Here is a 54,823-nt window from a genome sequence, read left to right as displayed (position 1 = left end):
CTCCCCCGTTTTCGTGGGGAACCCCCGCCCGGCCCCGCCGAAATGGTTGTGGTTTTCTGCTTTTTCTCCCCCCCGCCAGCCCCTGCGCCGCCTCGCGGATCGCCCTGAGCTGAACCGGTGTGGCCCGCGCGGCCGCGAGCCCGCTGGTCTCGGCCTCGGTGAAGCGCCGGAACTCGAACAGTTCACCGACGCGGCTCGGGTCGGTCGGCAGGAACCGGGAGAACGTGTCGGACCACAGGTCGTTCCTGGGATGCGCCACGAAGATGCCGCGCCCCTTCTCCACCGAGAGCCTCCCGAGGGCCGAGAGGATCTTGACGCCCTCTCGCACCACCGTCCTGCTCATGTCCACTTCGGCCGCCAGATCCTTCTCCGTCGGCAGCCGGTCGCCGGGCCCCATCCCCTGCCGGGCGACGTACTCCAGGATGCGCTCCGCCGCGACCTCGTAGCCGGGGCGGTAGGGAGCCGCCTCAGTCTCCGTCTCCGATGCCGTGGACGCGGGCCGGGAAGATCCAGTCATGTTGCTCCATGTATCCGATGCATGCCATCACGAATGCCAAGTGCTGGGCCCCCAAGATACCTCCCTGGCCGCCCGTACAGGGGTGCTCGGACCGCCCTGCGGAGCACCCGCGTCACCGGGAATAGATCCGAACTAAGCCTTGACGGCCACTTCCGTGCCGTGCACGCTAGACCGCACTTGTGCTGCGGTAGTTACACAGGAGAAGCAAGCGCACTTCCCTGCACGGGCAGGCCTATGGGCTCTCCGGCTCACGGCCGTCCGCCGATCCCGCTCCTCGGAACAGCGCGAACCATCTTCGTTGAAGAATACGAACTATCCAGGTGACTTCGTTCGTCGCTCGACGTTTGCCGGCCTTGCGCCCCTATGAGCTGTTCGCGGGCAGTCGACCAGCGATCCCGCGCGTCATCGAGAGTCACTTCACCTAGGAGGACATGTGGACAGGCGTCGCTTTCTGGTTGCCAGCGGCTTGAGTTCGGCCACGGCCGTGGCCATGGCCGCCGGCCCCGCGCATGCCGCGCGAACGGCCAGGACCAAGACGTCCTCGTCGCTGCGGATCGGGGCGGGCTTCCTGTCGGTGGGCATCAGCGGCTCCGGGTACGTGGACAGCCTGGTGGACCTGCGTGACGGCACCGACCACCTGGCCAAGGACACCCCTGTGCCGCTGGTCAGCGTGGTGGCCGACGGCAAGCACGTGGTTCCCGCGAAGGTGCGGGTCGTGTCGCGTGACCGGGCGCACCACCGGCAGGTCCTGGAGTTCGTCGGCGAGAGCGTGACGATCCAGGTAGAGGCCGTCGGGTTTCCCACGCATTCCACACTTGAAGTCGTCGGCCTGACGGCCGCCTCGGGTGTGGATGTGCAGACGCTGCTGTGGGGTCCGCTGCCGACGATGCTCGACGACACCATCGGTGAGACGGTCGGTGTGGTCGCCAACTCCGATTTCGTCATGGGGGTCCGGCCGCTGAACGACAAGACGGTGGGCGGGTGGCCGAACGAGCATCTGGCGTACGGGTTCGGCCCTGACCTCGTATGGAATCCGTACGGCCTGCAGACCGGTGTGAAGGACGAGTGGCTGGCGAGCAACGTCGCCGCGAAGACCACGTGGGGCAGCGTCCTGCGCGCCACCACCTACGACTACAGCAAGGCACGGGTCCGGCAGCGCACCAATGGTTACGAGATGCCGCTCGGCCCGCTGCCCGCGCCCGAGGGCCGGATCGTCGGGTCGAAGATCGCCCTGTTCGGCAGTGCGCCGGATCTCGCCCTGACCGTGCTCAGCCAGATCGCCAAGGAGCACGACCAGGCGTACCCCACCCTGGACGGCCAGTGGCAGAAGGCGGCCCAGCGCACCTCGCAGACCCACTTCTGGGTCCACGACCTCAACACGGGCACCGTCACAGCGGCCGCCAAGCTCGCCGTGCAGGCCGGGGTGCGGAACATCTACGCGATCAGCGGCAACGGGCCGTGGGTGTCGCACGGGCACTACCAGTTCAACGGCTCCTTCGGCGGATCGGACGCGGCGGCCGCCCAGTTGGTGGCCGCAGCGGCGAAGGAGGGCATCGAGGTCGGAGTGCACACCCTGTCCACCTTCATCGATGCCAACGACCCGTACGTGAAGGCGCCGGCCGATCCACGGCTCGCGGTGGGCGGCTCCGCCCGGCTCACCCGCCCGCTGGCCGGGTCGGACACCACGCTGTACGTGGATGCCAACGGCCTGCTGGCCTCCGGCGTCGACGGTCAACGGTTGCGCATCGGCGACGAGTTCATCACCTACGGTTCCGTCACCAAGGTCAGCAACACCGAGTGGCAGGTCAGCGGCCTGAGCCGGGCACAGTGGTCCTCGGCCGCCAAGGACTACCCGGCCGGTACCAGCGTCGCCCGGCTCATCCAGAACGGCTACGGCGGCGCGCTGGCCGGTCTGCCGATCACCGACGAGATCGCGACCCGGCTGGCCACCGCCTACAACACCAGCGGCGTCCACGCCACGTCCTACGACGGGCTTGAAGGCACCGGCTACAACGGCTGGGGCGGCTACGGCTTCGCACGGCTCGTCAACGGCGTCCACCGGCAGGTCACCACCAAGAACTTCATCACCGAGTGCAGCAACCTCGCGTCGAACACCTGGGACGCCCAGTCCAGGGCGAGCTGGGGTGAGATCGGCCCCACGAGCTACGCCCAGATCATCCGCAGCAACACCTTCTACCGGGCGAACTACCTGCCCGGGATGATGGGCCAGCAGGGGCTCTCGGGCGGCGACGGCCTGCAGAAGATCGAGGACACCCTGGCGCACGCGGCATCCCTCGACGCCGGCATCAACTTCGAGACCAGCGTGAGCAGCCTCCAGTCCGGGCAGAACACCGCCGTGCTGCTCGCCGCCGTCCGGATGTGGGAGTCCGCGCGCGCATCCGGCGCGTTCACTGCCGAGCAGAAGAAGCAGCTGGGCGTCGCGAGCAGGCACTGGCACCTGAGCGAGGTCACGCCGGACGCCGAGTGGACGCTGCAGGAGATGGACACGTCCGGTCAGCCGATCGGTGACCCGCAGTCGATCAAGGCCCCGACACCGGGCTTCGCCACGTCGGAGCCGGCGGACGCCCGGGTCGGAAAGCTGTACGCCTTCAAGGTGACCTCGACGACTCCGCGGACCATCCGCTACGAGGTCACCGACGGCCGCCTCCCGCGCGGCCTGACCCTCAACCAGGACACCGGCGGCATCACCGGAATCCCGACCGCCACCGGCACCAGCAAGTTCACCATCACGGCAAGGAACGGCGGGATCATCGCCGACGCGAAGACCACCTACAAGATGACGACCCGGCCGTGACCGCTGCCGTGCCGTGCCCCGGCCTCGGTCGGGGCACGGCACGGCCGGCACCTGCTCCCCGTCGCGTCACCCGCACGAACCTCCAGGAACGAATCCATCGAGAACGCTTGGAGCGTTACATGAGAGTGCGTCCAGGACAGCTGCTGTGCCTTCTCGCGTCAATGCTCTCCTTGCTCGCCCTCGCCGCTCCCGCGACACCGGCGAGCGCCGCCCCCGACCTGGTCAACGCAGAGCCCGCAGTGGTGCCCGCCCTCCAGAAGTGGCAGGGCCGCACCGGATTCTTCGAGCTGGGCCGGCACAGCCGCATCGTGTTCGCCGGAGCGCACCGCGACCGTCTGCGCGATCAACTCGCCACCCTCCCCGACGAGATCGAGCAGGTCACGGGGCGCAAGCCGGCCCTGTCGCCGCGCCACCCGCACAGCGGCGACATCGTGCTTTCGGTCGATCCCACCCTGCCCGAAGCGGTGGACAGCGCCCGGTTCAAGGAAGAGGGCTACACCTTCACGGTCACCGGCGAGAACGTGCGGATCACCGCGCCGACCGCGAAGGGCGTCTACTACGGCACCCGTACGCTCCTGCAGATCCTGCTGCTCGGCGACGGCCGTGACTCCGTCCCCGTGGGCACTGCCGTGGACTGGCCGAACTACAAGGTGCGGGGCTTCACGCTGGATGTCGGGCGGCGCTTCTTCACCGCGGACTTCATCCGCGACTACATCCGCCTCATGGGCTGGTTCAAGCTCAATGAGTTCCAGATCCACCTCAACGACAACGGGTTCAAGGGCGACCGGCCCTGGAGCGAGGCCCAGGCCGGCTTCCGGCTCAAGACCGACAACCCCGCGCTGTCCGGCCTGGCCTCGAAGGACGGGGCGTACGGCCGGCACGACTGGGACTCCTTCGAGGACACCGCAGCCGCCAACGGCGTCACGCTCGTCCCCGAGTTCGACGCCCCCGCCCATTCGCTCGCGTTCATCCGGTTCAAGCCATCCCTGGGTCTCAACAACGGCGACTCCGACCACCTGGACCTGTCCAAGCCGGAGACCACCGCGTTCATGAAGTCGGTGTTCGACGAGTTCACGCCGTGGTTCCGCGGCCCGGACGTGCACTTCGGCGCCGACGAGTACCGGTCGGACAAGCCCCGCTACAAGAGCTACTTCAACGAGATCGCCGCCCACATCCGCACGCTCGGCAAGCATCCGCGCGCCTGGGGCAGCCTGTCCCTGATGACGTCGAACACCGAGGGCTTCGACCGCGACGTCACCCTCAACAGCTGGAACAACTCGTGGTACGGCCCGCAGGCCGCCGAGAAGGACGGCTATTCGTTCATCAACACCAACGACGCCCTGCTCTACATCGTCCCGTTCGCGAGCTACTACCACGGCCACGGCCTGGACGGTAAGTACCTCTACGACAACTGGGAACCCAACGTCTTCCCCGACGGCCAGAGCGTCGCACCGAAGGACCCCCAACTCCTCGGCGCCATGTCCTCGGTGTGGAACGACCTGACCAAGTCCAGCTACACCGAACTCGACGTGCACGAGCTGGTCGAGCCCACCTTCGGGGTCCTCGCGCAGAAGATGTGGAGCGGCGCCAACTCGGGTGTCCCGTACAGCGATTTCATGTCGACCGTGCGCAAGCTCGGCGTGGGTACGGGGCTGACCGAGGTCGCCACGACACTCGCCACCCCGGCCAACAGCGAGCTGAGTGCGGGCAAGCCGGCGTCCGCGTCCGCGGGCACGGCCGACGCGGCGTTCGACGGGGTGAGCACCACCAAGTGGCAGAGCGGCCCGGGAGATCACGCCTGGCTCCGCGTGGACCTCGGCCGCCCCCAGACCGTCACCAAGGCCGACCTGGACTGGGCGCCCGCACACGGCCGTGATTACGCGATCCAGGTGTCCGGCAACGGCACGACCTGGACCACGGTCGCCCACCGCACGGACCGCGCGTCCGCGGGATCCGACACGCTCACCTTCGAGCCGGTCACCGCCCGGTACGTGCGTCTCGTCGGCACCGAAGCCGCCCGCAAGCAGGACGGCTTCGCGCTGTGGAGCATGCGCGTCTTCGACGCAGCGGATCTGGCGCTGCACCGGCCGACCACCGCGTCGTCGTCCGAAGTGCCCAGCCTGGGACCGGAGAACGCCACTGACGGTGACCCGGTGAGCCGCTGGGCCAGTGCCTACCGTGACGGCGAATGGATCCAGGTGGACCTGGGCCAGGTACAGACGGTCCGCCGCGTCCTGCTCGACTGGGAGACGGCGTCCGCAAAGGACTACGGCATCCAGGTCTCCGACGACGGGTCGAACTGGAAGACAGCCGCCGCCGTCCGGGACAAGCCCGCAGGCGCCCGCGTGGACGATCTCACCTTCGCTCCCGTGTCGGGCCGGTACATCCGCATGCAGGGCATCAAGCGCACGTCGTCCTTCGGCTATTCGCTCCGGCGCATCGAGGTCCGGGCCGCGAGCCCGGCGACGAACCTGCTGCGCCGCTGAGACGTGGTGCCGGCCGGTGACGGCGCCGGTCGGCACCACTGCACAACCGATTGCACCCTCCACGTAGAGCACGAGACATATCGACACATGTCGATTTGGAGGAATTGTGGACAGAAGAAACTTCCTGATCGCTGGCGGTGTCAGTTCGCTGGCGCTGATCGCGACGCCGGCCCTCGCCCAGCCGGCGGCAGCAGCAGGGCCGGCGTTTACGGAACAGGCCGGCCGCCCGTTACGGATCAGGGCGGGATTCCTGTCGCTGGGTCTCGACCCGGCGGGCCGGGTCGTCGAACTGAAGGACATACGCACGGGAACCGACCATTTGCCGGCGGGCAAGTCGCTCCCCCTGGTGTCCGTCGTCCTGGGCGACGGACACCAGGACACCCCCACCCAGGTGAGGGTCTCCCGGCAGGACCGGCACATGCTGGTGTTCAGCGGCGACCAGGCGACGGTCGAGGTCAAGGTCGTCAACCACGCGACGTACGCGACGCTTGAGGTCGTCGGTCTGGACGCCGCAGCGGGCGTGGACGTGCGGACCCTGCTGTGGGGGCCGCTGACCACCAGCGTCACCGACACCGTCGGAGAGGCCGTCGGTGTGGTCCGCGACAGCGGCTTCGCCCTCGGCATCACCCCGCTCAACGACAAGACCGTCGGCGGCTGGCCCAAGGAGTTCGACGCGTACGGGTTCGGCTCGGAGGTGCAGTCGAAGCCGTACGGGGAGGCCGGGACGCAGAACGAGTGGGGCGCCGCGGCGAAGACATCGTGGGGCAGCATTCTGCGCGCCTACTCCTACGACTACAGCACCGTACGGACCCGCGAGGACGGCATCCGGATCGGCCCGCTGCCGGGCTTCGAAGGCCGGATCCTCGGATCGAAGCTGGCCGTGTACGGCAGCACCCCTGATCTCGTGCTCACCGTGCTCAGCCAGATCGCGCAGGGCGAGCACCTGCCGTACCCGACCATCGACGGGCAGTGGCAGAAGACGTCCCGGGCGACCCGGCAGCCGTTCCTGGCCCTGTCGTCCCTCGGCACCTCGAACCTCTCCGACGCCATGAAGTTCGCGAAGCAGGCGGGCATCAAGAACGTCTACTCCGTGCAGGGCGCAGCCGGTCCCTGGAAGTCGACGGGGCACTACCGGTTCAACAGCGGCTTCGGCGGCTCGGACGCCGCCGCGGCTCAACTGGTGGCGACCGCCGCCGCGGGCGGCATGCGGGTCGGCGTGCACACCCTGTCCAACTTCATCCAGGCCGATGACCCGTACATCTCTCCCGCACCGGCCGACATGCGGCTCACGGTCGGCGCGACCGTGCAGCTGACCCGCGCTCTGGCCGCGTCGGACACGACCCTGTACGCCGACGGAGACTCCGGCGGCGGCGGTCACGTCATCGGCCGCCGGCTGCGCATCGGCGACGAGTTCCTCACATACTCCGGTGTGACGCAGGCCGGCGCCGGCGAGTGGCAGTTCACCGGCATCAGCCGGGCGCAGTGGGGATCGGCGGCGGCGGCCCACCCCGCCGGGGCCGACGCCACCCGGGTCAGCGAGAACCAGTACGGCGGTGCACGAGGCGACCTGCCGGTCATCGACGAGATCGCCACCCGCCTTGCCACGATGGCCAACACCACCGGCGTCCGGAGCATCTCGTACGACGGGCTGGAGGAGGTGTCCTGGAGCGGCTGGCGCGGCCAGGGCTTCGCTCACCTGGTCAACGGGATCTGTCGCCGGCTCGACTCCCAGGACGGTTTCATCTGCGAGGCGTCCAACCCGTCGTCCAACTCGTGGTTCGCCCAGTCGCGGATCAGCTGGGGCGGCATCGGCTGGTCCGACTCCAACTACGCGCAGGTGATCAGGAACAACAACTTCTACCGGGCCAACTTCCTGCCCGCCATGGGTGGTTCACTGCCGATCGGTGGAGGCACGAGCACGCTCGGCGTCGAGCACAACCTGGCCCTCGGCGCGTCGATCGGCGCGAACTTCGGCTGGTTCGAGACGAGCACGGACAGTCTCGCCAAGGGATCCAACACCGCAGAGGTCCTCACCGCGGTACGGATCTGGAACTCCGCCATCGAGGCCGGCGCCTTCACGCCCGCCCAGCAGCAGCTCATGACCGACGAGAAGAAGAACTGGCACCTGAGCGAGATGGCCGAGGGGGAGGAGTGGTCGCTGCAGGAGCTGGACTCGTCCGGCAGTCCGGTCGGCCGGGCTCAGCCGGTGCGGGCGCCGAAGCCCGGTTTCACGACACCGGAGCCGGCCAACGGCCGCGTGGGTGAGCTGTACGCGTTCAAGGTCACCTCTAGCTCGCCCCGTACGGTCCGGTACGAGGTCACATCTGGCGCGCTGCCCGCCGGACTGAGCCTGAACAAGGACACCGGCGGCATCACCGGAGTCCCCACCGCCCCGGGCACCAAGCGGTTCACGATCACCGCGCGCAACAACGGCGTCATGCCCGACGCGGAGGTCACGTGCAGCCTGCAGGTCACTCGCGGCTGACAACGGCCTCGGTCGGTCCATGACCGCTGAATACAGTCAGGGCCACGACGGAAGTGTGACGACACGCCTCAGCGCTTCCCTTCGACGGAGTCCGGAGAGATGTCGTGGCCCTGGCTCGCCTGGTTCTTGTGCGCCGACAACGTGATCGTGACAGGGCCGCACCGTCGATACCGCCCCGCATCATTGCCTGGTACGGGCCGCGCAGGGCGATCTGCCGGCCGGTGATGTGTACACCTGCGGCATGACCGGGGAAGCACCACCTGCCCCGGACCCGGCGGATATGCCACGTATCTCTCTGATTCCGGCCTCCGAGGTGCTGAAGCTACTTGGGATCACTACAGGTCAGGAACATCAGCTAGTGCCATGTATCGATCCTCGTCACAAGACGGGCGGCCTTCCCCGGCGGACGACACCCGGCCCCGGGCCGGCCCATGCCGCGGGCCGCACGGCGCAGACAGGACGATGGCCTCCGCTCCTGCCCGCAGGCACGGGGTCGGCTGGCGCCACGGTACCGATCCGGACCACGCTTGGATGACGGCATCAGGTGCCGGGGTGGGAGACGGAGCGGGACGAGGTGGAGGCCGAGCCGTCCGAGCGGTTGCGAAGACGCCGGCGGATCGGCACTCATGACTTCGAGGAGAGACCGAGGAGAGACCATGGACAGCACTCGATCAAGCGTGACCGTGACGGGACCGGTCGTGGTCGGCACCGATGGTTCCGACCATGCGACGCGGGCCGTGCGGTGGGCCGCGGGAGAGGCCGCTGCTCGCAGTGGGCCGCTGCGGATCGTGTACGCCACCGGGACGAGCCACGGAGGTCTGTATCTCTCCCGGGAGGATATCCAGCGGATCGACGGCTTCGCGGAAGGTGTGCTGGAAGAGGCTGCCGCACTCGTACGCCGACTTGCTCCCGGCGTCCCCGTGACGACAGCCGTGTGCGAGAACGAGACGACAGCATGCCTGCTCGCCGCAGCCGGTTCCGATGCCACGATCGTCGTGGGCTCCCGTGGACGCGGCGGATTCGCGTTCCTGCTGGTCGGTTCGGACTCGCTCCGGGTGGCCGCGCGCTCCCAGGTCCCGGTGGTCGTCGTGCCTGGCGGTGAGGACCGTGAACCGGCAGGTGTCGTGCTGGCCGCCGTCCGGGACGAGCGTGACCAGGAAACGCTGCGCGTCGCCGCCGCTCTGGCCGCCCGGGAAGGTGTCTCGCTCCGGGTGCTCAGCACATGGGTCCTCCTCGAGAACGTCGGCAGCATGGCGACGATGTTCGACGGTGTGGACCGGCTTGCCGCGGATCGGGCGACCGCGACGGCCCGGCTCGTCGCGCCCGTACGCAAGGACTTCCCGGACCTCACGGTGACCGAACACGTCGTTCGTGCCGGGTCCGTCCCCGAGGTGCTGGTGGCAGCGACCGCCGACGCCGACCTGATCGTCATCGGATCACGTCGGCGTTCCCACCCCGTCGGCTCGCCACTCGGCCGCGTGACGCATGCTGTCCTGCACCACGCGCACTGCCCGGTCGTCCTCGTTCCTCATTCTTGACCGATTGATCAAAGGGATCACTTGATCAGAGGCGCCCGTCGAGGGCCGGTGCCGGGGTGACGGTCGGCTACCACTACCTGGCTCGCACCGGTCACGGTTCGCCCCTCGGCAGCCTGGTGCACGGCCGGGCTGACCCTTCCGGGTCCTGGCCTCGATCCTCTCCGGGGGCAGCAGCTCGCCGGGGTCGGTGACGACCACATCGGCGCCATGGCGGCGCAGTCCTGCCGAGCCGGCTTGCCCGGCCTGCGTTTGCCGGGCCCGTCGGCCGGCGCCAGGCTGGGAACATGGTCGGGACACCGGCTTCGAACGTGCTGACCGGGTGGGCTGTTCAGAGTCCTGGTCCGATCGCGGACGGCCCACTGGTGCCCGTGCGGCGTGCCGTGCCCTCGCCGGGGCCCGGTGAGCTGTTGCTGAGCGTGGAGGCGTGCGGCGTCTGCCGCACGGACCTGCACCTTGCCGAAGGCGACCTGCGCCCGCACCGGGCGTCGACCGTTCCCGGCCATGAGATCGTCGGCCGCGTGACCGCCGTCGGCGCGTCCGTCACGGGGTTCCGGGTCGGCGACCGAGCCGGTGGGGCGTGGCTGCGCAATACCTGCGGCCACTGCCGCTACTGCCGGGCCGGTCGCGAGAACCTCTGCCCGGCCTCCCTCTACACCGGCTGGGACGCGGACGGCGGTTTCGCCGATGTCACCCTCGTTCCGGGGGACTACGCCTACCGGCTCCCGGACGACCAGGACGCCGCGCTGCTGGCGCCGTTGCTGTGTGCCGGGATCATCGGCTACCGGGCTCTGCGCCGCAGCGCCCTGCCGCCCGGCGGCCGGCTCGGGATCTACGGCTTCGGGGCCTCGGCCCATCTGGCGGCGCAGGTCGCCCTGGCCGAAGGAGCGAGGGTGCACGTGCTGACCCGTTCGGCACGCGCCCGCGAACTCGCCCTCGACCTGGGCGCCTCCTCGGTGAGCGGCGCCTACGACCGCCCGCCCGAACCACTGGATTCCGCGATCCTGTTCGCACCGGTAGGTGATCTGGTGCCCGTGGCACTGGAGGCACTGGACCGTTCGGGAACGCTCGCCGTCGCGGGCATCCATCTCACCGACATCCCCGTGCTCGATTACCGCCGCCACCTCTTCCAGGAGCGGAATCTGCGCAGCGTCACCGCCAACACCCGGCAGGACGGACGCGACTTCCTGGACACGGCCGCGCGGATCGGCATACGGGTCACCGTCAGCCCGTATCCGCTGAGCCGTGCCGACCGGGCGCTGACGGACCTGGCCGCCGACCGGGTCAGCGGCGCCGCCGTGCTCGTGCCCGGCTGACCCGCCGCGAGGTGCCCGGCGGGGCTGGATCCGCGTACGGCAACTGCGTACACAGCATCCGCGTACGGCGGAGTGCGGCGGACGGCTCGGTCGCGGTCGAGCTGCCGTCCGGGCCGGTCCGCATGCTCCGGGCGACCCGGGAAGCCGCCCTCCGGGTCGCTTCAGTCAAGCTCCATGCGTACGTCCACGACGCCTTCGACCGCGCGGATGGCCCTCGCCAGCAGTGGCACCAGAGCACGGTCCCGGACAGGCCCTCGAACAGTGACGACACCGTCCAGCACAGTGCATTCCACCTGATGCGGAGGGGACATTTCGGCGATGACAGCGGATCGGATCTCCTCGCCGATCTCCTCGTCCGGGCGCAGGAACACCTTCAGGAGGTCGCTGCGGCTCACCACGCCCTCCAGCATGCCGAGATCGTTCACGACGGGCAGTCGTTTCACTCGCTTGCGCACCATGATGCGGGCGGCCTCGGCAAGGGTGGCGTCGGCGTGAACGGTGACGGCCGGACTCGACATCAGCTCCTCGGCCAGCACGGCGTCGGCTTTGGACGCCTCCTCCAACTGGCCGGGCAGCGTCGGGTCGTCCTGCCGGAACTCCTCCTTCGGCAGCAGGTCCGCCTCGGAGACGACCCCGACGACGCGGCCCTCGCCTTCGAGGACCGGCACGGCGCTGACCCGCCACCGATGCATCAGCTCGACGATCTCCTTGTACGAGGCATCGCGACCGATGGCCACGGCCGTGTGGGTCATGACGTCATCGACGGTGTACGGGGACGCGGCCATGGGTGCTCCTCGGGCATGACTCCTGGGTGGTGGCACGACGGCGCACTCACATGAACCCACCGCTGCCATGAGGGGCGTAGAGATCGAGCAGACGGATCCGGGTGGCCTGCAACCGGTGGGCGAGGACCTCACCGACCCAATGGCCGATGGCCGAACCGAAGGCGGGATCCGCGGCCATCATCGTGCGCACCGTCTCCGCGTCGAACTCATGGGTACGGACAGGGGTCATCGCCTCTGCCCCGAGGTGCCAGATGTAGGGCTTGAACAGCCAGGCCCAGCCGACCAGTTCGCCGGAACCCAGGCTCTCGATCGCTGCCGGGACACTGCCCGGCACGCGGATGTCCAGGGTGACGGTGCCCGAGCGCAGGATCCAGAAGCGGTCCGCGTGATCCCCTTCCTGGAAAAGACGGGTTCCCTGGGCGAAATTGACCTCCTGCCCGATCCCCATCAGACGGGCACGGTACTCGGCGGGCAGAGCTGCCGTGATGCGAGTCGGAGAAGCGTTCATCGGCGGCCTCCTCTGTGGTCTCCGGTGTCAGCATCGCCGGGCAGTCGGTACGCGGACATGGGCCGTCCGGCCCTGCCGCGGGCCCGTCCGGCCCCGGGAGGGCAGGCTCTGCGATCCCGGAGCACTCCGCGGCCCTGCCGGCCGAGTCACCCTTTTTGCCCGATCGCGGGTGTGACCGGGCTGCCCGGTCCCTCCACTATCGCCCGACGCGCCTCATGGGCCAACCGGGCGCCGGGGCGGCGACGCGCACATTCGACGCCCGTCCTGCCGTTGCCGAGGAGCACATCGTGCGTGCGGTCCAGCCGGTCCACGACGAGGGCCGAACGTTTTGTGTCCGGCCGGAGCGGCCCGGTGGCCGTCGTACCTCTCGCGGCCCGATCGTGCGAGTCCCGCCTCGCCTCACTTCCCGAGCCGCGAGGCGTGGTCGGGCACGTACGTCTGCAGGCTTCTCGGCGGCCGTTGGTACCCGGTGGCCGGAGGCCGCGGGGGCAGTTCGATCACCGGCGGAGCGACCGTCTCGTACGGCACGGTCGACAGGAGATGGGCGATCATGTTCAGCCGGGCCCGGCGCTTGTCGTCGCTCTCGACGACGTACCACGGCGCCTCCGAGATGTCGGTATGGATGAACATGTCGTCCTTCGCCCGCGAATAGGCCTCCCAGCGGGTGATCGACTCCAGGTCCATCGGCGAGAGCTTCCACCGGCGTGTGGGATCCCGCAGCCGGCGCCGGAACCGCTCCTGCTGCACCGCGTCACTGACCGAGAACCAGTACTTGCGCAGCAGAATGCCGTCCTCCACCAGCATGCGCTCGAAGATCGGGCACTGGCGAAGGAACCGCTGGTGCTCCTCCATGGTGCAGAAATCCATGACGCGCTCGACGCCGGCGCGGTTGTACCAGCTCCGGTCGAACAGGACCACTTCCCCCGCCGCCGGAAGGTGCTCGACATAGCGCTGGAAGTACCACTGGCCGCGCTCGCGCTCGGTGGGCCGCGGCAGCGCGACGATACGTGCCACTCGGGGATTGAGGTGCTCGGTGACGCGCTTGATGGTGCTGCCCTTGCCCGCCGCGTCACGTCCCTCGAACACCACGACGAGCCGGGCGCCTTCGGCGCGTACCCACTCCTGAAGCTTCACCAGCTCGGTCTGGAGCCGGTACAGCTCCCGCTCGTACAGCGAGCGCGGCAGTTTTCCGGGCGTGCCCGAGCTCTTCTCGTCCGACATGGGACGACGTTACGGAGGAGACCACCCCCGAAGTCAAGTGTCAGCGCCGAGCGGGCTGCCGGGACCACTGTGCGGTCAGGACCGGATCGTGGCCTGGGAGGCCACCGGACCGGCGGCGGTCCGCTGCCGGTCGGTTCACCGATCAGGCCGGACCGATGCGCCGCCCGGTGAGGCGCGTGGGCCGGATCGACACCCACGTCGTGAGGTCGCCCCCCGCCCAGGGCGTGGTGTGGGCGCCCTCGGCAAGCCGCCGCAGGGTGTCGGGCTCCGTGACGATCCGGGCCGGGCCCACGGCAAGCACGCTCCAGCCCTGGCTCATGGCCTCGTCCACGTGGTCGACCTCGAATGCGACATCTGTTCCCCCGCCTCTCACGGGCGCCAGGTCGGGCGTGGTCCGGAAAGCGATCGTGTCATCGATGACCTCGTAGTTCACCGGATAGACCGCCGGGCCGTCGGGTTCCGACACCGCGATGCGTCCCACGCCGTGCGTGGAGAGCCGGGCGCGGCATTCGTCGGGGGTCAGGTCCTCCAGTCGGGGATGCAGGGGCGCCCGGCCCCGGCCGGGTGGCAGATCGATGCCGCCTCCGCGCAGGGCCTCCACGGTGGTGCCGAGCACGTCGGCCAGGCTGATGAGACTCGCCGGACTCGGGTCGGCCGGTCGTTGTTCGAGGTAGGCCAGGTAGTCCGGCGCCATGCGGGCGCGGTGGGCCGTTTCTGCGCGGCTGAGCCCCTGTCGCTCGCGCTCCATGGCCAAGCGCCGACCGATGTCGCCGGGGTTGGATGCCCCGTCGGGCCGGGCCCCGGCGGACCCGGTACCGTCCCCGGCCACCATGGCCGGCGGGGGTGGTTTGTCCCCGACGTGACGGACATGGGCGTCGGGCCCGGGGAACACGAGCGTCACCTGCCCGGTGTCCGACCAGTGCACGTCGTAGGGAGGGGTTCCGTCCTCGTGGTGCAGGCCGACGATCTCGCCGTCGCGCCTGCCGGCGCCGGTGGCCGGGCTTTCGACAACAAGCTGATCGCCGAGGTGAGCTCGCATGGTCGCCGCCGTTTCCTCATCATGTCGCTGTACCCAACGTGCCACGCGTGACGTGCCGTCGCACGGGATGGGATGCGGTGATCCCGCGGGGCCGAGCGGCACCGGGCCCGTCGGCCCACCGGCGAGCCGGGGCGGCCCGCCTGGGCCGCTCGGGGCCGACCGGTCCCGATCCGCTCGGCCCGTCGCCCACCGCACCGACGACGTCCGGACTTCCCGCAGCCACCGGCCCGTGAGGCATTGGGGCAGAGCCGTGCGGGAATCCCCGGCCGCACGGGTTCTGCCGCACCCGGGTCGGCATGCGGCATCAGGAGATTTGCGGTACTTCTCGAATGAGAAGAAGCCGTGATCGGCTCTCCGGCGCGGATGCTCGCACCATCGACGGCCGCTCACCCCGTCCGGCCGATCACGGCCGGACGCACAAGGACGACAGCAGGCCGGGCAGGCGGCTCCGCTCGCCGTCATTGCGGCCTGCACGAGGCCGCACGGGACTCACGAGACGGAGACAGTCGCCATGGAGCCAGTCGTCACCGTGGGCCTCGACGGCTCACCCGAGAGCCTTGCCGCCGCTCGTTGGGCCGCCGACGAAGCCGAGCGGCGCAAGCTCACGCTGCGCCTCCTGCACGCGTGGCCGCTGCTGGTGCCGGAGCCGGCCCACGTCCCGGCGGAGATGGATCAGAACTACTGGGCGAGGCGGATCGTGCACAAGGCGCGGGCGGAGCTCCAGAAGCGCCACCCCGGCCTTCCCGTCGTCGGCAGCCTGGTCGCCGACGACGCCCAGCACGCGCTGCTGCGAGCGGCGGCGGAGTCCGAGATGACCGTCCTCGGTTCGCGCGGACTCGTGCCCGTCGAGAGCTACTTCCTCGGAGACATCAGCATGCCCATCGTGGCACGGGCCGAAGGGCCGGTGGTGCTGGTACGCGCCGGGACGGGCGGACGGGGGCCGCACCCCGCGCCCGCACCGGCTGCGGAGGGCGGTGTCGTGGTGGCACTGAAACTGCACGGCTCCTGCGACCACCTCCTCGAATTCGCCTTCACCACCGCTGCGGCGCGAGGCGTGCCCCTTCGCGCCGTCAACGGCCAGAGCCTGCCGGTGGCCGCGTACACGCCCTGGGGCGTGGATCACGACGTGGCGGAAGAAATCGCTCTGGACGCGCGGAAGCAACTCGATCAGATCCTCCGCCCCTGGCGGGACAGGTTCCCGCACGTGGAGGTGGACGACGGCATCGTTCTCGAAAGCCCCGCCAAGGCCGTCGTGGGCGCCGCCCAGGGCGCCGGGCTGCTGGTTGTCGGCCGGCGCAAGCACCACCCCGCCCCGGCATCACACCTGGGATCCGTCGCCCAGGCCGCCATCCATCACGCGCGCTGCCCCGTCGCCGTCGTCCCCCACACCTGATCCGGGCGACCGCAATCCGGGCGACCGCACGGAGCCGGTCCGGAAAGCCGGCGCCGCCGGTCCGGCCGCCCGGGGGCGGCGCAGCCCGACGGCCGGGGACTGCGCCACCAGCGCGTCCACGACGTCGAGAAGCGAACCGCGGCGCGCGTGGACGGCGCGCTGCCGGTCGGCGCCCGTGCCGGTGGCCGTCAGCCGGCGGAGCAGCGCGACGGCGGTCTCCCGGTCGCCGGTCTCCTCCAGAGCGGGGCCGATGTGGCGCAGCAGGGACGGGACCTGGCTGTCGGCCGGTGACAGCCGCCCCGTGCGCGGATCCATGGTCTCGCCGTGCAGTCCGTCGCGCGCCGCTCGCCAGCACGCCGCCCGCAGCAGTTCGGCGGACGGTTCGGGGCCGGGGTCGCCCCGGCGTCGGCCCGCAGGGCGGTGATGGTCAGCGCCCGCACCAGCACGGCCAGCAGGGCGCTCTCCTCGGCCGTCACCGGGACGTCGGCCGCCCGCACCACATCGCCCGCGTACGGCACGACTTCACGGGTGAGGGGATCGACGAGAAAGTGCTCCTCCCCGACGCCCACGAGCGGCGCCGAAGGACGTAATTCGCTCGAATCGGCCATGGAGGTCGCCCTAAGGGCTGTCCCGTAGGCCCCGTGAACGCCGCAGTGGACCGTCCCGGCACCCCCCGCGGGAGCCATGGGAGGTGTCGGCGTCCGCACGTATCCTTCGCGTACGTACGTCGCCGAGCGGGAGGTACGAACAGCATGGTGGACGCCGACCCGGGGCTCTTCGGGCCCGAATCCGTCACCTGGCAGATGCACGGCGACCCCATGATGTGGATCGCCGGAGTGCGGGCGCTCTACCTCCAGGCGCTGCACCCGCGAGCCGTACGCGGCGTGATGCAGAACTCCGACTTCCGCAAGGACGCCTGGGGGCGGCTGATGCGTACGGCCGGCTTCGTCGGCACGATCACCTACGGCACCACCGAGGCCGCCGAACAGGCCGGTGCCCGGGTCCGCAGGATCCACCGGCTCATCAAGGCCACCGACCCGGAGACCGGGGAGACCTACGGGGTCGACGAGCCGGAACTGCTGCTCTGGGTGCACTGTGCGGAGGTCGACTCCTACCTCCAGGTCGAACGCCGCTCGGGCTTCCCGCTCACCGACGCCCAGGCCGACCGCTACATCGACGAACACCGCCACAGCGCCCGCCTCGTCGGCCTCGACCCCGCCGACGTGCCGGCCACCACCGCACAACTCGCCGCCTACTTCGAGCGGGTGCGTCCCCGACTTGCCGCGTCCGCGGACGCGCTGGACGTCGACGACTTCCTGCGCCGGCCCCCCGTCCACCCGCTGCTCGTTCCGGCGCGGGCACTGCTGTGGCGGCGCGTCGCGGCACTCGCCTACCAGTCGCTGCCCCCGTACGCCCATGAGCTCTACGGCAGACCCGCCGCCCCGGCGCACACCGTCGACCGCCGCCTGCGCACCGCGGGAACCACGCTGCGCTGCATCCCCGCCCGGCTCCGCTGGCAGCTGCCGCCCGGTCACATTCTGAACGCGATGGCCCGGCTCGGTCCCGGCAGCCGCCCCACCCCGTACAAACTGCGCAGCCGGGCCGCCATACTGGACGGGCCGGGGAGGGCGCGGAAACAGGCGTAACGACGGGGGCGACAGCAGGCGATGGCGGACACCAGGCTGATCCAGAGCCGGTACCGACTGCTCGATCTGATCGGGCGCGGAGGCATGGGCGAGGTGTGGCGCGCCCGCGACGAGTCGCTCGGCCGTCATGTCGCCGTCAAATGCCTCAAGCCGATGGGGCCCCAGCACGATCAGTCCTTCACCCGCGTCCTGCGTGAACGCTTCCGCCGCGAGGCCCGGGTCGCCGCCGCGCTCCAGCACCGCGGCGTCACCGTCGTCCACGACTTCGGCGAGCACGAAGGCGTCCTCTACCTGGTCATGGAACTCCTCGACGGCCGCAATCTCAGCCAGCTCCTGGAGGACAACAAACAGCACCCACTGCCGGTGCCCGATGTCGTCGACATCGCCGAACAGGTCGCCGACGCCCTCGGCTACACCCACCAGCAGGGCATCGTGCACCGCGACCTCAAGCCCGCCAACATCATGCGGCTGGCCGACGGCACGGTGAAGATCTGCGACTTCGGTATCGCCAGGCTCGGCCACGACATCGGCTTCAGCTCCCGACTCACCGGCACCGGCATCGCCATGGGCACCCCGCACTACATGTCGCCCGAGCAGATCAGCGGCGGCCAGGTCGACCACCGCAGCGACCTCTACTCACTGGGCTGCGTGCTGTACGAGATCGCCACCGGAGCACCGCCGTTCGACCTCGACGACGCCTGGGCCGTCCTCGTCGGACACCGCGACACCCAGCCCCGGCCGCTGCGCACCCACCGGGCCGAGCTCCCGGGCTTCTTCGACCGCGTCGTACTGGAACTGCTCGCCAAGACCCCCGAGGAGCGGCCCGTCGACGCGGGCGACCTGCGCCGGCGGATCGCCGCCGGCCGCACCGGCGAGCAGCCTCACCTGCCGCCCACCGGGCCGGTACCGCTCGCACCGCCCGTTCCCGTCGTACTCCCCGGGCAGCAGCTGCCGGCCTGGACCCGCGGCATGACCACCGGGCACAAGGCGACCGGCACCCACCCCGGGCTCGCCCCGCCCGACCACTCCGCCGGTCTCACCGGCGAATGGACCACCGGCACCGACCTGCGCAGCCTCACCGGCGAACTGCCACCGGTCAGGGCCGAGCGCCCGACCCCGTCGCCGGAGCTGCTGTCCCTCCTCGCCAGCCGCCACAGCGCGGGACTCGACCTGGGCCGGCTCGGCCACTGGGAGGAGGCCGGCGAGGTGCACCGCGCGGTCGCCGCCGAACGCGAGCACGCCCTCGGCCCCGACCACCCCGACACCCTTTCCAGCCGGTACGAGATCGGCTTCACCCTCAGCCGGACCGGACGCGCCTCGGACGCCCTGCGGGAGTTCGACCGCGTCGCCCGGGGCCGCGAGCGCAGCCTGGGCCCCGACCATCCGGAGACCCTGGCCGCCCGCCAGGAGACGGCATTCGTGCTGGGCCGGCTGGGCCGGCACTTCGAGGCGCATCAGGTGTACGCCGCGGTTCTCGCCTCCCGGGAACGCTCGATGGGCCCCGACCACCCCGACACCCTGCGCTGCCGCCACAACCTCGCCTTCAACCTCAGCAGGCTCGGCCGCCTGGAGGACTCGTACCGGATGGCCAGGGAGGTGGCGTCGGCCCGCAGCCGGCTGCTCGGCGCCGACCACCCCGACACCCTGGTCACGCTCTACGAGGTGGCGTACACGCTGGGCAGGCTGGGGCGCTGGACGGAGGCCCTGCAGACGTACCTGGAGGTCGCACGGTGCCGGTCGAGGTCGCTCGGCGCCGACCACCCCGACACGCTCTCCGCCCGCTACGAGGTCGGCATCAGCCTGGGCCGCCTGGGCCGCAGCGCGGAAGCCCTGGAGCTGTACCGCGTCCTGGTGGAGGACCGGACCAGGGTGGGCGGCCCCACCGACCCCGAGACGCTCCGCGCCCGCCACGGCCTCGGCGTCAACCTGGGGCGCCTCGCCCGCTGGGAGGACGCGCTCGCCGAAGCCCGCGACGTGTGCGCGATCCGCGAACGCGTCCTGGGACCCGACCACCCCGACACCCTCGTCAGCCGCCGCGAGGTCGCCGTCGGCCTCGGCTGGCTCGGCCGCTGGGCCGACGCCCTCACCGTCTACCGCACGGTTGGAGCGGCCCGCGAGCGGCTCCTGGGCGCCGACCACCCCGACGCCCTCGCCGCGCGCAACGACGAGGCGCACTGCCTGGAGCAGCTCGGCCGCGGGACGGAGGCCGTCGAGCTGTACCGGCAGGTCGCGGCGGTGCGCCGCGGGCAGCGGGCGTCGCCGCACTGACCGGGCACCACGGCCTCTGGCCAGGGGCGATCCTGCCGTGCTACGAAGGGTCATGCCCGCACCCGACAGCTATGACGCAGTGATCGTGGGCGGCGGCCACAACGGTCTGGTCGCCGCCGCCTACCTCGCCCGCGCCGGACAGTCCGTCCTGGTCCTGGAGCGCCTGGCCATCACCGGGGGAGCGGCCGTCTCGACCCGCCCCTTCGGCGGGGTCGACGCCCGTCTGTCACGCTACTCGTACCTGGTCTCCCTGCTCCCGCCCAAGATCGTCCGTGATCTCGGACTGGACTTCGCCGTACGGAAGCGGACCGTCTCCTCGTACACCCCGACCGTGCGCGGCGGCCGTGCCACCGGGCTGCTCGTCGGCGGGGACCGCACCCGGGACTCCTTCGCCGCGCTCACCGGCTCCGACCGGGAGTACGCGGCGTGGCAGCGGTTCTACGGCATGACCCGGCGCGTCGCCGAACGGGCCTTCCCGACCCTCACCGAGCCGCTGCCCGGCCGCGACGTCCTGCGCGAGCGGATCGACGACCCGGAGGCCTGGCGGACGCTCTTCGAGGAGCCCATCGGTGTCGCCGTCGAGAAGAACTTCACCGACGACCTCGTACGCGGAGTCGTCCTCACCGATGCCCTGATCGGCACCTTCGCCGACGCGCACGATCCGTCGCTGCTCCAGAACCGCTGCTTCCTCTACCACGTCATCGGCGGCGGCACCGGCGACTGGGACGTCCCCGTCGGCGGCATGGGCGCGCTCACCGACGCCCTCGCCCGCGCCGCCCGAGAGGCCGGGGCGGAGATCCGGGTCCGGCACGAGGCGACCCGGATCGACACCGACGGGACACGGGCCGAGGTCACCGTACGCTCACCCGGGGCGGAACAGGTCGTCGCGGCCCGCAAGGTCCTCGTCAACGCCTCGCCGCAGGCGCTCGCCGCCCTCCTCGGGGACGAACCGCCCGCCCCGGCCGAGGGCGCGCAGCTGAAGGTGAACATGCTGCTCACCCGGCTGCCCCGGCTGCGTGACCGCTCCGTCGACCCGCGTGAGGCCTTCGCCGGAACGTTCCACATCGCCGAGGGGTACGGGCAGCTCGCCGACGCCTACCGGGACGCCGCGGCGGGCCGGCTGCCCGCCGCCCCGCCGTCCGAGATCTACTGCCACTCGCTGACCGACCCGTCGATCCTCGGCCCGGACCTCGCCGCCCGCGGCTACCAGACCCTCACCCTGTTCGGCCTGCACACCCCCGCCCGGCTCTTCGCCGCCGACAACGCGGCGACGCGGGCCGAGCTGCTGGCGGCGACGCTCGCCGAACTCGACGCGCACCTGGAGGAGCCGATCACCGACTGCCTGGCACGCGACGAGCACGGCGAGCCGTGCATCGAGGCGAAGACCCCGCTCGACCTGGAGCGGGATCTGCGGCTGCCCGGCGGCCACATCTTCCACCGGGACCTCGCCTTCCCGTACACCACGGAGTCCACCGGCCGGTGGGGAGTGGAGACGGCGCACGACAATGTGCTGCTGTGCGGGGCCGGCGCGGTGCGCGGCGGCGGGGTCAGCGGGGTACCCGGCCACAACGCCGCGATGGCGGCGCTGGGCCGGTGACCGTGGTCCGCTAGGCCCTGTCGGCTCGGTAGCCGAACACGCCGCGCAGCGCGCCGAGCTTGCGCGGCAGGTCGTACTCGGCGCCGCCCTCGTGCCCGTTGTACGTGAACACCTCGATCTGTGCCGGACCCGCATAGCGGTGGTAGGCGGCGAACACCGTGGACGACGGGCAGATCTTGTCCATCAGGCCGACCGAGAACCACGCCGGGGCGGTCGCCCGCGCCGCGAAGTTGACCCCGTCGAAGTAGGACAGGGTCTCCATCGCCTCGTCGATCCGGAAGCGGTGCCCGGACAGCCAGCGGGCGATCTCCGCGTACGGTCCGGCGTCCGTGATCTGCGAGGCACGCCGGTAGTGGCAGAGGAAGGGCACATCGGCGACGGCCGCCACGATGTCGTCCCGCAGCCCGGCGACGGCCAGCGCGAGCCCGCCGCCCTGGCTGCCGCCGAGCACCGCCACCCGCGAGGCGTCCACCGCATCGTGGGCCTTCGCCGCGTCCACCGCCCGCACCGCGTCGGTGATCAGCCGCCGGTAGTAGTGGCGGTACGGGTCCTCGATGCCCCGGGTCAGGAAGCCGGGGGAGGAGGAACCGTGCCCGTCCGGACCGATGTCCGGGGTGTCCGCGGTGTTCTTGCCGCCACCGCCCTGGCCCCGGTTGTCCATCACCAGATGCGCGTACCCGAGCGCGCTCCAGGTCAGCCAGGAGTACGGAATGCCCCGGCCGCCGTTGTAGCCGATGTACTGCACCACGGCGGGCAGCGGGCCCGAACGCCCCTTCGGTAGCAGCAGCCAGGCCTTCACCGGCTGCCCGCCCCAGCCCCGGAACGTCACGTCGAACACGTCGACGGTCGCGAATCCGGCGTCGTACGGGACGAACACGGCGTCCAGGTCGTGGCGGGCCGTCTCGGCGAGGGTCTTCTCCCAGAAGGCGTCGAAGTCGGCCGGCTCCTCCGGCTCCGGCCGGTAGTCGCGCAGCCGGTCCAGAGGCATGTCGAACAGCAAGGGTCTAGCTCCTCTTCAGGGTGAGGTTGAGGGTTGCACCGTGGCGTCCGGCCGTGTCGGCGGTGATCCGGATGCCGTTTCCGGTGGGTGCCGCGCTGACACCCGGATCGGCCGAGACGACGCTCAGTCCGCGCTGTGCCAGGTCCAGCACGACCGAGGACCGCAGCTGTGTCGGGTCGGACAGCGATACCTTCACCGTCTTCCCGTCCGGCCGCACCAGCACCGAGGCCGGGCCGTCCGCGGTCAGTTCCTGCGCGGTGCCGGCGGTCCAGAAGTTCGCGGCGACCAGCCCGTCCGCGCAGCGGCGTACCGCGTGCACGGCGGTGGAGCGGGCGATCGGCTTCACCGGCGGCGCGGACGACCACTGCTTCGTCCGCTCGGCCGAGGCCGCCGGGGCCTGGAGCCAGTAGTAGCCCGCCCCGCTCGGCGCGGCGCCGTGGTCCTGCCAGAGAGTCAGATACGGGCGGGTGACCGAGGTGTCCGTACCGTACTTGAGGTTGATCTCGCGCCAGGTCGCGGTGCGCTCCTCGCGCAGACCGTTCAGCGTGACGGGCTCGGGGAAGACATAGCCGCCGGTTCCGGCCACATGCAGCCACCGGACCTCGTCGAGGCGGTCCGACCAGCCGGCGTCCGTCGGCGCCGCCGTGCCGTTGACGAGCAGGGCCGCCTGCGGGTCGCGGAGCTTGCGGTTCTCCACCACCGTCTCGGCCGTGCCCGCGTCCGCGCCGATGCCCGAGCCGACGCAGGCGATCACGTCGTCCAGGCAGAACCAGCTCTTCAGCCCGTGCAGCGAACTGCCGTACGCGCGCAGCTCCATGCCGTACGCGCCGAGCGTCGTGCCCGGCAGCGCGGTGCCGCCCGCCCAGTCGGCCGTGCTGGTGGTCCGCTGACCCGCCGCGTCCGCCGGGCGTCCCGCGATGACCGTGGTGCCCGGCAGCCGGGCCGGGTCGACGGTCGGCCAGTAGTCCTCGCTGTAGTGCCCGAGGTCGTCGGTGTAGAGCAGGACCATGCCGTCGGAGAGGTGCCAGGCGTGCAGGTTCTCGTTCTGGATCGACTCGTAGTTGTAGATCCGGGACGAGTACGCGGAGATGCCGAGCGAGAAGGACGGCCTGCGGTGGGCAGCCTTGTCCATGCGCGGGTGCTGCTTGTGCGCGACCAGCGGCCCCCGGGCCGGCACCGGGGAGGCGATGACCTGCCGGGCGGCGACCAGCGAGGCGAGGTCGGTGACGGCCAGGAAGTCCCGGTAGGTGTCCTCGGCGATCCACTGCTTGACCAGGGCGGTGAACCGGTCGGCCGTCTCGCCGGGGAAGCTCGGGATCAGGCGCACCACCGCCTCGATGACCGTCTGCGCCGACACATGGCCCTGCTTGCTGGGGCGGGCGATCTCGCGCCCGCACACCGATGCCATCACGTCGCCGCGCACCAGCAGCGGGTCGAAGCCGTCGTCGACCCAGCCGCGGATGTTGTCGAGGTCGGGGTCGGTGACCGTCCACGCCGTACCGGCGAGCAGGTTCAGCAGCCGGGAGAGGTTGTTCAGCAGCTCCTTGCCGTACCCGCCGTTGTACGGATGCTTGTAGTGCTGGAGGAAGGAACCGTCGGAGTAGAAGCCCTCGCCGGTGCCCTCCGCCGCGGCGCTCGCGTCGTTGAAGGCGAGGACACTGTTGGCGCCCGATCCCTCGACGTCCGAAAGAGCGTCACGGACCCGGGCCAGATCGTCGCCCGTGCCGCTGAGTACCGCGTTGACGGCGACCACGGTGGAGATCCACACCCGGTTGGCGCCGGTCGCGATCTGCCGGTCGGCCCGCCAGAGGTTCGGGTCGGGCGTGTAGTGCCGTACGGCCCCGGTGATCCGGCCCAGCCGTTCCGTCCCGAGTGCGTCGTACAGCAGCACGGCCGCGTCGTTGAGGGCGAGCGCGGAGCCGATCTCCCAGTCCCAGTCGTTGTCGAACCGGGTGTGGCCCGGACCGTAGCGGTTCGTCAGCATCCAGTCGAGGCCGGCCAGCAGCAGATCGCGCAGCGCGGTGTCGCCGTACTGGGGGGTGCCGGGGACGGCCCACGCGGTCGCGACCGTGGCGAGCCGCTTGAACGACGTCGTCACGTGGTTGGAGAGCGTGGTGCTGGTCAGATCGGGGAACAGCCCGTCGGTCCGGGCCGGGTCGAGGCCCTTGACCGAGGTGGTCGCGGCCTTGCCGATCCTGGCCACGGCCGCGGCGATCTGCGGGTCCGTCGGGTCGAGGCCGGGGCCGCCGGTGAGCAGCGTGTGCCAACGGGTGCGCAGGGCGGCGGCGTCGTCGATGACGGCGGCCGCGTCCGCCGCGTGCGCGGTGCCCGCGCTGGCGGTGAGCGTCAGCGGCAGCGCGGCAGCCGCGCCGAGGGCCGCCGCCCCGGCGAGAACGGTGCGCCGGGTGGCGCCCGGAGTGGTGCCTGGGTTCGTCATACGGCCCTCACAGGAGGTGTCGGCGGTCGACGGCCGCTGCCAGCGCGGCATGACCGGAAGGGTTGGGGTGGAGTCCGTCGCCGCTGTCGTACGCGGGCAGCATCAGGGACGGACGTTCCGGGTCGCGCAGTGCGGCGTCGAAGTCGACGACGGCGTCGAAGACCCGGCCGGTACGCACCGCCGCGTTGATCCGCTGCCGTACCGCTTCGAGTTCGGGCGTCCAGCGGGTCCAGCCGCCGAACGGGGCGATGGTCGCGCCGACCGCCCGCAGTCCGGCGTTGCGGGCGCGCAGCACCAGCTGCCGGTACCCGGCCAGGACGAGCGCCGGATCGGTCTGGCTCGGCGGCTGCTGGAGATCGTTGACGCCGAGGTGGACGAGTACGGTGCGCAGTCCGGGCAGCGACAGCACATCGCGGTCGAAGCGCGCCTGCCCGCCCGGACCGAACCGGGCGTCGTCCAGCAGCAGCCGGTTGCCGCTGATGCCGAGATTGGCGACGGCCGAACCGGGCAGCCGCCTGGCCAGTTGGTCGGGCCAGCGCAGATCGGCGTCGTCGGGGGTGCCGACGCCCTCCGTTATGGAATCGCCCAGCACCGCGACCACCGGCCCGTGCGCGCCCGTCACCTCGACGCCCGTCAGCAGGAACACCGAGGTGGTGTGCTCGCCGTCGACGGAGTGCGAGGCGTGGGTGTTGCGGTGGAAGGACAGCGGCCCGGTGGGGCCGGGGAGCCGGGTCTCCACCGTCAGCCTCGCCGCCTCGGCGGCACGCAGACCGGCGACCGGGTCGCTGGTCAGCGAGGCGCCCGCGGCGATCCACGCCTGCCGCCGCCCGCCGAACGTCACCGGCAGGCCGCCCGCCGTCACCGGACCGACGAGGACCGGGAGCGTGCCGAAGGCGTGCCCGTAGCGCAGCCGGACCGCTCCGCCCGCGGACAGCCGCACGTTCGCGACGCATGTGCCGTCGGTCAGGCCGGCGCTCGCCACCGTGTCCGTGGCGGTCGGCGCGGTCTGCGCGGTCGCCCACGACGTCGTCCAGCGCGAGGGCCCCGCGCCGCCGCCCGACGGCCCGGCCGCGTGTGCCCGCGGCGCCGTGGCCGCGACCGCCGCCAGACCGGCCGCAGCCGTCAGTACCCCGCGTCTCGCGGGTCCGCGCCCGCTCACTGGGGGCACGCACCCGTCGGGTCGTACTCGCTGCCGTAGGTGCCGACCGCGTCGCCGCCGGTGTTGCCGCTCATCGTGTTGGTGCACACCGCACTCTGCGGGGTGCGCATGAACTTGATGCCACCGCCCGCGTTACCGGTGATGGTGTTGCCGTAAATACTGGTGTCGATGCCGTCGGTCGCGGTGTCACCGCCGAGCCGGATGCCCGAACCGACGTTGTCGTGAATGGTGTTGTACCGGAAGATGTTGCCGCTGCCGCGTGCGTCCAGGCCGCCGGAGCTGGAGTCCTTCTGGCCGCTGCAGTCGTTGTACTCGACGTAGTTGTTGGTCGAGTTCTCCTTCACGTCGACGCACTCGTTGCCCTGGGTGGCGATGGTGTTGTGATGGATGCGGTTGTTCCTGCTGATGTCGGGGGCCGCGTCCGGGGCGCCGTTCGCCCCCTGCTGCTCGGGGGCCGTGCCGAGGTAGATGCCCTCGCCGTTCTTGCCGCCGCCGCCGAACTTGAAGTCGTTGACCCCGCAGTCGGTGATCGTGTTGTCGGAGATGTCGGCGCCGGTCACCAGATAGCGCACCCGCAGGCATTCGTCGGCGGCGTTCTTCAGCGTCATCCCGGTGATCCGCAGGCCGCCCACCCCGTTGCCGGGAGTCGTGCTCATGACATAGATGAGCTTGAGGCGGTACCCCGACACATCGGTGGACGACCCGTGCAGCCCGTCCACGGTGAAACCGCTGAGCGTCGTCGAGTCGTGCTGCACCTGGATGATCCGGGCGTCGCCGGCCCCCTTCACCACGGCGTTCGACGGGCCGGTGATGGTGACTCCGGCGCGCTTGGTCACGACGTCCTGCTTGTACGTTCCGGCGGCGAGGTTCACCACCGCGCCCGTCGGCGCCAGGTCGACCGCCTTCTGGATCGTGGCGAGCGGGGCGCTCGCCGACGTACCGGCGTTGGAGTCGCTGCCGGACGGCGACACGTAGTACGCGGTGGCGGCCTCGGCGGCCACGGACGGCGGGGGGAGGACGAGCGGGGCGCCTGCGGCGAGCGCGGCGACCAGAGTGGTGCGCAGTACACGGCTCATGGGGTGTGCCTCCTGGGGTCTGCGAAGGACAGAGCGAGCAGTACGGGGATGCTGGGGCCGAGGAGCAGGGGGCCCAGCGGTACGACGAGGGAGAGCAGCGCGGCGGAGATCACCGCGCCCAGCAGTGCGGTGCCACGGGCCGCCGACCCGAAGCCGAGGGCCAGCGCACCGCGCGACCAGGTGCGGACCGTTCCGTGCGGGGACCGGCCCGCCTCGGCCGCGAGCGCCACATGATGGATGACGAGCGCGGCCGCGATGCCCACCTGCGCGGCGAGCAGCACGAACGTCCACGGCTCCGAACGGCCCAGCAGATGGACGATGTTGGCGGCCAGGACGATCCCCGCGGCGGTGGATGCCAGGGAGTGGCGCCACAGGGACCGCCAGTACTGCGGGAAGGCGGTGAACGTGTTGGTGAAGCAGCGGCTGTCACCCTCCGCCCGCCACCGCTGCAGGGCGTGCCCCATCGCGGCGAGCGCGGGAAGCCAGGTCACGACACCGAGCGACAGCACGGTGAAGGCGGCCCCGGCGGCCGCCGGGTAGGCCACGAATTCCAGCCGCCGCAGCAGCGTCGGCCAGCCGGACGAGAGGGTTGCCTGCATGATCAGCCGACCTTTCCTGTGTACGGCTCCGGGACGTCGAGCAGCACGCGGCCGTCCAGCACCAGCCGGGTGGCCGCCACCACGTACGGGGCCGAGCCGTCGGTGCCGAGCAGCACCGCCGCCGCGTCGGCCGACACCGAGGCGGTACGGATACGACGGGCGACGGGGGAGAGCAGCACGGTCTCCTCGCCGAAGGTGACGCCCTGGCCCTCCTCGCACCCGACCCGCTCGGCGGCGGCCGGTGCCGGGCCCGGAACGATCGAGGTGAGGAAGAGCGCCCGTGTCGAGCGCGCGGTCGTCGCGCGCAGGGTGTGCAGCGTGCGGGTGAGGCGCAGCTCCGGCGTGCTCGACGTCGGATTGGCCTCGACCTCGGTGGCCTCGGAGACGACCGCGGCGTCGAGCGGTGCGAACCGCCGCACCACGGCGGAGGCCGCCCCGGACCGGATCAGCCGGCCGCCGTCCGGCCGCGGTTCGGTCGGCCGGTCGGTCTGGAGCAGGAACGTCCACTCCCGCGCGGTGTCCGCCTCGGCGAGATCCAGCAGTACGAGCCGTCCCGACGGGGTGAACACCAGCGTCCGGTCCAGCCGCCGCACCCCGAGCGCGGGGTCGTACATCGCGGCGATCTCCGCCGTGGCGTGCGCCCAGCCGCAGTCGGGACCGGCGAGCACATCGCGCTGCCGGGCCTGCCGCTCGAACGGGATGTCCTTGTACACGTGGTACCGGTCCTCGTCCGCGTACCCCTGCCCGTCCACCAGCAGCAGATTGTGGTGCGCGGCCCGCTTACGGTTGCTGTAGCCCTCGTCGACCGCGAGGAACGCGCCCTGCGAGACCAGCACGAACGATCCCGAATCGGGGTGGTGGTGACCCTGGTTGAGGGTCTCCCAGCCCCGTTCCGCCCGGTGCTCCGCGGAGGTCTCCCAGGCCTTGTGACCACCACCGGGGCTCGCCTTGAACGAGACGAGCGTGGCGTCGTCGTCCCATCCGGTGCGGGCCGCGAGCAGACCGAGGTCCGGGAAGAACGCCCGCGTCTGCGTGGGCCGGGCGGCGGCCACGGACGGGTCGTACCAGAGATATTCGAGATACGCCTCCGGCAGGATCCCCGGCCGCACCCCGCTCTCCGCCGCCTCCTGCCACAGCAGTTCGCCCGAGGCGAGATCGCCCAGCCACTGCGCCTGAGGAATGCCGTACTGCGCCGCGAGACGGTAGTACAGGCCGGCGCTGTGTCCGCTGCGCCGGTCGTGGCAGTCGCCGTGGTCGACATTGAACGCGAAGCCGGGAGCCAACTGGTGCAGCCGGTAGCGGAAGGTGTGCGAGAGGAAGCCGCCCCGATCCCACCAGTCGATGCCCTCCGCCTCCTGGAGGAGATCCAGATGGATGGCGAGGAAGGGCACGCCGTAGCGCCAGTAGACGACGCCCTCGGCGTGCGAACCGTCCTCCGGCATCAGGTCGAGGACCGTGCCGAGGTTGTCCTTGGCGCGCTCGGTCCACTCCTCCTTGCCCAGCACATACCCGGCGGTCGCCAGACCGGCGTAACAGATCCAGTTGTGGTTCTGCCAGTACGACGACGACCACCAGCGGCCCTCGCTCGCCACCGCGAACTCGTACATCCGCCGCCCCTGGAGCAGCAGCTTGTACCGCAGCAGCGCCCGCACCCCGTCCGGGAGTTCGTCGCCGACCCACCGGTAGGCCAGCGACAGATGGTGCAGCAGCCAGCCGGCGTCCAGATCGTGGTCCGGCATATGGGCCTTGCCCCAGTGCGGCAGCCGCACCGCGGCCTCGATCCAGCGCCGGCTCTCCGCCAGATGGACCGGATCGCCGCTCACCCGGTGGGCCAGCGCCGGGTTGGAGGCGGCGGGGCCGAGCCAGGTGATGCTGGCCAGGGGGTGGGTACGCGGCGGGGTCAGCCCGCGGTGGCGGGCGGCCTCCTCGTACAGCCGCGCCTGCTGTGCGGGGCGCGGGCCGGGCGGCGGGGTCGCCGAGAGCAACAAGGGTCAGTCCTCCGTCCGGAACCGTGCGGTGCCGCCATCGGTCAGCGAGACCGTCAGCACCCCGTCACCGTCCAGCCGTACGTCGGTCACGGCGGGCCCGGCCGACGCCGCCTGATACACCGAGGCGAAGACGACCCGGTCCGACTGCGCGGTGAAGTCGACCCGGGTGCGCACGCGCTGCGGATCGTCGGCCGGACCCGGACCCGGCCGGGAGACCGGACGCACGGTCGCGCCGGGGGTATGGGTGTGCCAGCCGTGCAGGGTCTCGTCGCCGTACCAGGTGGTGCGTACCTCGCCCGAGGCCTGGAGCTGGATGTCCAGCGCGACACCGGGGCGCAGCTGCGCGGTGAGGCGCCGTTCGTCCTCGGCACGCACGGTCAGCAGATCGACCAGATAGCTGTCACCGAGCACCACCCGCCGCACCGCACGCACCCCCTCGTACGCCGTCGTCACCTCGGCGGTGACGGACGAACCGTCCGAGCCGAGCAGCCGGCCGGTGCACTCGGCCTGTTCGGCGTTGTTCACCCGGAACGCCGGATGGGCCTTGGTCGACGCGTACAGATCACGGAACTCGGCGTGTGCGTAGGGCACTTGACCGGGGTCGGGCTGCCACGGGGTGGTGTCCCCGTACAGATACAGCGACAACTTGTCGCGATGGCCGTGCGATCCGCCGTGCGGGCCGAAGTCCAGCAGCGCGTGGACGCCCGCGTGGTGCAGCACCGCGTACCCGGCGGTCGGGAACACCGTCACCGGGCCGGGCGCCGGCCGCTCGGGCAGCGGCGGACCGGCGAACCAGCCGCCCAGCTCCCGGTCGAGCGCGTCGTCGTGCACGCCGAGCTCGGTACGGGCCCGCCCGGCCACCGCTTCCAGGGCCGGTGCGGGAACCAACTGCTGTGCCAACGCCACGAGTTCGAGCCATTCGAGGGCGAGTGGACCGCGTAGATACGGGCCGTCGTGCAGCGCCGGCAGGATGCCGCCCGGCGTGGCGATCGTCGCCAGCACATCCGTCATCCCGGCCAGCACATCCACCACGTCGGACGGTACGGACGCCGGGTCGGTGCCCCGCAGCGCCAGCAGTGCGGCCCGCAGCACGAACCCGTGGTAGTAGGTGCTGCCCTCCCACTCCCAGCCGTCATCGGCGACCGCGACCCGCAGATGCGCGTACAGGCCGTGCTCGCCCTCCAGCCACCGCTTGCCGCCGTCCCACTCCCGGCCACGGACCGCGGCGGCGGCCCGACTCGTCGCCGCGCCGGCGGCGTTGAGCCACGCGGTGTAGTTGGAGGCGAGATGGCCCTGACCGGTCAGCACGTCCCGGGCGTCGAGCGCCGCCCGCTCCAGGTCGTCGAGGAGCGGCAGCAGCGCCGCCAGGTGTTCCGTGGAGTGCTCGGCGAGCGTGATCACGGTGTGCCCGACGTTCACCGCCCAGATGGCATCGGTCAGCGCCTGGTGGAAGAGCCGGCCGCGCAGCATCCAGGTCTGGGCCTCGCCGTGCCGTTCCGTGGCCAGCTCCGCGTACAGCCCCGCGTACTCCACCAGCCGTGCCACCGACTCCGCGCGCTCCTTGCGGTGGGCGAGCACCCGCAGGTGCCGCGCCCATGCCTGGTGCGAGAGCACCAGCCAGGCGCCGCGCACCGCCTCGTCGTCCACCCGGCAGCCGTACGCACAACGCGCACCGCCCTCGGGGAACACCCCGGCGAGCAGCTCACCGTGGTCGAGCTCCACACCGTGCGCCGGGCAGACGTACGCGTGCCACCAGCCGCCGCGCTCCCGGGCGATCCGCCTCAACGCGGCCACACGCCACCGTCGATGTCCACGGTGGTGGCGGTGAGGAAGCCGGACGACGGCGACGCCAGGTGGACGACCGCCGCGGCGACGTCCTGCGGGGTGCCGGCCCGGCCGACCGGGATGCCGGCCTCCATCGCCTGCTGCGCCTCGGGCGCGGTGAACGTGTCGTGGAATGCGGTGCCCTTGATGAAGCCGGGCGCGACGGTGTTGACGGTGATGCCCGTCCCGCCGAGCTCCTTGGCCAGGCCCTTGGTGAAGCCGCGCACACCGGCCTTCGCCGCCGCGTAGGCGACCGAGCCGGGGCCGCCGCCGTTGTGAGCGGCCAGCGAGGACATCGTGATGATGCGGCCGGCCGAGGACTCCTTGAGATGCGGCAGGGCGGCGCGCACGGTGCGGAACGTGGACGTCAGATTGGTGGAGAGGACCTGGTCGAAGTGGTCGTCGGACATCTCGGCGATGGTGGCCCGGCCGATCAGATGACCCGCGTTGCAGACCAGGATGTCCAGCCCGCCCAGAAAGCCGGTCGCCTCGTCGACGAGCCGGTCCACATCGCCGGTCTCCGTGACATCGGCCTTGAACGCCTTCGCCCGGCGGCCCAGCGCCTCGATCGCGGAGACCGTCTTCGCGGCCTCGTCGGCGGAGGAGTGGTAGTGGACGGCGACATCGGCACCGGCCTCGGCGAGCGCGACGGCGATGGCGCGGCCGATTCCGTGGCCCGCCCCTGTCACCAGTGCGCGGGAGCCGTTGAGATCAGCAGACATGGAGTAAGTACCTTTCGAAGAACGGTGGTTCGGGCCGGAATCGGTTACTTGAGACCGGCGGTCGCGAAGCCCTGCACGAAGTAGCGCTGGCCGATGAGGAAGAGAATGACCATGGGCAGGGTGGCCAGCGTGGTGCCGGCCATCAGGAAGTGCCACTGGGGGCCGTTCTCCGTCTTGAAGACGGAGAGTCCGACCTGGATCACCCGCAGGCTGTCCGTGCGGGTCACCAGCAGTGGCCAGAGGAAGTTGTTCCACGATGATTCGAAGGTCAGCAGTGCCACGGTGGTGAGCGCGGGCTTGACCTGCGGCGTCATGATCCGGGCGTAGATCCGGAACTCGCCCAGACCGTCGAGCTTGGCCGCCTCCTCCAGCTCCACCGGAAGGTCCAGATAGAACTGACGGAAGAGGAAGACCGCGAAGGGGGTGACGGCGCCGGGAACGATCAGCGCCCACCAGGAGTCCAGCCAGCCGCTGCCGCCCTGGCCGAAGATGTCGTTCCCGCCGGCCAGCGGCATGAAGCGGACGATCAGGAACTCCGGCAGCACCTTGGTGTACGTGGGGATCATCAGTGCGGCGATGAAGAGGTAGAAGATGACCTCGCTGCCGCGGAACTTGATCCGCGCCAGCGCGTACCCGGCCATCGACGCCACGACCACATTGATGAGGGTGTGGCTGAACGCGATGATGAAGCTGTTGCGCGCGTACGTCGCGAACGGCGCCGCCTTCAGCGCGTCGACATAGTTTCCGAACTCCCAGTGTTCCGGGAGCAGTCCGGCGTCCTGCGAGGCGATCTCCACCGGGGTCTTGAGCGAGGTGAGCACCATCCAGACGAACGGCACCACCATCAGCAGTGAGACGACGGTGAGCGTCAGATAGAGCGCGATCCGGCCGACGGAGAGCGGCTTGCCCTTCGTCCGTGGCCGGGCCTTCTCTGCAACCCCGGGCCTGTGCAGCTCAGTTGTGGCCACGGGTGCCTCCCATGATCCGCCGGTTGACCAGAGTGAAGCCCATCAGCAGCACGAACAGCACCAGTGACTGCGCGGAGGCGTAGCCGATGCGGAACTCCCGGAAGGCGGACTTGTAGATCTCGAACGTCATCATCGTGGTGCTGTTGGCCGGGCCGCCGTCGGTCAGGATGTAGATCTGGTCGAACGACTGGAACGCGCTGATCATCGACGTGATGAGCACGAAGAACGTCGCGGGCTTCAGCAGCGGCAGGGTGATCGAGAAGAACTGCCGCACCTTGGACGCACCGTCCACCGAAGCCGCCTCGTACAGCTCCTTCGGCAGGGACTGCAGCGCGGCCAAGTAGATGAGCATCTTCATGCCGATGCCCTGCCAGATACCGACCAGGATCACCGAAGGCATCGCCCAAGATGTCGACGACAGCCAAGCCGGGCCTTGGATCCCGAGGAACGACAGGAGTGTGTTCAGCAGCCCGTTGCCCGGGTTGTAGATCCAAAGCCAGACCAGAGCGATCGCGACGGTCGCCGTCACCTGGGGAATGAAGACCGCGGTACGGAAGATGCCCCGCGCCTTCAGCCCGGTGTGCAGCGCCAGGGCCACGAGCAGCCCCAGCAACATGCCGAACGGAACGGTGAAGAAGGTGTAGACGACGGTGTTGACGATGGACTTGCGGAACACCGCGTCGTCCAGCATGTCCCGGAAGTTGTCCAGGCCCACGAACTGCGGCGCCGTCAGCACGTCGTACTTCGTGAAGGCCAGAACCACCGACGCGACGACCGGCAGGCCGATCCAGAGCGAGGCGTGCAGCAGCGCGGGCGCCACCATCAGCATGCCGGCGCGTTGCCTGCGGCGCCCCGGGCCGGTGGGTGCCCGGCCGGTGCGTTTCTTCGCGACCGTGTGCTCGGTCGGGGAAGGCGGCCGCGCGGGCCTCGCCTTCAATACGGATGTCGCTCCCACAGTGACGGGTCCTTACATCCGGCCGATGGCGGCCTCGGCTAGCCGGCCGAGTTCCGCGATGGCGTCCTTCGCTGACTGGCCGCCCACGATGGCGGGCTCCAGCGTGGGCTTGATCTTTTCGCGGATCTCCATCCAGGCAGCGGTGCCGCCCTCCGAACACGCGTCACCCATGCTCTGCAGGGAGAGATCGACGAACTTGTTCTCCTTCACATAGCTGGAGTCGCTGAGATCCTTCAGCCCGGGAACCGAACCTCGCTGCTTGGCCGCACCGAGGATCGACTCGGGCGTCGCGAGGTACTCGACGAGGGCACGGGCCGCTGCCGGGTGCTTGGAACTGGCGGACTGGGTGACGAGCGTGCCGCCCTGGAGCATCGCGGGCTTGCGGTTGGCGAGGACGAACGCCCCGAGCTTGTCGTCCTTGAGGAGTTCCGGATTCTGTTCCCCGACCTGCCTCCACAGCGCACTGGACGTCATCATCATCGACGCCTTGCCGGTCTGTACGTTGGTCGGGGCCCCGAGGTCCGTCTTCTTGGCGTAGACGGCGGAGCCGTCCTTGATCAGGTCCTTGAAGAACTGCAGCGCCTCGACCCCGCGGGCGTCGGTGAACAGCACCTTCTTGCCGTCCGCGCTGAACAGCTGGCCGCCGTTGGCGAAGAGGAAGGTCTCCCAGCACTGGCGCAGATGGATGGAGAACGGGTCGAAACCGATCCGGCCGTCCTTGGTCAGCTGCTTGGCCACGGCGCGCAGTTCGGCCCAGTTCGCCGGGGTCTTCTTGATGCCGGCCTCGGCGAAGTGGTCTTTGCGGTAGACGACGATGCGGGTGTCGAGGACGACCGGCAGCGCGTACAGCTTGCCGTCGTACCGGGACGGCTCCAGCACCCGCTTCTCGTAGTCGTGCGCGGTGGCGAACTTCTCCGGCAGCTCGGCGATCGCCTTCTTCGCGGCGAACGGCGGGATCCAGCCCACGCCCATCATCAGCACGTCGGGCAGCAGGCCGCCCGCGAGCCCCGTGGTGATCTTCTCGTTGAGCTGTTCGTACGTGGTGTAGTCCACGTTCACCTTGACGTCCGGATACTTCTTCCGGAACCCGCCGAGTATCTCCTTCTCCAACAGCGTCTTGCCGTCGGCGCCGTCGTAGATCGGGGTGAGCAGCGTGATCTCGCCTTCGGCGGGGCCGTCGGCGGAGCCGCCCGCCGAAGTGCCGGTGCCGCACGCACTGAGGGCGGCGGCAGCGGTGCCGGCGCCGATGGCAGCAAGCAGCGACCGTCTTTTGAGTTCCATGGGACACCCCTTTTGAGGTGGAGACTGTGGATCGATCCAGCGATGGCATCCCGGCCATGGCTGAGAAGTGCTGGTAAATCGATGCACTGATGCTAGGAACGCCGTGAGAGCGACGTCAACAGCTGATGCACATGAATTTTCAGGGATGTTAACGGGTGTACCGGTAAACGAAGTTCAGTAAATCGATACACTGGTAGGGTCAGACGGGTTCCGAACCGGAGGTGGCATGAGCGGGGTAACGATCCATCAGGTCGCGGAGGCCGCGGGGGTCTCCGCGAGCACGGTCTCCAACGTCCTCAACGGGCGTACGGACCGTATGCAGGCGGCCACGCTGGCCCGCGTGGAGCAGGTGATCGAGCAGCTCAGCTACCGGCCCAACCGCGCCGCCCGGATGCTGCGCACCGGCCGCATCAAGGTCATCGGCCTCATCGTTCCGTCGGTCGCCAACCCCTTCTGGGGGGCGCTCGCCCGTGAGCTGGAGGCCATCGCGCTCGCCGAGGGGTACCACGTACTGCTCTGCAACAGCGAGCGCGACGCGGCCCGCGAGCTCAAGTACGGCGAGGAACTGCTCGCGGACGGGGTGAGCGGAGTGGTGCTGTGCTCCTCGCTGCCCTCGCTCGACCACGTGACACCGCTGCTGAGCCGCGGGCTGAAGATGGTCGCCTTCGACCGCACCGCCCAGGCGGGCGACCCGCCGTCGCTGGCCTCCATCAGTGTCGACAACGCGATGGGCGCCGAACTCGCCACCCGCCATCTGATCGAACTGGGCCACCGCCGGCTGGCCTTCGTCTCCGGTTCGGTCAACAGCGTCAACCGCCGCGAACGGCTGCGCGGCTTCCGGGCCGCCCTGGAGTCGGCGGGTCTCGACCCGGCCGACGCGATCGTCTGGCCGGGCGCCGACACCACCGAGTACGGTGACAAGGACGCGGCCGAACTCGGGCGCAACGCTGCCAGGGAGCTCCTCGGCGGCCCGCGTCCGCCCACCGCGTTCGTCGCCATCAACGACATGTGCGCGATCGGGATCTGCCGGGGCGCCAAGGACGCCGGGCGCAACGCCGGACAGGACATCTCCGTGGTCGGCTTCGACGACATCCTTCTCGCCGACCTCTTCGAACCGCCGCTCACCACGGTCCGCCAGCCGCTGCCGGAGATGGCGGCGGAGACGTTCCAGCAGCTGAGGGCCCGGATCGACTCGGCACCTGCGGCGGGACGGTCACTGCTCATCCGGCCGAGGCTGGTCGTACGGGAGTCGACGGCCCCGGCCCCGGCGTCGACGCCGGCCGACGTGCCGACCGTGGCCGGGCAGCGAGTGGCGGGTCGCTCGGCGTAAGCGTGCCGATGTTCAGGGCCCGGCACGGTGCCCGCGCTCAGGGGTGGGCGAGTTCGAGAACGGTGATGCCGGTGAGGACGACCGCGCCGGCGGTGAGGCGCAGGCGGCCGAAGCGCTCACGGAACAGGAGCGTGGCGATCAGCGCCGCGATCAGGATGCTGGTTTCACGCAGTGCGGCGACCGTCGCCAGGTCGCCGTGGGCCTGGGCCCAGATGACGAGGCCGTAGGCGAGCAAGGAGATGGCGCCGCCCGTCAGGCCGATCCCGCGGACCGGCTTGAGCTGCGCGAACAGGGGGCGGCCGCGTCGGGCGAGTGCCAGCAGCGGCAGGACGGGGCCCTGGCACAGGAAGAGCCACGCGATGTAGCCGATCACGGTCTGGGACCGGTGGACCCCTGTGCCGTCGACGACTGTGTAACCGGCGATGACGACTCCGGTGGCCACCGCCGCGGCGAGCGCGGGCAGTTGGGCGCGCCGGGGCCACCCGTCCGCGAACGCCAGACCGGCCAGGCCCGCGGAGACCACCAGGACCCCCGCCATCTCGGTGGCGGCGAGCGGCTTGTTGAGCACGGTCACGGAGGCGACGGCCACGAGCAGCGGGGCGGTGCCGCGGGCCATGGGATACATCTGGCCGAAGTCCCCGAGCTGATAGGCGCGCAGGAGGAAGAGCTGGGAGAGCACCTCCAGCGCGGCGGAAACCAGGATGAACGGCCAGGCCCCGGCCTCGGGCACCGGTGTGAAACAGACCATGACCGCCGCGCAGCCGGTGTACGCGAGGTTGATGAGGGTGAAGCCGACGACTTTGTCGGTGATGCGGTGGGCCATCGCGTTCCACAGGGCATGCAGAACGGCGGCGCTGAGCACGGCTGCGGGCACAGCTGTGCCCGCGGGAAGGAACGAGGGCATGACGGAAGAGCTCCAGGCGGCAGCAGACTATCTGGAATGGGATTCCGCGCTACTATAATCCCATGGAACAAAATTCCGCCGACGCGTACCGGCTCGGCGCTCACGTACGGGCCAAGCTGCCGGAGCTCCGCGAGACCGAGGCCCGTGTCGCGCAGGTGATCCTCGACCAGGGGGCCGACCTCGTCGGGCTCAGCGTCAGCGACGTCGCCGCCCTGGCCGGCACGGCGCCGTCATCGGTCGTCCGCGCCTGCCAGCGCCTCGGCTTCCGCGGCTACCAGGAACTCAAGATCGCGGCGGCACGCCAGGGCCCCACCCGCGCACCGGCGCCAGACCCCCGCGACGATCCGGCCGCCCGCGCCCTGGCCGACACGATCCATGCCTCCCGCGAAGCCCTCGACGACCTCGCCACCACGCTGACCGCCGACCGGCTGCTCGCCGCGGCCACCGCGCTGAACACCGCGCCCCGCGTCGTGGTCGCGGCGGCGGGCCTCTCGGCCGCCGTGGCCGCCGACGCCGCCTACCGCCTGCGTGCCCTCGGGTGCGTCGTCGACGCCCCTGCCGACCCCCTCACCGCTCAGCTCGCCGCCGCCCAACTGCCCCCGGGCGCGGTGTGCCTGGCCATCAGCCACACCGGCGCCACCCGCAGCACCGTCGACACCGCTCGCCGCGCCCGCCGTGCGGGGGCCGAGGTCGTCGGCCTCACCAGCTACGCACACTCACCCCTGAGCGAGACCTGTACGCACACCCTCGTCGCCGGGGGGCAGGACCTCGTCTTCGGGCTGGAAACCACGGCCAGCCGGATCGCCCACCTCGTCGCCGTCGACGCACTCGCCCAGACTCTTCTCGCTCTGCGCGCAACCACGGCGCAACAGACCCTCCATCTCTCCGCCGACGTCACCGCCGACCACTCCTACTGACCGGGCCGGGTGGATGTGAGCGTCACCCGCCGACGGGCAACGGCAACGCCACGCGGTCGGAGGTGTTACAGATCTCCACGAAGCTCGGCGTTCTGAAATGAAGATGCGGCGAGGCGTGTGACGCGAGGGCTGGGTCGAGGGATGAGGAATTCGCAGGTGGTGGCCAGCTTTGCCACCGGGTCCGACCGTTATGGATCTGTTACGGGCATTACAGTATGGCCAGAATGGATCCGACATGTAACGTGCGGGCATCCGGTCGGCGGTGAAGCAGCCGCACGGCAGTTCCGCGAGAGGGGTTCGTGTTGCACACCCGCCCAGTCCGCCGCGCAGTAGCGGCCACTGCACTGTTGATCGCATCGTCCACGGCGCTGTCCGCATGCGGAAAGGGCGGCGCCACCGATGGTGCTGCCGCTCCCGCGGGCGATGTCGCCGTCGCGGGTGTGCACGTCACCCGCGACGCGGAACTCCACGCCTCCCTGCCCGCGGCCGTCAGGTCCAGCGGCACGGTCCGGGTGGCCACCGACGTACCGTATGCGCCGTTCGTCATGTTCAAGACCGAGGGGCGGCCCGAGCTCACCGGGCTCGACTACGACCTCGGCCAGGCACTCGGCGCCAAGCTGGGGGTGCGATTCGCCTTCACCGCCCAGAAGTTCGACGGCATAGTGCCCGCCATCCAGGCCGGCAAGTTCGACGCGGTCATGTCGGCCATGACCGACACCAGGGAGCGCCAGCGGGTCCTGGACTTCGTGGACTACTCCGTATCGGGCTCCGGAATCCTCGTGGTCAAGGGGAACCCGGGCCGGATCGCGCGGCTCGACGATCTCTGCGGCAGGAAGGTCGGCACCCAGGCCGCCAGCCACCAGCTGGAAGTGCTGAAGAAACACCAGTCCACGTGCGCCCAAGCGGGCAAGGACGCCGTCTCCATCCAGACGTTCCCGAAGGATTCCGACGCCCAACTCGCCCTGCGCTCGGGGAAGGTGGTCGCCGACCTGGTGACGAAGCCCGGCGCCGGCTGGACGGCGAAGACCGCCGACGGCGGCCGCGCCTTCGAGGTCGTCGAGGACCCCGCCGCGGGCGGCGGCTACGAGGCGACACCCAACGGCATCGGTGTCGGCAAACAGCTTCCCGGGCTGACCGAAGCGATCCGGAAGGCCCTGCAGGCACTCATCGACGACGGCACACTCGACAAGATCTGCGACAAGTACGGCGCCGCCTCCATCGCGGTGAAGCAGGCCACCAAGAACGCGGCGGTGTCCTGACATGAGCGCCCTCACACCCGCCGGTGCCGTACGCGGCGCCCAGGTCCCCGCACCGCCCGCCGAGGTGAGCCTCACCGTCGTACCGATCCGCCACTGGGGCCGGTGGCTGGCCGCGGCGGCGGCCCTCGCCGCCCTCGTCGGCCTGATCGGCTCCCTCGCCGGGAACAGGAACCTGCACTGGGACATCGTCGGGCACTACGTCTTCGCCGGCCTCGTCTTCGACGGCCTGGCCACCACCCTGTGGCTCACCGCGGCAGCCATGGCCGTCGGCCTCGGACTGGGCGTTCTCGTGGCCGTGATGCGCCTGTCGTCCAACCCCGTACTCCGCGCCCTGGCCAACGCGTTCGTCTCGGTCTTCCGCGGCACCCCGCTACTGGTCCAGATCATCTTCTGGGGATACGCGGGCGCCCTCTACAAGCACATCCTGATCGGCATCCCGTTCACCCACATCACCTTCCTGGACCTGGACACCAACACGGTCCTCACCCCCGCGGTCGCCGCACTCCTGGCACTGGGGCTGAACGAAGCGGCGTACGCGAGCGAGATCGTCCGCGCGGGTATCCAGTCCGTCGACCCGGGACAGGCGGAGGCCGCCCAGTCGCTCGGCATGCGACCGGCGCTCACCACCCGGCGCATCGTGCTGCCCCAGGCCATGCGGGTCATCATCCCCCCGCTGGGCAACGAGACGATCAACATGCTCAAGATGACCGCTCTGGTCTCGGTTATCTCCGCCCACGACCTGATGTCCAACATCCAGGACGTGTACGCCCAGAACTACCAGGTCATCCCCATGCTCGTGGTCGCCAGCATCTGGTACCTGATCCTCGTCACGGCGCTGGGCCTGCCGCAGTCCTGGCTGGAGCGCCGCTACGGCCGCGGCACGGCACCCGCCGCCCCCGCCACCGGGCCGCTGCGGCGCCTCGTCACGGGCGCCGCGCTCCGGATCTCCCGGACCGGCCCCGCCACATCGACCGACACGAAGGGCTGAGAGTGGAAACGCCGATGGTGCACGCCGAGGGCGTGCGCAAACACTTCGGGAAGGTCTCCGTGCTCCGGGGCATCGACCTGACCGTCGAACGCGGCCGCGTCTGCTGCCTGCTGGGCCCCTCGGGCTCGGGGAAGTCCACGTTCCTGCGCTGCATCAACCATCTGGAGAAGATCGACGGAGGCAGCCTCTCCGTCGACGGCGCCCCGGTCGGCTACCGGCAGCAGGGCAATCGGCTGTACGAGCTGAAGGAACGCGAGATCGCCCGCGCCCGCCGCGACATCGGGATGGTGTTCCAGCGGTTCAATCTGTTCCCGCACATGACAGCGCTGGAGAACGTCATGGAGGCGCCCGTGAAGGTCGCGGGCGTCGCCAGGGCCGAGGCACGTGCCGACGCGCTGCGGCTGCTGGAACGGGTCGGCCTCGCCGACCGTGCCGAGCGCTATCCGGCCCAGCTGTCCGGCGGCCAGCAGCAACGCGTCGCGATTGCCAGAGCGCTCGCGATGAAGCCCAAACTGATGCTCTTCGACGAACCGACGTCGGCCCTGGACCCGGAACTGGTCGGGGAAGTGCTCGACGTGATGCGGCAGTTGGCCGCGGAAGGGATGACGATGGTCGTCGTCACACACGAGATCGGATTCGCCCGGGAGGTCGCGGACACGGCCGTCTTCATGGACGGCGGTGTCGTGGTCGAGGCCGGTGACCCCCGGCAGGTACTCGGCGATCCCCGGCAGGAACGCACCCGCACCTTCCTGTCGAAGGTCCTGTGATGCCCGAGGCACCGCAGCAGGGCACGGCGGCCCTGCTGCTCTCCGACGCCCTCGCCCACCGGCCCCGCTACCTGGCGGAGCTGGAACATCTGGTGTCCATCGACTCCGGCTCGTACAGCCCCGAAGGAGTCAATCGCGTCGCGACATGGACCGCGCGGCGCCTGACCGGCCTGGGGTTCGAGGTGGACCGCTCGCCCGTCGCGGTCCCGGGCCGCGACATGCGCTTCGGTGACCTGGTGGTGGGGCGGCTGCGCGGCCGGATCCCCGCCGAACAGGGCGGACGGCGCATCCTTCTCGCCGGACACCTGGACACCGTCTTCGACGACGGGACGGCGGCGCGACGCCCCTTCACCCGCAACGGCCGGCTCGCCCACGGCCCCGGAGTCAGCGACGACAAGGGCGGTCTGCTGGCCGGCCTCACTGCCGTGGAGATACTGCTGCGCCGCGGCATGACGGACTTCGCGGAGATCGTCTTCCTCGCCACCCCCGACGAGGAGATCGGCTCCCCGGCCAGCCGCCCGGTGACCGCGGAGCTCGCCGCGGGCGTCGACTACGGGCTGGGCCTGGAGTGCGCCCGGGAGAACGGCGACCTCGTCATCGCCCGCAAGGGGGTGGCGGACTTCCTGATCACCGTCACGGGACGGGCCGCCCACGCAGGCATCGAACCGGAACGCGGAGCGAACGCCGCACTGGCCGCGGCTCATCTGCTCATCGCCTGCCAGGAGATGAACGGGCTCTGGGACGACGTCACGGTCAATGTGGGGATGGTCCGGGCGGGCAGCCGTATCAACATCGTCTGCCCCGAGGCCGAGTTGCACGTGGAGGTACGGTCCTCGACCCAATCGGGCATCCAGCGCGCCAGGCAGGCCATCGTGGTGGCCGCCTCCCAGCTGGCCGTACCGGGCACCACGGCCACCGTGCGGCAGACGGAAGCATGCCCGGCCATGGAGGACACCCCGGCGGCCCGCGCCGTGTTCGCCCGAGCACGGGAAGCCGGGGCGGAGCTCGGCCTCGACCTGGGAGCGGCTGCCACCGGTGGCGTCGGGGATGCCAACACCATTGCCGGAGCCGGGGTGCCGACGCTCGACGGCCTCGGCCCGGTCGGCGGCGGCGACCACAGCCCGCAGGAGTGGCTGGACGTGACGACGGTCCCGCACCGGGTTGCCCTGCTCGCGGCGCTGATCACAGCTCTCGGCGCCACGACGACGGCTGACCCGGATACCCGCAGCACGCCGGTCCGCGTAACCTGAACCCCTTCAGAAAGGTGGCGCCGGCCCATGTCCTCACTCGCCGAAGAGATCCGGCAACGGTTCGGTGACCTCAGCCCCGCCGAGCGCAAGGTGGCCCGGGTGCTGCTCGCCGGCTACCCGTCGGCCGGCTTCGAGACGGTGGCCACGCTCGCCGAACGCGCCGCGGTGAGCGCGCCCACGGTCATCCGGTTCGTCAACCGGCTGGGCTACAAGGGGTTCCCCGACTTCCAGGCGGCGCTGCGGGGGGAGCTGGAGGAACGCACCGCCTCACCTCTGCAGCTCTACAGCACACGGGGATACGGCACCACGCCACCCGGCGCTCCGGACGAGGAGGGGCGGGGCACCGCCCACCCCGAGGGCGGACAGGACGTGTTCAGCTCCGAGGTCGCACGCACGCTGCGGGAACTGCCGCCCCACGACGTGCAGGCGGCGATTGCCCTGCTCTGCCACCCCAAGCGCCGCATCATCCTGGCCGGTGGCCGGTTCACGCATCTGCTGGCGCAGTACCTGGGGCTGCACCTCATGCAACTGCGCGGCGACGTGGTCATCCTGCCGGACCGCGACGTGGAGCGGACCGCTGTCCTGGCGGGTCTCGGGCGGCAGGACGTCCTCGTGGTCTTCGACTACCGGCGCTACGAACCGGACAAGATCGTCATCGCCGAGATGGCCGCGCAGTGCGGAAGCAAGGTCGTCCTGTTCACCGACGCCTGGCTCTCGCCGGTGACCAACCTCGCCGACGTCGTCCTGCCCAGCCATGTCGCCGCGCCTTCGCCGTACGACAGCATGGTTCCGACACTGGCCACCGTCGAGACCGTGCTCGCCGGGGTGCTCGGGCAGCTCGGCGAGGAGGGGCGCGGCCACTTGGCGCACAGCGAGGACGTGTCCCGCCGGGCGGGCATCCAGCCGGACGACTCCGGGGCGGTCTGAGCCGGTGGCCCACCCGGTGCGCTGTCGAGTGCACGCCGCCGTGCTCAGGTGCGATTGACGCGGTACACGTCCCGTACACAGAGGTTGAGGGCCGTGGTGGCCACGATGGCACCGGCACAGACCAGGAGCACGGCCCGGTCGGCCCAGGCATGCGCGGCGAGCGCGGTGACGAGGTAGCCGAGCGGGATGGCGATCCGCTCCCCGACACCGTTGAACGAGCTCATCCGGCCCAGTTCCTCCTGGGGCACGTACTGTTGGAGTGCGGTGTTCCACGCCACGATGGCGACATCCAGCCCGATGCCCGCGAGCACGGCGGCGAGCAGGACCCAGGGCAGGGCCAGCCCGAAGCCCAGTGCCGCCGGTGGCAGACAGAGCCCGCCACCGGTGAGGACGGCCACGGCCAGCAGACGGTACGGCCTCCAGCGCAGGCACACCACCGTCCCGGCCAGGAGCCCGAACGCGAACGCGCCCTGGACGAGCCCCCAGGAACGCGCCCCCGAGTAGTGCTCGGCCGCGATCACGGGACCGAGGAGCTGAAAACCGGCCAGCCACGCGGCGACCACCACCGTGCCCGCGGCGGTGTACGTCCACAGCCAGGTACGGGACCGGAACCCGGACCAGCCGGCCCGCAGATCGGCCAGGGCGCTGCTCGTCGTGACCGGCGCGCTCAGCCGCAGGCCGAGCAGCAGGAGCGCCGCGACCAGAAAGCTGAGCGCGTCCCACGACAGCGCCCACGCCGGTCCGCCGATCGCGACGATCACTCCTCCGACTACGGGACCGAGCACCTTGACGGCGTTGCTCGGAAGCCGGAGCAACGCGTTGGCCTGTTGCCGGTGTTCCGCCGCGACGACCTGCGCCACGACGCCCGTCGCGGCCGGAGCCGTGAAGGCGGTGGCGATCCCGGACACGAAGCCGCACACGGCGATCGAAGCGGTCGCCGCCTGGCCGGTGGCCACGAGCACCGCGAGCGCCCCCTGCGCCGCCGCGGCGAGCAGATTGCCCAGGAACAGGATCCGGCTGCGCGACAGCCGATCCGCGAGAACACCACCCGCGACGGTGAAGACGATCGTCGGGACCGAATTCGTCGCCAGCACGACACCGAGCGAACCCGCGCCACCACCCTGCCCGATCACCGCGTAGGCCAGGGCGATCGGAGCCATCGCGGACCCGGTCGCCGAGACGAGATTGGCGAGCACGAACCGCCGGAAGGCGGGAACCCGTAGCGGCGCCAGGCGGGGCGCGGCCGGGCCGGCAGCCGTCTTCACACCGCTCCCGTGGCCGGCGCGCCGGGCGCCGCGGGGCCGATGGGCCTGCCTCCCGCCGCCACCCGGTCGAGCTCCTCGCCGATCGCCGCCCGCAGCGCGTCGTGTCGCGGGCCGAGCGCGAAACGTCCGTCGCTCCACCGGTCCTGCGGATACAGCCAGACGGGCATGCCGACCAGATCGCCCGGCTCCCACTCGTAGCGGGGCCACACGTGTGCGTGCAGAAACCCGTCGGTGTTGCCGAGGATCTCCAGGTTCACCCGGCGAAACGCGGGGTCCGTACGGCGGCAGGCACCTTCGACGGCTTCGCCGAGCCGGTCCATGTCGGACAGGAAGGCCAGCCGCTTGGCCCTCGGGAGTTCGGACAGGCGGTCCACTCCTGGTTCGTCGACCAGGAGCACCGAGTACCCCGGCAGGAACTGCACGTCCCCGATCACGGCGAATCCTGCCTCCAGGCGCCGCAGGACGGTCGGGTTCCCGCCCCGCAGGGCACTGCCTATTCGATCGTTCTTCCAGTTGTGGATCACGACCGGAACCTACAGCGTCCGGCCGGAACCGGATCCGTCACAGGCGCTGTTCGGCCAGATCCAGCCAGTGTGCGACATCGCCCGGGGCGAAGTGCCGGACGGCCCAGTCGGTCATGCGCAGACTCATATGGGCCCAGCAAGGACGCAGTACGTCCTCGGGCAGGGCGTCCAGGATGTCGTCGAGGCGACGCACGACTCCCGGCGCCTGCTCCTTCGCGTGCAGTCCGAAGCGCAGGGTGACCAGGTCGAAACGGTGGTCTCCCCGCCCGGCGCCGTCCCAGTCGATGACTCCGGTGACGGTGCCGTCCACGGCGAGCAGGTTGCCGTGGTGGAAGTCCTGGTGCACGACGTCGTGTCCGGCCAGCAGGCGAGGACGGCCGGCCCCCACCGACCTGATCCGTCGCTCCAGGGCATCGCCGCGCCGGCTGTGCCGACGCAGCGGCTCGTGGAGGCAGTAGCCGGGGCCGTCGTCGAGCAGGTACAGGTTCATCGACGGGACATGCGGGTGCTCGGTCAGCAGTCCCGCCTGCGAGGCGTTGAGGGCGAGCGCCCGATCCAGCCCGTGGTGGTCCAGACGCTCCATGGGTGTCCCCGGCAGCAGCTCCTGGACCAGCACCACCGCACGGTCCACCTGGAGCGCCAACTCCGTCGACGGGCAGGGATACCCGCGAGCGCCCAGCACCTCGCACACCGCCAGCGGACCCGCCCGCAACTCCTCGATCCGGGTGTCCGGCCGCGCCTTGAGGACCGACCGGTGGCCGTCGGGCCACCGCACGTACGCGGCACCGACCTCACCGCCCGGACAGGGCCCTTCGACCACCAGCCGCACACCTGCCCCGGCGTACACGGCCGCTGCCATCCGCTCGGCGTCCAGGCGCTCGACGCGCTTCCAGGTCTGCGGTGATGTGGTCATCGGGGCATTCTCCGATGCCGCGCACCCGGTTCCCGCGGTGGGGGTCCCGCAACGCCGTGCGGGGGCAGTGGGCGTGCGAGGCACGCAGATCGGCCGAGTACCACCCGGCTCGTGGTGCACCGCGCCGCTGCCGTGTCGGGGAAGGGGGACGGCCCTTCCCCGGCACGGCGTCCCATCGGTCCGGCCCGGCGCGACTCAGTCCGCCGACGCCGTCCAGCCCAGCGCCTCGATGCGCGCGGCGTCGCCGGACCGGCTCTCGTCGAAGACCGTCCGGTTGCCGTCCTCGACCCGGACGGCGTCCACGTACACCCCGCGCCCGACGTACAGCTGATCCGTCGTGTACCGCCACCTCAGCCGGACCTCCTTGCCGTGCCAGGCGGCGAGGTCCGCGTCGAGGCGGTGCCACACCCGGCCGGACCAGCCGGAAAGCGTGCCGGTGGGATGCGGCTCGGGCTCGGGGTGGGGTTTCTCCGCCGTCGGTACGGTGGTGAACGGGACGGACTGCCAGGTCGCCCCGGCGTCCGCCGACGCCTCCAGGAAGAGGAAGTCGGAGCCGGGCTCGGTGTCCCACCACAGGGCCGAGCTCAGCCGGGCGTGCGAGGAGGCGAGGCGCAGTGCCGGCAGGGTGAGCGTGGCGGAGGCGGCGCTCGCCATCCCCGAGAACCACGCCGTACGGCCACGCGCGGGACGGACCGCGACGGCGCGCGCCATCCGGTTGGCCGTGGCGACGCGCGGCGCGCTGCCGGAACGCCAACTGCGCACCGGGTGGACGGAGTTGCCGAGCACGATCAGGAACGAGTCGGTCGTCGGGTCCAGTACGAGACTGGTGCCGGTGAAGCCGGTGTGGCCCGCGGTGCGCGGCGTGGCCATCGCTCCCATGTACCAGTGCTGGTAGAGCTCGAATCCGAGGCCGTGCGCATCGCCGGGGAACGCGGTGTTGAAGTCGGTGAACAGCAGGTCGACCGAGTCGGCGGAGAGGATCCGCGCACGTCCGTACACCCCGCCGTTGAGCAGCGTACGGGCGAGGATCGCCAGGTCCCAGGCGCAGGAGAAGACTCCGGCATGGCCCGCCACCCCGTCCAGGCTGTACGCGTTCTCGTCGTGGACCTCGCCCCAGACCAGTCCGCGGTCCAGTCCGGACCAGGGCAGCCGGGCGTCCTCGGTCGCGGCGATCTTCGGCTTCCAGGAGGCCGGTGGGTTGTACCGCGTGCGGTGCATCCCGAGCGGAGCGGTGATCTGCTCACGGAGCAGGACATCCTGCGTGCGGCCGGTGATCTTCTCCAGGACCAGCTGGAGCGAGATCAGATTGAGGTCGGAGTAGAGGTACACCGTGCCGGGCGGGCTGGCCGGCACCTCGTTCCACAGCAGTTGCAGCTTCCCCTCCCGCGTCGGCGCCTTGTACAGCGGAATCCAGGCACGGAATCCCGAGGTGTGCGTGAGCAGCTGACGGATCGTGATGTCCTGCTTGCCGCCGCCGGCGAAATCGGGGAGGTACGAGGCGACCTTCGCCTCCAGTTCCAGCGTCCCGCGTTCGATCTGCTGCACGGCCAGGATCGAGGTGAACAGCTTCGAGACCGAAGCCAGGTCGAAGACGGTGTCCTCGGCCATGGGGATCTGCCGGTCGGGCGGGAACTCCACTCCGGTGTCGGTCTTCTCGTCGTACGCCGCGTAGCGCACGGCCTTGCCGATCGGCTGGTGCAGGGCCACCGTGCCGCCCCGCCCGGCGAGCAGCACCGCACCCGCGTACCAGGGGTGTTTGGGGGAGTCGGAGAGGAACTTCTCGGCGTCGGCGACCAATTGGTCCAGGGGCTCCTGAAGCAGCCCGGCGCGGGCAGCCGGTCCGCGCCGCAGCGTCGGCCGGCCCTGCCCCGACGCGGCGCTCCCGAGGGCTCCTGTGCGCATATCCGACGACCCCGCCCCCGACTCCATGGCCGACGCCCGCTCCGCGAACGGAATCGGCGCCAGGGCGAGTGCCCCGCCCAGGGCCAGCATCCCACCCCCGAGCCTCCGTCGGCTGATCCCTCTGCCCGCCGCGTCCTCGGTCATCCGGAACCCCTTCCTGCTGCGCGAAAGTAACTTTCGAAATTTCGTCCGACAATGAAACTTCCTGCCGCCGCAGAGATTACTGTCACCCCCGCCGTCACGGAGGCCCCCTGCGTCACAAAGAATCTGACACAGCATCAGAAAATCTCTTCCCTCGGCTGTCCGGCTGCGGCATCCTGCGGCCCATGGAGACGGAGCTGAGCAAGAAACTGGGAGTCGAGCACGCCATCTTCGGCTTCACGCCGTTCCCCGCGGTGGCTGCGGCCATCACCCGGGCCGGCGGATTCGGCGTACTCGGCGCGGTCCGCTACACCGCCCCCGAAGACCTCGCGCGCGACCTCGACTGGATGCAGGAACACACCGACGGCAAGCCGTACGGCCTCGATGTCGTCATGCCCGCGAAGAAGGTGGAGGGGGTGACCGAGGCCGATGTCGAGGCGATGATCCCGCCCGGACACCGGCAGTTCGTGCAGGACACCCTCGCCAAGCACGGCGTACCGGAACTGGCCAAGGGCGAGGCGTCCGGCTGGCGCATCACCGGCTGGATGGAGGAAGTCGCCCGCAACCAGCTCGACGTCGCCTTCGACTACCCCATCCGGCTCCTCGCCAACGCCCTCGGGTCACCGCCCGCCGATGTCGTCCGGCGTGCCCACGACCGGGGCGTGCTCGTCGCCGCCCTCGCCGGGAGCGCCAAGCACGCCCGCCACCACGCCGACGCGGGCATCGACATCGTCGTCGCCCAGGGATACGAGGCGGGCGGCCACACCGGCGAGATCGCCTCCATGGTCCTGGTCCCGGACGTCGTCGACGCCGTCGGACCGCTGCCCGTCCTTGCCGCCGGCGGGATCGGCAGCGGCGAGCAGATCGCCGCCGGGCTCGCCCTCGGCGCCCAGGGCGTCTGGCTCGGCTCCCTCTGGCTGACCACCGAGGAGGCCGACCTCCACTCCCGCGCGCTGACCCGCAAACTCCTCGCCGCCGGCTCCGGCGACACCGTCCGCTCCCGCGCGCTCACCGGTAAACCCGCGCGCCAGCTCCGTACCGAGTGGACCGACGCCTGGGACGACCCGGCGGGACCCGGCACCCTTCCCATGCCGCTCCAGGGGCTGCTGGTGGCCGAGGCCGTATCGCGTATCCAGAAGTACGAGACCGGCGCGCTGCTCGGCACCCCCGTCGGCCAGATCGTCGGCCGGATGAACAGCGAACGCGGCGTCCAGGCCGTCTTCGACGACCTGACCCGCGGTTTCGAGCGTGCCGTGGACCGGATCAACCGCATCGCCGGACGGAGCGCCTCATGACTCGAACCCCCAACGGCTTCTGGGCCCAGGCCACCGCCGACCCCGACCGCACGGTCCTGATCGCACCCGACGGCGAGAGCTGGACGGCGGGCCGGCTGCACGCCGCCGCCAACCGCCTCGTCCACGGACTGCGCGCGGCCGGGCTGCGGAGGGGCGACGCCTTCGCGGTCGTGCTGCCCAACGGCGTCGAGTTCTTCACCGCCTATCTCGCCGCCGCCCAGGCCGGTCTCTACCTCGTACCCGTCAACCACCACTTCGTCGGCCCCGAGATCGCCTGGATCGTCTCCGACTCCGGCGCCAAGGTGCTCATCGCCCACGAGCGGTTCGCGCAGGCCGTGACCGAGGCCGCCGACGAGGCGAAGCTGCCGGCGGCCCAGCGCTTCGCCGTGGGCACCGTCGACGGCTTCCGCCCGTACGCCGAACTGCTCGAAGGACAGCCCGGACGAGCCCCGGACGACCGCACCCTGGGCTGGGTCATGAACTACACCTCGGGCACCACGGGCCGCCCGCGCGGCATCCGCCGTCCGCTCTCCGGCCGGCTCCCCGAGGAGAGCCACCTCGGTGGATTCCTCGGCATCTTCGGTATCAAACCGTTCGACGGCAACGTCCACCTGGTCTGCTCGCCGCTCTACCACACCGCCGTTCTGCAGTTCGCCGGCGCGTCCCTGCACATCGGCCACCCGCTGGTGCTGATGGACCGATGGACGCCCGAGGAGATGCTGCGGCTCATCGATACCCACCGCTGCACCCACACGCACATGGTCCCGACCCAGTTCCACCGCCTCCTCGCCCTCCCCGACGAAGTGAGACGGCGCTACGACGTCACGGCCATGCGGCACGCCATCCACGGTGCCGCGCCCTGCCCCGACCACGTCAAACGCGCCATGATCGACTGGTGGGGGAGGTGCGTCGAGGAGTACTACGCGGCCAGCGAGGGCGGCGGTGCCTTCGCCACCGCCGAGGACTGGCTGAAGAAACCGGGCACGGTCGGCCGGGCCTGGCCGATCAGCGAACTCGCCGTCTTCGACGACGACGGCAACCGGCTGCCGCCCGGCGAGCTCGGCACCGTCTACATGAAGATGAACACCGGCGGATTCAGCTACCACAAGGACGAGACCAAGACGCGGAAGAACCGCATCGGCGACTTCTTCACCGTCGGCGACCTCGGCATCCTCGACGAGGACGGCTACCTCTTCCTCCGCGACCGCAAGATCGACATGATCATCTCCGGTGGCGTCAACATCTACCCCGCCGAGATCGAGGGCACCCTGCTCGGCCACCCCGCGGTCGCCGACGTCGCGGTCTTCGGCATTCCGCACCCCGACTGGGGGGAGGAGGTCAAGGCGGTCGTCGAACCGGCCCCGGGACACGAGGCGGGCCAGGAGCTCGCCGCCGGGATCCTGAGCCACTGCGAACAGCGGCTCGCCGGGTACAAGCGCCCCAGAACCATCGACTTCATCGACACGATGCCCCGCGACCCCAACGGCAAGCTCTACAAACGGCGGCTGCGCGACCCGTACTGGGAAGGACACCATCGGGCCCTGTGAAGCACCGCCGGTCGGTGAACCACCGCCAGTCCGTGAACCACCGGCCGTCCGCCGCCCGACGAGCGCCTTCGTACCGGCTCTGGCAAGGTGTGGCCCATGAACGCGAGCGCGACGGTCCGGTCACTGGCGACCCGGTGGACGGTGGTCGTGCCCATCGTCGCCGCCCTCGCGCTGGTCTTCAGCTGGGGACGGGAACTGCCGGCGTTCGCCGTCGCCGTGGTCGCGCTCTGTCTCGCGGGCGCCGTCCTGGCCGCCGTGCACCACGCCGAGGTCATCGCCCACCGGGTCGGGGAACCGTTCGGCTCGCTCGTCCTGGCCGTCGCCGTCACCGTGATCGAAGTGGCCCTCATCGTCACCCTGATGGTGGACGGCGGCCCCAAGACGTCCGCGCTCGCGCGCGACACCGTCTTCGCCGCCGTGATGATCACCTGCAACGGAATCGTCGGGCTGTCCCTGCTCGTGGGCGCCGTCCGTTCCCGCGTCGTCGTCTTCAACGCCGAAGGTTCCGGGGCCGCCCTCGCGACCGTCGCCACGCTCGCCACCCTCAGCCTGGTCCTGCCGACCTTCACCGTCGGCAAACCCGGTCCCGAGTTCTCCACCGCTCAACTGGCGTTCGCCGCCGTCGCCTCACTCTTCCTGTACGGGCTGTTCGTCGCCGTGCAGACGGTGCGGCACCGCGAGTACTTCCTGCCTCTCACACCCGAGGGCGCGCTCAAGCCGGACGAGCCCCACGCGCCGCTGCCCGGCCGGGGCGCCACCGCCCTGAGCCTGGTGATGCTGCTGGTCGCGCTGGTCGCGGTCGTCGGCGACGCCAAGTCCGTCTCGCCGACCATCGAGTCCGGGGTGGAGGCGGCCGGGATGCCCCAGGCGGTGGTCGGTGTCGTCATCGCGCTGCTGGTACTGCTGCCGGAGACCCTGGCGGCGGTGCGGGCAGCCCGTCGCGAGCGCGTCCAGACCAGTCTCAATCTCGCCCTCGGCTCGGCGATGGCGAGCATCGGCCTGACCATTCCGGCCATCGCCCTCGCCTCGGTCTGGCTCGACGGACCGCTCCATCTCGGCCTCGGCGCCACCCATATGGTGCTGCTCGCACTCACCGTGGTGGTCGGCGCGCTGACCGTCGTACCGGGACGGGCCACCCTGCTCCAGGGCGGCGTCCATCTGTCGATCTTCGCCGCGTTCGTCTTCCTGGCGATCAGCCCCTGATTCCGCGCAGGCGGTCCCTGCCCGCCCGCCGGGCGGGCAGGGACCGACCGATCGCACCGTGAGGAACTACCGGCGTTCGTGGACCCGCACGACCCGCAGCGCGGGCGAGCGCAGGATGTCCTTCTCGCAGAACCGGGACGTCACCCACCGCTCACCCGAGTACAGCTTGGTCTGGTCACTGTGATGCGGCGAGTGCGGATCGGAGGACTGGGAGTACGTGAGCAGGGTGCGCGCCACCGGGCAGGCGCTGCCGTCCCAGCCGACCGCCTGGATGTAGCTGGAGCCCACCGACACCTCCCGGTAGCCTCCGGCAGCCGCGTCCCACACCGGCTCCGTCTTGTTCCAGATGCCGAGCGACTCCGTACCGCCGCCGATCGGGATGCGCTTCTTGTTCCGCTCCACCGACTGGTGCCGGCCCAGCGGGGCGTCCAGCGCGATCCCGGCCGCCCGCAGTTCGGCCACCGCGTCGGCGAGAGCCCTGGTGACGCCGGGCGCGGAGACGTTCAGCGTGTTCGGCGTACCGACCGGATCGGCGGGGGAGAACGGCACCTTCCACAGCTCGGCCTGCGGGACCGTGGCCGTTGCCCTGCGCCAGAACCGGTCGAAGAGCAGCGCGCCCCGGCTGCCGGTGTCGACCTTCCGGTCCCAGCGCCGCAGCACCTCGCACGCCGCCGACACATCGACCACCCTGCCGTCGCTGCCGACCGCACTGCCGCCGGGCAGTGCCGCGCAGGCCGCCGCCATGTCCGCGGCGGTCAGATCACCGGCCGGCGCACGGTTCGCGAACTGCTGGCCCTGCAGATCGGCCACGGTCAGCCGGCCCTTCGCCGCCATCGCGGACACATCCTCGACCGCGCCCCGGGTCCGCATCGAGCGGGGCGTGCCGACCGTGCCGAAGATCCTCTCGTAGCCGGTCAGCGGCGCGGACGCGTTCGTCAGCCAGGCGCTGTCGTTGGAGTTCTCCACGTACGGGGCGTCCTTCACGGTGGGCATCCGGCCGGGCCCGAAGATGCCCGGCTGCACGGCCTCCGGGTCCGAACCGAGTGCGCAGTCGCTCCTCGAACCGTCCAGCACCGCGAGCCCGGACGACGGATACGTCGCCCTGCCCAGCGGGGTGGAGCACCGCGCCGCGAGCTCGTCCGTGATCCTCGGCAGCACCTGCGACTGCGAGAAGAACGAATGCCCGGACGAATCGGCGGCGATGGTGTTCACCCACGGCAGTCCCTGGGTACGGTGCAGCGCGGCCTGGATGTCGGCGGTGCTGCGGGCCCGGCTGAAGCCGAGACCGGCGTCCGAGAATCGCAGATTCACGGCGTTCGGGTCATTGAGCGCGTACGCGGCCGTCGTCGTCCAGGGCAACGGCAGCCCGGCACCGAGCGAGGTGACGACGGGCCCGTACCGGGTCCACCACTGCGTGCGGGTCACGGCACCGCCGCCCTTCACCGCGACCGAGACCGTGCGCTTCGTCATCCGCTCGGTTCTGCCGTCCACCAGATACGCGGTCGGATCGGCCGGATCGAGGGTGAGCTGGTGCAGGTTGAGCGGGACACCGGTGGCCACGGTGTGGCTCCACGCGATGTGCGCGTTGTGCCCGATGGACACGATGGGCGCGCCGAGCAGTGAACCGCCCGCCACGTTCAGCTCACCGGGAATGGTCTGCTGCGACTGCCAGAACCGCCGTCCGCCCTGCCACGGGTAGTGCGGATTGCCGAGCAGCAGGCCCCGCCCGTTCGCCGTCGTGTCCCCGCGGAACGCGACCGCGTTGGAACCCATGTCGGCGTTCTGCGTCGACAGCAGCCTCCGGGCCGCGTCCGCCGCCTCGTCCGGCGTCGGAGCCGTGGGCGGCCGCGAGCCGTCCGTGGGCGGCCGAGCGTCCGTGATGCCGTCGATGCTGCGCCCCTGACCGGCGAGCACCGAGAGCGCGTAGCCGCGCACCACCACATCCAGTGTGGTCACCGGCCGTACCCAGGCGGCGCCCCGGCAGGCCGGGTCGTCGATCCGGTTCTGCGCCAGCCACGCGTTGTATCCGGCCGCCCAGCCGCGCTCCAGCTCCTTGACGTCACGGCTCTGA

General features: G+C 70.8%; 42 protein-coding genes (1 of these 42 running past the window's edge). 19 read left to right on the top strand and 23 right to left on the bottom strand.

Annotated elements, in window-relative coordinates:
* The coding region (locus tag ACFV8T_RS15500; protein WP_385327741.1) for a FadR/GntR family transcriptional regulator at positions 1-517 on the bottom strand (517 nt) is incomplete at its 3' end.
* Between the two features lie 466 nt (positions 518-983).
* Between ACFV8T_RS15500 and ACFV8T_RS15495 the strand changes: the two genes are divergently transcribed.
* From ACFV8T_RS15495 to ACFV8T_RS15475, 5 genes are all read left to right on the top strand, one after another.
* A complete protein-coding gene (locus tag ACFV8T_RS15495) occupies positions 984-3,332 on the top strand; it encodes an Ig domain-containing protein (protein ID WP_385327739.1) in 2,349 nt (782 codons plus the stop codon).
* 119 nt (positions 3,333-3,451) lie between these two features.
* Entirely contained in the window at positions 3,452-5,818 is a 2,367-nt protein-coding gene (locus ACFV8T_RS15490; protein ID WP_385327737.1) for a discoidin domain-containing protein, read from the top strand.
* Positions 5,819-5,924: 106 nt separating this feature from the next.
* Positions 5,925-8,303: an Ig domain-containing protein gene (locus ACFV8T_RS15485; protein ID WP_385327735.1), complete on the top strand. Its 2,379-nt coding sequence runs from the start codon at positions 5,925-5,927 to the stop codon at positions 8,301-8,303.
* 656 nt (positions 8,304-8,959) lie between these two features.
* Positions 8,960-9,841: a universal stress protein gene (locus ACFV8T_RS15480; RefSeq protein ID WP_385327733.1), complete on the top strand. Its 882-nt coding sequence runs from the start codon at positions 8,960-8,962 to the stop codon at positions 9,839-9,841.
* A gap of 284 nt (positions 9,842-10,125) precedes the next feature.
* On the top strand, positions 10,126-11,154 hold the full coding sequence (locus ACFV8T_RS15475; RefSeq protein ID WP_385327732.1) for a zinc-binding alcohol dehydrogenase family protein: 1,029 nt from the start codon (positions 10,126-10,128) through the stop codon (positions 11,152-11,154).
* Between the two features lie 161 nt (positions 11,155-11,315).
* On the opposite strand, the gene ACFV8T_RS15470 is transcribed toward ACFV8T_RS15475, so the two are convergent.
* The 4 genes from ACFV8T_RS15470 to ACFV8T_RS15455 form a co-directional block, all read right to left on the bottom strand.
* Positions 11,316-11,939 carry a CBS domain-containing protein gene (locus tag ACFV8T_RS15470; RefSeq protein ID WP_385327730.1) on the bottom strand — a complete coding sequence of 208 codons (624 nt, stop codon included), beginning with the start codon at positions 11,937-11,939 and terminating at the stop codon, positions 11,316-11,318.
* 46 nt (positions 11,940-11,985) lie between these two features.
* A complete protein-coding gene (locus tag ACFV8T_RS15465) occupies positions 11,986-12,447 on the bottom strand; it encodes a cyclic nucleotide-binding domain-containing protein (RefSeq protein ID WP_385327728.1) in 462 nt (153 codons plus the stop codon).
* Positions 12,448-12,846: 399 nt separating this feature from the next.
* Positions 12,847-13,668 carry a polyphosphate kinase 2 gene (ppk2, locus tag ACFV8T_RS15460; RefSeq protein ID WP_266424005.1) on the bottom strand — a complete coding sequence of 274 codons (822 nt, stop codon included), beginning with the start codon at positions 13,666-13,668 and terminating at the stop codon, positions 12,847-12,849.
* Between the two features lie 142 nt (positions 13,669-13,810).
* Complete coding sequence (locus ACFV8T_RS15455) at positions 13,811-14,707, bottom strand: DUF1918 domain-containing protein (RefSeq protein ID WP_385327727.1); 897 nt, start codon at positions 14,705-14,707, stop codon at positions 13,811-13,813.
* A 511-nt stretch (positions 14,708-15,218) separates the two neighbouring features.
* Here ACFV8T_RS15455 and ACFV8T_RS15450 point away from each other — a divergent pair.
* Positions 15,219-16,100, top strand: a complete 882-nt coding sequence (locus tag ACFV8T_RS15450) for a universal stress protein (RefSeq protein WP_385327726.1) — start codon at positions 15,219-15,221, stop codon at positions 16,098-16,100.
* Here the strand turns inward: ACFV8T_RS15450 and ACFV8T_RS15445 are convergent.
* Complete coding sequence (locus ACFV8T_RS15445; RefSeq protein WP_385327725.1) at positions 16,026-16,415, bottom strand: hypothetical protein; 390 nt, start codon at positions 16,413-16,415, stop codon at positions 16,026-16,028. The two genes, ACFV8T_RS15450 and ACFV8T_RS15445, sit on opposite strands and share 75 nt — an antisense overlap.
* A 437-nt stretch (positions 16,416-16,852) precedes the next feature.
* On the opposite strand from ACFV8T_RS15445, the gene ACFV8T_RS15440 reads away from it, so the two are divergent.
* Genes ACFV8T_RS15440 through ACFV8T_RS15430 form a run of 3 tightly spaced genes read left to right on the top strand, consistent with a single transcriptional unit; the run spans position 16,853 to position 21,611 of the window.
* On the top strand, positions 16,853-17,746 hold the full coding sequence (locus ACFV8T_RS15440) for an oxygenase MpaB family protein (protein ID WP_385327723.1): 894 nt from the start codon (positions 16,853-16,855) through the stop codon (positions 17,744-17,746).
* Between the two features lie 21 nt (positions 17,747-17,767).
* Complete coding sequence (locus ACFV8T_RS15435) at positions 17,768-20,014, top strand: tetratricopeptide repeat protein (RefSeq protein WP_385327721.1); 2,247 nt, start codon at positions 17,768-17,770, stop codon at positions 20,012-20,014.
* A gap of 52 nt (positions 20,015-20,066) precedes the next feature.
* Positions 20,067-21,611 carry a phytoene desaturase family protein gene (locus tag ACFV8T_RS15430; protein WP_385327720.1) on the top strand — a complete coding sequence of 515 codons (1,545 nt, stop codon included), beginning with the start codon at positions 20,067-20,069 and terminating at the stop codon, positions 21,609-21,611.
* Positions 21,612-21,621: 10 nt separating this feature from the next.
* Here the strand turns inward: ACFV8T_RS15430 and ACFV8T_RS15425 are convergent, their stop codons facing one another.
* Genes ACFV8T_RS15425 through ACFV8T_RS15375 form a run of 11 tightly spaced genes read right to left on the bottom strand, consistent with a single transcriptional unit; the run spans position 21,622 to position 35,620 of the window.
* Positions 21,622-22,611: an acetylxylan esterase gene (locus tag ACFV8T_RS15425; RefSeq protein WP_385327718.1), complete on the bottom strand. Its 990-nt coding sequence runs from the start codon at positions 22,609-22,611 to the stop codon at positions 21,622-21,624.
* 4 nt (positions 22,612-22,615) lie between these two features.
* A complete protein-coding gene (locus ACFV8T_RS15420) occupies positions 22,616-25,048 on the bottom strand; it encodes a polysaccharide lyase 8 family protein (protein WP_385327716.1) in 2,433 nt (810 codons plus the stop codon).
* A 7-nt stretch (positions 25,049-25,055) separates the two neighbouring features.
* A complete protein-coding gene (locus tag ACFV8T_RS15415) occupies positions 25,056-26,207 on the bottom strand; it encodes an SGNH/GDSL hydrolase family protein (RefSeq protein ID WP_385327715.1) in 1,152 nt (383 codons plus the stop codon).
* Positions 26,204-27,283, bottom strand: a complete 1,080-nt coding sequence (locus tag ACFV8T_RS15410) for a DUF1565 domain-containing protein (RefSeq protein WP_385327713.1) — start codon at positions 27,281-27,283, stop codon at positions 26,204-26,206. Before ACFV8T_RS15410 ends, ACFV8T_RS15415 begins: the two co-directional genes overlap by 4 nt.
* Complete coding sequence (locus tag ACFV8T_RS15405) at positions 27,280-27,882, bottom strand: DUF624 domain-containing protein (RefSeq protein WP_266424025.1); 603 nt, start codon at positions 27,880-27,882, stop codon at positions 27,280-27,282. Before ACFV8T_RS15405 ends, ACFV8T_RS15410 begins: the two co-directional genes overlap by 4 nt.
* A gap of 2 nt (positions 27,883-27,884) precedes the next feature.
* Positions 27,885-29,870, bottom strand: coding sequence for a hypothetical protein (locus ACFV8T_RS15400; RefSeq protein ID WP_385327712.1), 1,986 nt, complete (start codon positions 29,868-29,870; stop codon positions 27,885-27,887).
* A 3-nt stretch (positions 29,871-29,873) separates the two neighbouring features.
* Complete coding sequence (locus tag ACFV8T_RS15395) at positions 29,874-31,664, bottom strand: heparinase II/III family protein (RefSeq protein ID WP_385327711.1); 1,791 nt, start codon at positions 31,662-31,664, stop codon at positions 29,874-29,876.
* Complete coding sequence (locus tag ACFV8T_RS15390; protein ID WP_385327709.1) at positions 31,652-32,416, bottom strand: SDR family NAD(P)-dependent oxidoreductase; 765 nt, start codon at positions 32,414-32,416, stop codon at positions 31,652-31,654. Before ACFV8T_RS15390 ends, ACFV8T_RS15395 begins: the two co-directional genes overlap by 13 nt.
* 44 nt (positions 32,417-32,460) lie before the next feature.
* A complete protein-coding gene (locus ACFV8T_RS15385) occupies positions 32,461-33,384 on the bottom strand; it encodes a carbohydrate ABC transporter permease (protein WP_385327707.1) in 924 nt (307 codons plus the stop codon).
* Complete coding sequence (locus tag ACFV8T_RS15380) at positions 33,371-34,339, bottom strand: carbohydrate ABC transporter permease (protein ID WP_385327705.1); 969 nt, start codon at positions 34,337-34,339, stop codon at positions 33,371-33,373. The genes ACFV8T_RS15385 and ACFV8T_RS15380 overlap by 14 nt, the downstream gene beginning before the upstream one ends.
* 12 nt (positions 34,340-34,351) lie before the next feature.
* Positions 34,352-35,620, bottom strand: a complete 1,269-nt coding sequence (locus tag ACFV8T_RS15375; RefSeq protein ID WP_385327703.1) for an ABC transporter substrate-binding protein — start codon at positions 35,618-35,620, stop codon at positions 34,352-34,354.
* A gap of 226 nt (positions 35,621-35,846) precedes the next feature.
* Here ACFV8T_RS15375 and ACFV8T_RS15370 point away from each other — a divergent pair, with 226 nt between their 5' ends.
* Positions 35,847-36,950, top strand: coding sequence for a LacI family DNA-binding transcriptional regulator (locus ACFV8T_RS15370; protein ID WP_266424043.1), 1,104 nt, complete (start codon positions 35,847-35,849; stop codon positions 36,948-36,950).
* A gap of 37 nt (positions 36,951-36,987) precedes the next feature.
* Here ACFV8T_RS15370 and ACFV8T_RS15365 read toward each other — a convergent pair whose 3' ends face one another.
* On the bottom strand, positions 36,988-37,854 hold the full coding sequence (locus tag ACFV8T_RS15365; RefSeq protein WP_385327701.1) for an EamA family transporter: 867 nt from the start codon (positions 37,852-37,854) through the stop codon (positions 36,988-36,990).
* A gap of 62 nt (positions 37,855-37,916) precedes the next feature.
* Here ACFV8T_RS15365 and ACFV8T_RS15360 point away from each other — a divergent pair, with 62 nt between their 5' ends.
* The 6 genes from ACFV8T_RS15360 to ACFV8T_RS15335 all read left to right on the top strand — a co-directional run bounded on the left by ACFV8T_RS15360 (position 37,917) and on the right by ACFV8T_RS15335 (position 43,962).
* Positions 37,917-38,771, top strand: coding sequence for a MurR/RpiR family transcriptional regulator (locus ACFV8T_RS15360; protein WP_385327700.1), 855 nt, complete (start codon positions 37,917-37,919; stop codon positions 38,769-38,771).
* Positions 38,772-39,118: 347 nt separating this feature from the next.
* Positions 39,119-40,030, top strand: a complete 912-nt coding sequence (locus ACFV8T_RS15355; RefSeq protein ID WP_385327698.1) for an ABC transporter substrate-binding protein — start codon at positions 39,119-39,121, stop codon at positions 40,028-40,030.
* 1 nt (position 40,031) lies between these two features.
* Complete coding sequence (locus ACFV8T_RS15350; protein WP_385327697.1) at positions 40,032-41,018, top strand: amino acid ABC transporter permease; 987 nt, start codon at positions 40,032-40,034, stop codon at positions 41,016-41,018.
* Between the two features lie 14 nt (positions 41,019-41,032).
* Positions 41,033-41,785: an amino acid ABC transporter ATP-binding protein gene (locus tag ACFV8T_RS15345; RefSeq protein ID WP_385327696.1), complete on the top strand. Its 753-nt coding sequence runs from the start codon at positions 41,033-41,035 to the stop codon at positions 41,783-41,785.
* Positions 41,785-43,035, top strand: a complete 1,251-nt coding sequence (locus tag ACFV8T_RS15340) for a M20/M25/M40 family metallo-hydrolase (RefSeq protein ID WP_385327694.1) — start codon at positions 41,785-41,787, stop codon at positions 43,033-43,035. Before ACFV8T_RS15345 ends, ACFV8T_RS15340 begins: the two co-directional genes overlap by 1 nt.
* Positions 43,036-43,062: 27 nt before the next feature.
* Entirely contained in the window at positions 43,063-43,962 is a 900-nt protein-coding gene (locus ACFV8T_RS15335; protein WP_385327693.1) for a MurR/RpiR family transcriptional regulator, read from the top strand.
* Positions 43,963-44,006: 44 nt separating this feature from the next.
* Here ACFV8T_RS15335 and ACFV8T_RS15330 read toward each other — a convergent pair whose 3' ends face one another.
* The 4 genes from ACFV8T_RS15330 to ACFV8T_RS15315 form a co-directional block, all read right to left on the bottom strand.
* Positions 44,007-45,227, bottom strand: coding sequence for an MFS transporter (locus ACFV8T_RS15330; protein WP_385327691.1), 1,221 nt, complete (start codon positions 45,225-45,227; stop codon positions 44,007-44,009).
* Positions 45,224-45,751 carry a diadenosine tetraphosphate hydrolase gene (locus ACFV8T_RS15325; RefSeq protein WP_385327690.1) on the bottom strand — a complete coding sequence of 176 codons (528 nt, stop codon included), beginning with the start codon at positions 45,749-45,751 and terminating at the stop codon, positions 45,224-45,226. Before ACFV8T_RS15325 ends, ACFV8T_RS15330 begins: the two co-directional genes overlap by 4 nt.
* 37 nt (positions 45,752-45,788) lie before the next feature.
* On the bottom strand, positions 45,789-46,664 hold the full coding sequence (locus ACFV8T_RS15320) for a phosphotransferase (protein WP_385327689.1): 876 nt from the start codon (positions 46,662-46,664) through the stop codon (positions 45,789-45,791).
* 195 nt (positions 46,665-46,859) lie between these two features.
* Positions 46,860-48,710, bottom strand: a complete 1,851-nt coding sequence (locus tag ACFV8T_RS15315) for a serine hydrolase (RefSeq protein ID WP_385327688.1) — start codon at positions 48,708-48,710, stop codon at positions 46,860-46,862.
* Between the two features lie 182 nt (positions 48,711-48,892).
* On the opposite strand from ACFV8T_RS15315, the gene ACFV8T_RS15310 reads away from it, so the two are divergent.
* The 3 genes from ACFV8T_RS15310 (at position 48,893) to ACFV8T_RS15300 (ending at position 52,752) form a co-directional block, all read left to right on the top strand.
* Positions 48,893-50,002: an NAD(P)H-dependent flavin oxidoreductase gene (locus ACFV8T_RS15310; RefSeq protein WP_385327686.1), complete on the top strand. Its 1,110-nt coding sequence runs from the start codon at positions 48,893-48,895 to the stop codon at positions 50,000-50,002.
* On the top strand, positions 49,999-51,549 hold the full coding sequence (locus ACFV8T_RS15305; protein ID WP_385327684.1) for an acyl-CoA synthetase: 1,551 nt from the start codon (positions 49,999-50,001) through the stop codon (positions 51,547-51,549). Before ACFV8T_RS15310 ends, ACFV8T_RS15305 begins: the two co-directional genes overlap by 4 nt.
* A 96-nt stretch (positions 51,550-51,645) precedes the next feature.
* On the top strand, positions 51,646-52,752 hold the full coding sequence (locus tag ACFV8T_RS15300) for a calcium:proton antiporter (RefSeq protein ID WP_385327683.1): 1,107 nt from the start codon (positions 51,646-51,648) through the stop codon (positions 52,750-52,752).
* A 66-nt stretch (positions 52,753-52,818) separates the two neighbouring features.
* On the opposite strand, the gene ACFV8T_RS15295 is transcribed toward ACFV8T_RS15300, so the two are convergent.
* A protein-coding gene (locus ACFV8T_RS15295) for a penicillin acylase family protein (RefSeq protein ID WP_385327682.1) crosses the window boundary here: on the bottom strand, positions 52,819-54,823 show its 3' portion. Its footprint extends 413 nt past the window's final position; 2,005 of the gene's 2,418 nt are visible here — the last part of the coding sequence; its start codon lies off the right edge, out of view; its stop codon occupies positions 52,819-52,821.

It is taken from the genome of Streptomyces sp. NPDC059832 (genome assembly GCF_042731715.1).
Taxonomy (GTDB): Bacteria; Actinomycetota; Actinomycetes; order Streptomycetales; family Streptomycetaceae; genus Streptomyces.
This window is presented reverse-complemented; position numbering and strand designations above follow the sequence as displayed.

Bases quoted from the DNA above. Each gene is read 5' to 3' on its own strand.
- ACFV8T_RS15490 (WP_385327737.1), top strand. From the start codon at position 3,452: ATGAGAGTGCGTCCAGGACAGCTGCTGTGCCTTCTCGCGTCAATGCTC.
- ACFV8T_RS15480 (WP_385327733.1), top strand. From the start codon at position 8,960: ATGGACAGCACTCGATCAAGCGTGACCGTGACGGGACCGGTCGTGGTC.
- ACFV8T_RS15475 (WP_385327732.1), top strand. From the start codon at position 10,126: ATGGTCGGGACACCGGCTTCGAACGTGCTGACCGGGTGGGCTGTTCAG.
- ACFV8T_RS15470 (WP_385327730.1), bottom strand. From the start codon at position 11,939: ATGGCCGCGTCCCCGTACACCGTCGATGACGTCATGACCCACACGGCC.
- ACFV8T_RS15465 (WP_385327728.1), bottom strand. From the start codon at position 12,447: ATGAACGCTTCTCCGACTCGCATCACGGCAGCTCTGCCCGCCGAGTAC.
- ppk2 (WP_266424005.1), bottom strand. From the start codon at position 13,668: ATGTCGGACGAGAAGAGCTCGGGCACGCCCGGAAAACTGCCGCGCTCG.
- ACFV8T_RS15455 (WP_385327727.1), bottom strand. From the start codon at position 14,707: ATGCGAGCTCACCTCGGCGATCAGCTTGTTGTCGAAAGCCCGGCCACC.
- ACFV8T_RS15450 (WP_385327726.1), top strand. From the start codon at position 15,219: ATGGAGCCAGTCGTCACCGTGGGCCTCGACGGCTCACCCGAGAGCCTT.
- ACFV8T_RS15445 (WP_385327725.1), bottom strand. From the start codon at position 16,415: ATGGATCCGCGCACGGGGCGGCTGTCACCGGCCGACAGCCAGGTCCCG.
- ACFV8T_RS15440 (WP_385327723.1), top strand. From the start codon at position 16,853: ATGGTGGACGCCGACCCGGGGCTCTTCGGGCCCGAATCCGTCACCTGG.
- ACFV8T_RS15435 (WP_385327721.1), top strand. From the start codon at position 17,768: ATGGCGGACACCAGGCTGATCCAGAGCCGGTACCGACTGCTCGATCTG.
- ACFV8T_RS15430 (WP_385327720.1), top strand. From the start codon at position 20,067: ATGCCCGCACCCGACAGCTATGACGCAGTGATCGTGGGCGGCGGCCAC.
- ACFV8T_RS15420 (WP_385327716.1), bottom strand. From the start codon at position 25,048: ATGACGAACCCAGGCACCACTCCGGGCGCCACCCGGCGCACCGTTCTC.
- ACFV8T_RS15410 (WP_385327713.1), bottom strand. From the start codon at position 27,283: ATGAGCCGTGTACTGCGCACCACTCTGGTCGCCGCGCTCGCCGCAGGC.
- ACFV8T_RS15405 (WP_266424025.1), bottom strand. From the start codon at position 27,882: ATGCAGGCAACCCTCTCGTCCGGCTGGCCGACGCTGCTGCGGCGGCTG.
- ACFV8T_RS15390 (WP_385327709.1), bottom strand. From the start codon at position 32,416: ATGTCTGCTGATCTCAACGGCTCCCGCGCACTGGTGACAGGGGCGGGC.
- ACFV8T_RS15375 (WP_385327703.1), bottom strand. From the start codon at position 35,620: ATGGAACTCAAAAGACGGTCGCTGCTTGCTGCCATCGGCGCCGGCACC.
- ACFV8T_RS15370 (WP_266424043.1), top strand. From the start codon at position 35,847: ATGAGCGGGGTAACGATCCATCAGGTCGCGGAGGCCGCGGGGGTCTCC.
- ACFV8T_RS15365 (WP_385327701.1), bottom strand. From the start codon at position 37,854: ATGCCCTCGTTCCTTCCCGCGGGCACAGCTGTGCCCGCAGCCGTGCTC.
- ACFV8T_RS15360 (WP_385327700.1), top strand. From the start codon at position 37,917: ATGGAACAAAATTCCGCCGACGCGTACCGGCTCGGCGCTCACGTACGG.
- ACFV8T_RS15350 (WP_385327697.1), top strand. From the start codon at position 40,032: ATGAGCGCCCTCACACCCGCCGGTGCCGTACGCGGCGCCCAGGTCCCC.
- ACFV8T_RS15345 (WP_385327696.1), top strand. From the start codon at position 41,033: ATGGTGCACGCCGAGGGCGTGCGCAAACACTTCGGGAAGGTCTCCGTG.
- ACFV8T_RS15340 (WP_385327694.1), top strand. From the start codon at position 41,785: ATGCCCGAGGCACCGCAGCAGGGCACGGCGGCCCTGCTGCTCTCCGAC.
- ACFV8T_RS15335 (WP_385327693.1), top strand. From the start codon at position 43,063: ATGTCCTCACTCGCCGAAGAGATCCGGCAACGGTTCGGTGACCTCAGC.
- ACFV8T_RS15320 (WP_385327689.1), bottom strand. From the start codon at position 46,664: ATGACCACATCACCGCAGACCTGGAAGCGCGTCGAGCGCCTGGACGCC.
- ACFV8T_RS15315 (WP_385327688.1), bottom strand. From the start codon at position 48,710: ATGACCGAGGACGCGGCGGGCAGAGGGATCAGCCGACGGAGGCTCGGG.
- ACFV8T_RS15310 (WP_385327686.1), top strand. From the start codon at position 48,893: ATGGAGACGGAGCTGAGCAAGAAACTGGGAGTCGAGCACGCCATCTTC.
- ACFV8T_RS15305 (WP_385327684.1), top strand. From the start codon at position 49,999: ATGACTCGAACCCCCAACGGCTTCTGGGCCCAGGCCACCGCCGACCCC.
- ACFV8T_RS15300 (WP_385327683.1), top strand. From the start codon at position 51,646: ATGAACGCGAGCGCGACGGTCCGGTCACTGGCGACCCGGTGGACGGTG.